The sequence below is a fragment of the Streptomyces sp. NBC_01214 genome, assembly GCF_026340975.1.
Classification (GTDB): domain Bacteria; phylum Actinomycetota; class Actinomycetes; order Streptomycetales; family Streptomycetaceae; genus Streptomyces.
Genome location: NZ_JAPEOS010000001.1, coordinates 1,491,703 through 1,549,373, shown reverse-complemented (window position 1 = coordinate 1,549,373; position 57,671 = coordinate 1,491,703). Strand labels below are relative to the sequence as shown.

Sequence of the window (57,671 nt, the reverse complement as noted above, 5' to 3'; positions counted from 1 at the left end):
GGTGCTGCACGGGCAGGGCCTCGTCCCGGGCCCGGAACTCGGCGACGGCGGCGGCCACGGCCGCTCCCATCGCCTCGGGGGCGGGCAGCCCCGGAACCTGTCGCCAGCCGCCGCGGGGCGGGAGCACGCCGGCCCAGGGCGGTCCGGTGACCGGCCCGGGCACGGTGGCCTCGGCAGCGGCTTCGTCCACGGACTCCAGCAGCTCACCGGCGGACACCGTCAGGTCCAGCGGCGCCGCGACGGGTGCGGCGAGCCGCACCGTACGGATGGCGAGGATGTCGAAGGACGGCGGCCGTCCGAAGACGGCGAGCGCGCCGCCGCCGGCCTGGAGGCGTACGGCGGCGGCGCGGTCGTAGTGCACCAGCCGGCCCAGGAAGGCGGCGAGGTCCGCCGCCTCCCCGGAATCGGCGAAGCGCAACTGGTCGTTCATGCCGCGAGGGGCCCTTCCCGGCCGGTGCCGGTCTCGGACCCGGTCTCGGACCCGGTCGCGGAACCGGTCGCGGGCTCGTCGAGGTACTCCTCGAGGAAGTGCCTCTCCTCGGCCGTGATGCGGCGGGGCCGCCCCGCGGCGAGGTTGTAGGGCACGACCACCGTCTCGGCCCGCACGTAGACCGTCTCGGGCGCGTCCTCGGTCGCCTCGTCCTTGACCTCGTAGCGGATGGTCAGGGACGCGGCGCCTATCCGGGTCACCCAGGACTCGATGAGGACGGGCTCGTGGCGGTGCACGAGGGGCAGCTTGTAGTCGATCTCGTGACGGGCCACGACGGACCCGCCGGTGAAGGACTCACTGCCCTCCCCCGGCGCGAGGCGGAACATGAAGTCGATCCGCGCCTCCTCCAGATAGCGGAGGAAGACGACGTTGTTGACGTGCCCGAAGGCATCCATGTCCGCCCAGCGCAAGGGGCACCGGTAGTGGTGTCTGGCCATGACGGCGACCTCAGCCTCGGGTGAGCTTCTTGTAGGTGGCGCGGTGCGGACGAGCCGCGTCCGGGCCCAGCCGCTCGATCTTGTTCTTCTCGTACGACTCGAAGTTGCCCTCGAACCAGTACCACTTGGACTCGCCCTCGTACGCCAGGATGTGCGTGGCGACCCGGTCCAGGAACCAGCGGTCGTGGGAGATGACCACGGCCGCACCGGGGAACTCCAGGAGCGCGTTCTCGAGCGAGGACAGGGTCTCGACGTCGAGGTCGTTGGTGGGCTCGTCGAGGAGCAGCAGGTTGCCGCCCTCCTTGAGCGTCAGCGCCAGGTTGAGGCGGTTGCGCTCACCACCGGACAGGACGCCGGCCGGCTTCTGCTGGTCCGGGCCCTTGAAGCCGAAGGCACTGACGTACGCGCGGGACGGCATCTCGACCTGGCCCACGTTGATGTAGTCCAGCTCGTCCGACACGACCGCCCAGAGGGTCTTCTTGGGGTCGATGTTGGCGCGGGACTGGTCGACGTAGCTGATCTTGACGGTCTCGCCGACCTTGATGGCACCGGAGTCCGGCGTCTCCAGGCCCTGGATCATCTTGAAGAGCGTGGTCTTGCCGGCGCCGTTCGGGCCGATGATGCCGACGATGCCGTTGCGCGGCAGCGTGAAGGACAGGTCGTCGATGAGGACCTTGTCGCCGAACGCCTTGGTGAGGTTGTTGACCTCGACCACGATCGAGCCCAGGCGCGGGCCCGGCGGGATCTGGATCTCCTCGAAGTCGAGCTTGCGCATCTTGTCGGCCTCGGCCGCCATCTCCTCGTAGCGGGCGAGGCGGGCCTTGGACTTGGTCTGGCGGCCCTTGGCGTTGGAGCGGACCCACTCCAGCTCTTCCTTGAGGCGCTTCTGGCGCTTCTCGTCCTTGCGGCCCTCGACCTTGAGGCGGGTGGCCTTCTTCTCCAGGTAGGTGGAGTAGTTGCCCTCGTACGGGTGGGCGCGGCCGCGGTCGAGCTCGAGGATCCACTCGGCGACGTTGTTCAGGAAGTACCGGTCGTGGGTGACGGCCACGACGGCGCCCTTGTACTGGGCCAGGTGCTGCTCCAGCCAGTTCACGGACTCGGCGTCGAGGTGGTTGGTGGGCTCGTCGAGGAGCAGCAGGTCGGGGGCCTCCAGCAGGAGCTTGCAGAGGGCCACGCGGCGCTTCTCACCACCGGAGAGGGTGGTGACCGGCCAGTCGCCGGGCGGGCAGCCCAGGGCGTCCATGGCCTGCTCCAGCTGGGCGTCCAGGTCCCACGCGTTGGCGTGGTCCAGGTCGTCCTGGAGCTTGCCCATCTCCTCCATCAGCTCGTCGGTGTAGTTCGTCGCCATTTCCTCGGCGATCGCGTTGAACCGGTTGAGCTTGGTCTTGATCTCGCCGACGCCGTCCTCGACGTTCTCGAGCACGGTCTTGGACTCGTCGAGCTTGGGCTCCTGCATGAGGATGCCGACGGAGTAGCCGGGAGAGAGGAAGGCGTCACCGTTCGACGGCTGCTCCAGACCCGCCATGATCTTGAGAACGGTGGACTTACCGGCGCCGTTCGGGCCGACCACACCGATCTTCGCGCCGGGCAGGAAGTTCAGGAAGACGTCGTCAAGAATCACCTTGTCGCCGTGCGCCTTGCGCGTCTTGCGCATGGTGTAGATGAACTCAGCCAAGAGAAACCGTCCGGCAGATCGATGGTGGGCAGATACACCCCATCTTGCCGTACGTCCATACCCGCGGGCGAATGGGTAGGGTCGGGCGCCCCTGGCTTCGGGCGCGATCGGAGGCCACGCCTCCGCCTGCGATCACTGTCGGTCATCACCTTCGGGGAGATCGGCGATCGTGCCCGACGAGGACCCGCGGCGGGTACTGGTCGTGCGCCTTGCGTTCCGATGGGGCGCCCCTCACCGTCCCGTACGAGGTCATGCGCTGGTTCGTGGACCGGGTCGGGGTGGAGGTCCGCTCTCGCGGGCCCGGGTGGAGCTGCGGCCCGAGCTGGTGGAGGTCGTTCGCGGACCGCGCCAGGGGTGAGCGCTTCGGGACCCTCGGTGACGAGGACTTTCCCTCCACGAGGCGGCCGCCCCGGCGGGTACGGGGCGCCCTCACGGTTTCCGCGCCGCCCCGGGGCCCGGGCCGGGCAGGATGGTGGGGAGTGCGGGGGCGCGGCCTCCGTCGGCCGTAACGGAGGTACATGTGAACAACGCGCTGCTGGCGCTCGCCGGCGCGATCGTCGCGGTGACCGGCACCCTGCTCGCGCCGATCCTCTCCCAGCGCGTGCTCGCACGCGTGCAGACGGAGCAGTTCGAACGGCAGGAGCGGGCGGCCGACGCCCAGTGGGTGCGCGAGCAGCGCGTGGCGGGGGTGGAGAAGCGGCAGGCCTGCTACGTCACGGCGAACTCCGGCTACCGCCGCTACCGCATCGAGCTCATGAAGTACCTGTGGCTCGTCCACAAGGGCGAGGTCACCGTGCAGGCGCGGACCGATCTGGAGGAGACGCGGCTCGCCATGCACACCGCCTTCGCGGAGGCCCAGATGATCGCCTCGGACGCGGTGCTGCGGGAGCTGGACGCGATGACGGCGACCCTGGCCGGCGCGTACAGCCGCACCCTGCACCTGGAGGAAGGCAACCCGCACCCCGGCTGGTCGTTCGAGGAGATACAGGCCGAGCTGCTGGAGCTGGGCGACCGCTGGAAGAACATGCGGGGCCTCATGCGGGCCGACCTGGGCGTGGATCCGGGGCCGGCCGGCTCCTGACCGGGGCGCGACGGGCGGACCCGGTCAGCGGGGGCGGTAGACGGTCAGGGCGTCGGGGAGCTGGTCGAGGACGAGGGCGGTGGGGGCCTCGGCGTACTCGCCGTCGTAGGCGAGCGGGGTGCCCGCGGGGATGTCCCCGATGCGCAGGCTGCGCAGGCGGGTGGCCACGTGGACGGGGGAGCGGCTGAGCGGGCCCGTGAACGCGGCGGCCAGGAGCCGGGGGCCGGGGCGGCCGCCGCCGTGGACGAGCCGCAGGTCCAGCAGGCCCTCGCCGAGATTGTCGCGGCGGCGGGGGGTGGGGCCGGTGCCGTGATAGGTGCCGTTGCCCGCGAAGAGCAGCCATACGCTCCGGGGCCGCCCGGCCAGCCGCAGCCGCACGGGCCGCTGGGAGCGCAGGACCCGCCAGGCCGCCAGCAGCGCGGCCGGGCCGCCGCCGATGCGCGGGCCCCAGCGCAGTCGGTGGCCCAGCAGTTCCGGATAGGCGCCGATGCTGAAGTTGTTCAGGAAGTAGCCGCTCTCGCCACCGGGCCCCGGGGAGAAGCGGCCCACGCCGACGCGGACGGCCTGGCCCTGCGCCACGGCCTCGCACGTCGCCTCGACCCCGGCGAGGCCGAGGTCCAGCGCGAAGTGGTTGAGGGTGCCGCCGGGGAACACGGCCAGCGGCACCCCGGCCCCCAGTGCGGCGGTGGCGGCCGCGTTGACGGTGCCGTCGCCGCCGCAGACCCCGAGCACGGTGGCCCGCGAGGCCGCCTTCGCGAGCGCGGCGGGCAGTTCCGGGCCCTCGCACTCGATCACCTCGGCCGCGGGCAGGCGGGTGCGCAGTGCGTCGAGACCCTCGGCAGCCGTCCCGGACCCGGTGTTGACCACCACGGTGAGCCCGGCCCCGTCGGGCAGCGCGGGGGCCCCGGCGGCCGTCCGCTCATCGCCCGGCACGACCCGGGCCTCCTGCGCGTCGCGCGCGAGGCGGCGTACGACGAACCCGGCGGCCACCCCCAGCGATGCGCCCACCAGTACGTCGGAGGGGTAGTGCACCCCGGTGTAGACGCGGGAGAACGCCACGGACGCGGCGACCGGGGCCAGGACGGCCCCCCAGCCGGGGGAGGCCAGCGCCACGCCGGTGGCGAAGGCGAAGGCAGACGCGGAGTGCCCGGACGGGAAGGAGGTGGTCTGCGGCTGTGTGGCCAGCTGCCGGTTCAGGGGCACGCCTTCCAGCAGCGGCCGCGGCCGGCGTACGGACCACTTGCCGACGGTGTTGATGGTCGCGGACGCCAGTGCCAGCGAGGCGACCCCGCGCACGGCGGCCTTGCGGGCACCGGCCGACCCGAAGACCGCGATCGCCGCGGCGGCCCCGCCCCACAGCACCCCGTGGTTCGCGGCCCGGCCGAGCCGCGGCAGCACCCGGTCGGCCCCGGGCCAGTGCCGCCGGGCCACCGCGTCGAACGCCCGGCGGTCCCACCGGGCGAAGGTGCCGGACCAGGTCAGTTCTTGATCAGCCATCTTCTGCCCTTACCCCGGGCGGCGGATCCGAACCGGTCCGCGCGCCCACCCGGCCCATCGGGCCCCTTCCCTCGGTCCCTCAGGGCGTGTCCTCGTGTCCTCGTGCCGTTGTGTCCTCGTGCCGTTGTGTCCTCGTGCCGTCGTGTCGTTGGGTCGTCGTGTCGTTGGGTCGTCATGTCCCCGTGTCGTCGTGTCCCCGTGCCCGCTGGCGACTCAGCGCGTGTCTTCTTCGTCCTGCGGGCGCTTGCGGAGCAGCAGCACCACCAGGCCGCCCAGGACCACCAGGCCCACCGCCAGGGAGGCGATGACCGGGGTGGCCGCCGAGCTGCCGCTGGTCGCCAGCCGCTCCTCGTCCGGGGAGGTCGTCGCGAGGGCCGTGGACCGCTCGCCCAGTACCTCGGCCGCCGAGCCGGAACCGGCCCCCGGGGCATCGCCCGGGGTGGCTTCCACCGCCGTCGCCGGGGGCTGCGGCCAGACCGCCGTGGCCGTGGCGGTGGCCGCGGACTCGCTGGAGCCGGCCACGATCTGGGCGTGGGCCAGCAGCTCGCCGGTGAAGACCCGCCCGACCGGCACCTTGGTCGTGCCCTGGACGGTGACCGAGGCCGTCCCGTCGGGGGTGCCCGCGGGCACCTCGAAGTACAGCCGGCTGCCGTTGACGGCGGTGGTCAGCGGCTGCCCCTCGGCGTCCACCACCCGCACCCCCATCGCGACGGCCGCCGCGTCCGGGATGACCGACACGCTCGGCGCCCCGGTCCGCACGGTCACCGGGCCGAGCCGGGTGCCCACCGCCCCCGACACGTCGCCGGGGTCCAGCCCGAGCGAGGCCGGCGGCTCCGGCAGCTGCCCGGCGGCCCGCTGAAGGTAGTCGGCCAGTTTCTCGGCCGCCGGGTCGGCGGCCTCGACCTGCGCCCCGTCCGCCAGCCGCCAGATCGCCACCTGGGTCCCGGCGGCCGCGCTCTGTGCCGTGAGGGCCCCGGCCCCGGCCGCCTTGGCGAGCCCGGCCAGATCGTTGTGCTGCGGGTAGGAGTGTTCCAGGACCCAGCGGATCCGGCCCGCCTCCCGGTTGCCGGCGAGCGGGCTGACGCTCCAGGCGCTCTCGGTGTACCGGGCCTGGGGCTGGGCGTTGCCCGTCACGCCGACCCCGTACGTCTGGAGCATCCCGCCGCCGTCGACCCGCATCTCGAACAGCCCGGCCGGGATCTGCCGGACCGAGCCGTCACCGGACCGCAGGACCGCCAGCCCGAACGTCTTCAGCCCGTCGAGCACGGCGCTCGCACCCTCGGGTGACCTGGGCGCCACCGGGCCGGAGTCGGCGGCCGCCCGCGCCGCGGGAGCGGTGGCGAGGGTCGCGGCCAGCAGGGCCACTGCCAGCGGCCGGCGCACGGAGCCCCGTACCGCGGCGGGAGGTTCGAGAGGAACCGGGGCAGGAGCTGGAGCTGGAGCTGGAACAGGGGCAGGAGCCGGCGCAGGAGCCGGAACGGGCCCGAGCACAGACGCAGGAGTGGGAGCAGGAGCGGAGGATGCGGGAACGGCAATCGACACAGTCTTCCCCTTCGGGCCAATGACCCAGGTGCCCGTGAGTACCGGGGAATCCTATCCGCCTCGAACACTCAGACCACCGCCGCCTTCTGAGTGGCCATCAGCGGCGTGTCCGTCCGCACCACGCGCCGGAAGGCGGCGGTCCCGCGGTTCAGGTCGTGACCGATGGCCGTCGCGTCGACCTCCGCGGAGAACCACCGGTTGCCCTCTCCGTCGGGCGGGTCGTCCCGCACCCGCAGCCGCCCGTGCACCACCAACGGCTCGCCGACGGATACGGAACCGGCGAGGTTCACGGCGAGCGCCCGCCGCGCCCACACCGTGTAGAAGCTGGTGGTCCCGTCCGTCCACACGTCCTTGCGCCGGTCGAAGTACCTCGGCGTCACCGCGAAGCGGAACCGCGCCGCCGGACCGTTCGCCGTCTCCTTGTAGTCGATCTGCGTCGCCACATAACCCACCAGCGTCACCTGGGTGTCGTACATCCCGGCCGCCCTCCCCCATGGTCGCGGTCCGTACGGATCCGCACGGACCAGCCGTACGGACCATCCGCACGACGTACGAACCATGCTGGGGCAGGGCGCCGGTCCCCGCTCCGGCCTGTGGATTACTGCCGGGTTGTGGACAACCTGCTCCCCCCTGCGGCCACCGTGGCGTACTGCTCCCGCACCTCCCGGTAGCGCAGCAGCTCCGCCGCCACCGGTTCCAGCACCCGGGCCCGACCGCACCCGGCCGCCGCCTGCCGCAGTCGGCGCTCCGCGTCCTGCCCGTACCTCCGCGCCGGACCCCGGGCCGCGATCGAGCAGGACCATTCCACGAGCGGGCCGCCGATGATGCCCGCCACCATCAGCAGCACCGGCGGCATCAGCCGCGGTTCCAGGACCCCGACGATCTGCCCGACCAGCCACAGCCCGCCGAAGACCTGCAGCAGGGTCATGGCCGCCTGCCCCAGCACGGCCGCCGGCCACCACGTGGGCCGCGGCGGTTTGGCGCTCGGCACCACGACCGCCGCCCCGAGGGTCACCGCGATCTCGTCCAGCGCCTCCGGCAGCCGGTCGGCGCCGCGCACCGCGGTCTCCCGGACCGCCTGCGCCCACGGCTCGGGCAGCCCGGACACCGCCTCGTCGGCGACCACCCGCACGGCCTGCTCCACCCGCTGACGTGCGGTCACCTCCTCCTCCTCGGCCGGGGCCTCGGCGACGACCTGGCCGCGCCCGCCGATCGCCGCGAGGGCGGCCAGACCCGCCAGGGTGCGCGGCGCGCGGCGGCCCTCGTACCAGCGCCACAGCCGCAGCCACGGCGTCCCGCACGCCTTGCCGGCATTGCGCCGCCACGCGCGCTCGGCGGCGAGGCCGGCCGCGTACGCCCCGACCGCCTCGGCGAGCCGGTCCTCGAACTCGGCGCGCGCCGCCTCCCCGATCTCCGGCCCGGTGTGCCCGTCCGCCACGTACAGCGGTCGCAGCCGCCCGGCCGCGCGGTCGACGTCGGCGGAGATCCGCCGGGTGGCCGCGCCCTTCTCCTGGGTGAACTGTCCGAGGAGCTCGCGCAGTTCCCCGACGCCCTCCCCGGTGAGTGCGGACAGCCCGAGGACGGTGGCACCGGGCTCGCCGTGCTCGCCGAGGGCGATGCCGTCCTCGTCGAGGAGCCGGCGCAGGTCGTCCAGTACGAGGTCGGCGGCCTCCCCGGGCAGCCGGTCCACCTGGTTGAGGACGACGAAGGTCACCTCCGCGTGCCCCGCGAGCGGTCTCAGGTACCGCTCGTGCAGCACGGCGTCCGCGTACTTCTCCGGATCCACCACCCACACCACGGCGTCGACCAGTGCCAGCACCCGGTCCACGTGGTCCCGGTGCGCGCCGACCGCCGAGTCCAGGTCGGGCAGGTCGACGAGGACCATCCCGCGCAGCGCCTCCGCCTCCGAGGTCTCGCGGGGCCGGCGCCGCAGCCGCCCCGGGATCTCCAGCCGGTCCAGCAGGCCGGCGGCTCCGTCCGACCAGCTGCACGCGATGGGCGCGGCGGTGGTCGGGCGGCGCAGCCCCATCTCGGAAATCTGCACACCGGCGAGTGAATTGAAGAGAGTGGACTTGCCACTTCCAGTGGCTCCGGCGATCGCGACGACCGTGTGCTGGGGCGACAGCCCGCGGCGCGCGGCCGCCTCGTCCAGGACCCGCCCGGCCTCGGCGAGGGTCTTTCCGTCGAGCCTGGTCCGGGAGAGTCCGACCAGCTGGCGCAGTGCGTCGAGGCGCAGCCGCAGGGCCTGTCCCTCGGGGCTGAGCGGGGGCGCGGTCGACTTGCCGCCGTCGCTGCCGGCGCCGGAGACGGCCCGTACGAGGGCATCGTCGCCCTCGTCGCCCTCGTACTCCTCCTCGTCCTGGTCGCCGTCGACGGCCCGGGGGCGCGAGCGCGCGATGAGTCCGTCGTCCCAGCGGTCGTCGGTGCGGTCGGTCAGGGCGGTCACCGCGTCACCTCTCCTTCTGCAGTACGGACAGCGCGGCAATCAGCTCGGCCTGTGGTTCCGGGGTCACTTCGAGTGCCTCCAGCGGGGCGAGCCGGCGGTCGCGTTCGGCGCGCAGCACCTGGTCGAGGTGGTCGCCGACCAGCTCCCCGCCCCGGTCGCGCAGCCGCAGGGCGGCCTGAGCGCCGATCCGTTCGGCGAGCTTCTCCCCCGCGGGCCGGGCCCGTTTGCCGCCGAGGAGGGCGGCGACGAGCAGGGCGGCCACGCCGTCGGGTTCGGGTGCGGGCTGCCGGTCGCTCTTGGCCACCTCCTCTTCGGCGAGTTCCTCCAGGACCCGCCGCCAGCGGCGTACGGCCATGCCGATGCGGTCGCCCGCCTCCCGGTCGGGCGCGGGCAGCGAGAGCGCGCCGGCGGCCGGCTCGCGCCGCCAGGCCTCGGCGATGCGCTCGTCGGCGGCGGCGACGGCGCACTGGAGGAGCGCGGCGAGGGATTCGGAGAGCGACTCCAGCAGTTCGTCGGCGCTCGTGTCGAGCGGGTAGCCGCGCCACCGGGTCAGGGCGTCCCCGGCCAGTACGGCGCCGTGGTCGAGGCGGCCCCGAACCCGCTTGCCCTCGCGTTTGTACGCGTCCTCGACGGCCGAGGTCAGCCGTACGGCGGCGGCGTGCTGGGCGGCGACGGCGGAGGCGAGTTCGGGCATCCGGCGCTTCAGCGAGTCCAGCGCGCCGAGCGCGGTGCGCCCGACGGCGTACTGCCGGGCGGCCGGGTCCTGCGCGTGGTGGGCGAGCCAGGCGAACAGCGGGGCGACGGCGCTGGCCGGCAGCAGACCGCCCCCGCCGGTGGACTCGGGCAGCTCCGGGACGGTGAACCGCGGTACGTCGCCCAGCCCGGCCTTGGTGAGCAGGGCCCCGTACTGCCGCGAGACCTCGGCGAGCACCTGGTGCGGGACCCGGTCGAGGACGGTGATGAGGGTGACCCTGTACTGCTTGGCGGTGCGCAGCAGGTGCCAGGGGACGGCGTCGGCGTACCGCGAGGCGGTGGTGACCATCACCCAGACGTCGGCGGCGCAGATGAGTTGGGCGGCGAGGGTCCGGTTCTCGACCACGAGGGAGTCGATGTCGGGGGCGTCGAGGATGGCGAGCCCGCGCGGCAGGCTGGAAACCGTCTCGATCCGCATCTCGCGGGTCGCGTGGGTGTCGGCCGATGCGCGGTCACGGGCCCGGGGTCTGGCGGCGGGGGGCACCTCCTCTTCCCCGTGCGGGACCCAGACCCGCATCAGGTCGGGCAGTACGCGCATTCCGGCGAACCAGTGGTGGTCGTCCGGATGACAGACGAGCACCGGTGTGCGCGTGGTCGGGCGCAGCACCCCGGCTTCGCTGACCTGTCGGCCGACGAGGGAGTTGACGAGGGTGGACTTACCGGCCCCGGTTGATCCGCCGACGACGGCGAGCATCGGCGCCTCGGGCGCCTTCAGCCGGGGTACGAGGTAGTCGTCGAGCTGCGCGAGCAGCTCGGCTCTGGTCTGGCGGGCGCGCGGAGCGCCGGGCAGGGGCAGCGGCAGACGCACGGACGCGACCCGGTCGCGCAGGGCGGACAGGGCATCGAGCAGCTGAGGCCGAACATCCAAGGTCACCACATGCGAAGAATGCCCAATTTAGGACCATTTTTGAAGCTTATACGTCCCCTGCGCGCCGACGGCGACTCCAGTGAGACATTCTGGGCACGACGGACGAGTGGGGCGCAGGCATAACGAGTGCACAACACCAGGGGCGTCGCGGCGCAAAAGCGATGCGAGAATCGCACCTGCCTGCGATTATCGGGACCGCTTCACCGAACCTCCACATCGTGGCCCGCGAGTGAAGCAACCGGGACAAGGCAGCCGGAGCCCTATCCTTGACCCGGCACGGACCGCAGCCCCACCCCCACCGGGGGCTCCAGGCCCACCAAGGCCGCCTTCCGGCCCCCGTAGCTCAGTGGATAGAGCAGGTGCCTTCTAAGCACTTGGCCGCAGGTTCGAGTCCTGCCGGGGGCACCACTTCTCCACCGCCCAAAGCCCTCCCTCCGCGGAGGGCTTTCGCGCAGGTCGGAGCGGCCGGGGAGCGCTTCGGAGCGCTGCGGCAAGGACCGGCCGCGGCGGGCCATCGGGATGCCGGTCCACGCCGAGGGCGTGGCGTGCGCCGGTTCGACGCGGAGCCCCGACTGGGCCGTCACACCGATGCGTTGGCCGCCGCGGCCGGCCGCAGGCGTTGACGGTCCACGACCGCTGCGGCGCGGTCCGGGCATCGCGCACCGGCTTCGGTTCCTCACCCCCACGTGCCGCGGAGCGCCCATGTCACGCCGCTCCGCAGTGAGTTCGGCCACGGTCCGGGCCGCCCGCTCCGGGGCGGCTCCCGGTCGTCGAAGTCGTCGTGGAGCGGGACCCGGAGCCGCTTGCGTCCGACCGGGCACGGGCGCTCGAGGTCACCGGCCGCCATCGGCTTCCGGTCCGCAACCGGCGACCGGCGACCGGCGAGCGGTACGGAGTGCGCGGTCGTGGGCGTCGGCCTCGCGGGCCGGTTCTTCGGGCGGGCTCCCGTCGCGCCCTGACCGACTTGCGGGAAGGCCGGGGATGCGGTTGCGTCGAAGGAGATGGGTACGTGGTTTCCGTCTCCCCTGGGTTGGGGGTGAGCCATCGTGCTGTTCACCCATCGCGCGGAGGCCGGCGAGCGGCTCGCCGAAGCGCTCCGGTACCTGAAGGCGGAGCATCCCGTCGTACTGGGCCTGCCCCGCGGCGGGGTCCCGGTCGCCTACCGGGTGGCCCGCGCGCTCGGCGCCCCGCTCGATGTGATCGTGGTGCGCAAGCTCGGCGTCCCCTACCACCGTGAGCTGGGCTTCGGCGCCATCGGCGAGGGCGGCGTACGCGTCCTCAGCGAGGACATCGTTCGCGGCAGCCGCCTGGGACCGCAGGACATCGAGGCGGTCGAGCGCGCCGAGACGGCGGAGCTCGCCCGGCAGGCCACCAGGTTCCGCGGGGACCGGCCGCGGGTGCCCCTGGAGGGTCGGACCGTGATCGTCGTGGACGACGGGATCGCGACCGGGGCCACGGCGGTCGCCGCGTGCGAGGTCGTACGGGCGCAGGGTGCGGCGCGCGTGGTACTGGCCGTTCCGGTGGCCCCGCCCGACGCGGTCACCCGGCTGGGCACCGCGGCCGACGAGGTGGTGTGCCTGGCCACGCCGCACGCCTTCCGGGCCGTCGGCGAGTGGTACCAGGACTTCTCCCAGACCCCCGACGAGGAGGTCGTCTTCCTGCTGGCCCGGGCGGCGGCCGACCCCGTCACCCGCCCGCCCGTCCGGGCCGTCGAGGTCGAGGTGGAAGCCGGCGGCCTCGTCCTGGCCGGGGACCTCGCCCTGCCGGAGGACGTCGGGGCGGTCGTGGTGTTCGCGCACGGCTCCGGCAGCAGCCGCCACAGCCCGCGCAACCGGTCGGTGGCCGCGGACCTCAACCGGGCGGGCCTCGCCACCCTGCTCCTCGACCTGCTCACGCCCGACGAGGAGGCCGACCGGGCCAACGTCTTCGACATTGAGACCCTGGCCGGGCGGCTCGCGGCCGCCACCGCCTGGCTGCGCCGCCGCGAGCTCCTCCCGACGGGCTGGTTCGGGGCGAGCACCGGGGCCGCCGCCGCGCTGTGGGCGGCCGGGGAGCCGGGCGCCGAGATCGGCGCCGTGGTGTCCCGCGGTGGTCGCCCGGACCTGGCCGGTGCGCGGCTCGCCACCGTACGGGCCCCCACGCTGCTGATCGTGGGGGGCCGGGACTCGACGGTGCTCGACCTCAACCGGCGGGCCCAGCGCGAGCTGCGCTGCGAGAACCGGCTGGAGATCGTCCCGGGGGCCACCCACCTCTTCGAGGAGCCGGGGGCCCTGGACGAGGTGGCCGGCCTGGCCCGCGACTGGTTCACCCGCCACCTGGTGCAGCCGTAGGAGCGACCGGACGGGGTGGGCTCGCTGGCGGCAGCGGTGGCGCGGCAGCCGCGGCACGCGCGACGATGAGGAGATGGAGCAGGCGTCGGTGCAGGATGTCAGCACCCCGGGCCGCATCGCGTCGCCCGGTGAGGGCATCGGCCCGGAGGAGCTGGCGCTCGCGGCCCGCAACCACGGCCTTCCGCTGGAGGCCCTGCGCTACGAGGTCACGCCGCCCGGGCTGCACTACGTCCTGGTCCACTACGACATACCCGCCGCCGACCCGGCCGGCTGGACCCTCACCGTCGGCGGCCGGGTCCGTACCCCGCTGGCCCTGGACCTCGCCGCCCTGCGCGCGTTCCCCGCGGTCACCCACCGCGTCACCATGGAGTGCGCGGGCAACGGCCGGGCCCGCCTGACGCCCCGACCGGTCAGCCAGCCGTGGCTGGTCGAGGCGGTGGGCACCGCCGACTGGACGGGCGTACCGCTGCGTCTGGTGCTCGCCGCGGCCGGGGTGCGGGAGGACGCCGTCGAGGCCGTGTTCACCGGCGCCGACCACGGGGTCGAGCGCGGCGTCGAGCAGGACTACCGGCGCAGCCTGCCGGTGGCCGCCGCCACCGGGGACGACCCCGAGGTGCTGATCGCCTACGCCATGAACGGCCTGCCCCTGCCCCCGCAGCACGGGTGTCCGCTGCGGCTGGTCGTCCCCGGCTGGTACGGCATGGCGCACGTCAAGTGGCTGCGCGAGATCACCCTCGTCGACGCGCCGTTCACCGGGTTCCAGCAGGCCGTGGCCTACCGCTACCGGCGGGCCGCCGACGATCCGGACGACCCCGGCGAGCCGGTCACCCGGATCGCGCCGCGCGCCCTGATGGTCCCGCCCGGATTCCCCGACTTCATGTCCCGCACCCGTGTCGTGCACCCCGGCCCCGTACCGCTGGAGGGGCGGGCCTGGTCCGGCCACGGGGCCGTCGACCGGGTGGAGGTGAGCGCCGACGGGGGCGGCTCCTGGATCCGGGCCGAGGTCGCGCCGCCGGGGCCGCACCGGTGGGCGTGGCAGGCCTGGTCCTGTGTCTGGGCGGCGGAGCCGGGCCGCCACGCGCTCACCGTCCGCGCCACGGACGCCGAGGGCGGCACGCAGCCCCTCGAACAGCCCTGGAACCGGGGCGGTTTCGGGAACAACCTGGTCCAGCACGTCCCGGTCCTGTGCTGCTGAGCGGAGCGGCGGACGCCACCGCCACCGCCACCGCCACCGCCACCGCCACCGCCACGGGACGAGGGCAGGACGTCAGCCGAAGCGGCCCTCGACGTAGTCCGCGGTGCGCTGGTCCGAGGGGGCGGAGAACATCGCCGGGGTGGAGCCGTGCTCGACGATCCGGCCCGGGGTGCCCTGCTCGGCGAGGAAGAAGGCGCACTGGTCGGAGACGCGGGCCGCCTGCTGCATGTTGTGGGTGACGATCACGATGGTGACCTCCTCGGCCAGGTCCCGGATGGTCTCCTCGATGCGGCGGGTCGACGTGGGGTCCAGGGCGGAGCAGGGTTCGTCCATGAGGAGCACCCGCGGGCGGACCGCCAGCGAGCGGGCGATGCACAGGCGCTGCTGCTGGCCTCCGGAGAGGGCGCCGCCGGGCTGGCGCAGGCGGTCGCGGACCTCCTTCCACAGCCCCGCCTTGCTCAGGCACTCCTCGACCAGGTCGTCCTTCACGGCCCCCGGGGCGCGCACGCCCGTGAGCTTCAGGCCCGCCGTGACGTTGTCGTAGACCGACATCGCGGGGAAGGGGTTCGGCTTCTGGAAGACCATGCCGATGCGGCGGCGGGCGTCCGTCAGCCGGCGGCCGCGGGCGTAGACGTCTTCACCGTCGAGCAGGACCTCCCCGGCCAGTTCGGCGCCCGGGATCAGCTCGTGCATGCGGTTGAGGATGCGCAGGAAGGTCGACTTCCCGCAGCCCGAGGGGCCGATCAGGGCCGTCACCCGGCTGGCGGGCATCTCCAGCGAGACCCGGCTGAGGACCTTGCGGCCGCCGAACCAGGCGGAGATCCCGCGGGCGTCCAGGGAGGAGGCACCCGTGGAGGTGGCCTGGGGCAGGGTGAGCGTCTCGGTCATGGGGGCCTCGTTCACAGGAGGTTGGGCAGGAGCAGGGCGGCTTGGTCGGACACGGCGAGGCCGAGGGCGGCCAGTGCGGGGAAGCCCACCAGCCAGGTGTGGGCGCGGCCCCAGCGGACGCGGGCCCAGGCCAGGGCGGCCGCCGCGAGCAGGAGGGCCTGGCCCCACAGGATCAGCGGCATCCAGGCCGCGGACTGCCCGGCCATCGGGGCCTCGTCGGCGGGCAGCCGACCGGGGGCGCGTCCGCCGGACTGCTGGGCGGGCGAGACGAGTTCGGCGTCGACCTGGAGCACACCGCTCGGCATGTACGGGGTTCCGTCGGCAGTCATCAGGGTCAGCAGGCCCGCCTCCCCCGTCGGCCGGGCGGGTTGCGGGTCCCCGGCCCGGCGGACGCCGAGGACCCGGTACGCGTGCTCGCCCTGCCCCGTGGTGACGGTGAAGGTCTCGCCCCGCTCCAGGTCGCCGATGTGGCCGAACGGACCGCCGTAGCCCGCCTGGCGGCCCATGAGGATGCTGGTTCCGGGTTGGCCGGGCAGCACGGTGTCGCGGCGGTGCCCGGGGCCCGCTGCCAGCACCTCGGCGGTGGTCGCCTCGCGGACCACCTCCCGTACGCCGATCTGCGGGATGGTCAGCAGCGCGACGGGGGCGCCGACCTCGGTCGGGCCCAGCGGGGCGGTGGCGTTGGCAAGCTGGTCGCGCAGTTCGGCGTACCCGACCCGGCGGTCGCGTTCGTGCCGGAGGTGGCCGAGCGGCCCGACCTCGGCGACGAAGCCGAGGAGGAGCGCACCCAGGATGGCCAGGGCGGCGCCGGTGGCCCACAGGCCGGGGCCGGCTGCCGGGGCGGACCCCGGCCCCGCCGGAGCACGGACGGCTCCGGCGGGTTCGGGGAGCACGTCCACCGGCTCGGTGGCGGTGGCGGTCATCTGTCCTTCTCCGTCGCTCGATTGCTGTTACCGCGGCTGCTACGCGGCTGCTACGGCTGCTACTGCTACGGCTGTTTCAGTTGCGCGGGGTGCCGGAGGCTCCCGGGAAGCTCAGCAGCCCGCGGCGACGGGCCCACCAGACGGCGGTGCCGCCGGTCAGCACCAGGCCCGCGGCGATCAGGGCGAGGGTGACGGCGTCCGTACCCGTGTCGGCCAGGCCGCCGCCCTTGCCGGAGCCGGAGCCACCAGTGGCGCCGCTGCCGGAGGTGCTGCCCGCGGTGGTTCCCGTGCCGCCGGTGGTGACGTTGGTGGACAGGCCCAGTCCGGTGCCGCCGGTGGCGGTGGCCGTGGTGGTCGGCGTCGGGGTCGCGGAGGGGTCCGGGGTGGAGGTCGTGGTCGGCGTCGGGCTCGTGGTCGGGCTCGGGCTCGACGTCTGCGTGGACGTGGGCGTGGGCTTCGGGGTGGGCGTCGGGGTCGGGGTCGGGGTGGGCTGGGCGCCGCCGGGGTCCGTCGTCCGGTACTCCGTGTTCGACGTGAACCACATCGACCCGGTGAAGTCCCCGTACGTCTCGCTGCCGAAGGCCTTGCGGCACACCACCGTCAGGTCGTAGCGGCCCTCCAGGGTGGTGAAGCCGGCCTCGTTGGCGTAGTCGCGCATGGTCATCGTCAGCGGGATGACGATGCCGCCCGACGGGGCCTGCCCGTACGTGGAGATCGGGGAGTTGCCCACCACGTTCTTGCCCTCGGCCGGGAAGCCCTTTCCGGTGACCTTCACCAGGACGTTGGTGGCGGGTGCCGGGCAGGCCGCCGAGGTGGCGAGGTCGACGCTGGTGGTGTCGGTGCCCGTGGCCGGGTTGATCACCGCCGTGCCGGCCTGGGCGGCCTCGGCCGCTGCACCGGGCAGGGCCGCGGCGGCCAGGGTCACGACGGCGGCGACGAGGACGGCCGCTCCGGCCGCGTCGCGCCGGGTGGGACGGGTGAAGTGCACGATGGGCTCCTTCTTGGCGATCTCGGGTGTGGTGCGCCGGCGCGCCGACGCGGTGGCCGCGGCCCGGGCCAGGCGCCGGCGGCGCCACAGCCACAGCCCGCACGCGGTGATCGCGAGAACCAGGGCGAGCAGCGTCCACGGGACCGTCCACAGCGACACCGAGCGGGTCAGGGACGGGAGTTTGGGGTCCACGCCTTCGCGGGTGGCGACCGCTTGGACGGAGACGACGGCGGAGGAGCGCAGCGCGGGCCTCACGCCGTCGGCCTTCGCCGTGATGGTCAGGGAGCTGCCGGGCAGCAGGTCACCGAGGTCCTTGAGGCCGCCCGCGGTGACGGAGCCGCCGAGCATGCCGTTGATGCGTACGGCCTGCCGGGCGCCGAGGCGGACGTTGCCGGTGTTGCGCAGGGTGTACGTCACGGTGGCCGAGCCGGTGCCGAAGGGGTTGGGGGTGCCCGCGTACGAGGCCTGCACGTCCTCCACGGCGAGGCGCGGGGTCAGCTCCCCGGCGAGACGGAGGTAGACGCGGGTGCCGACGCGCTGGTCGAGGCGGACCTTGTTGCCCTGGGCGTCCTGGCCGCCGCCGGCGAGGGTCGCGACGATGCCGGCGGTGTGGTCGCCGGGGGTGGCGTCCCGGGGGACGGCGAGGGTGAAGGGCACGATGACGTTGGCCTTCGGCGGGACCGTGACCGTGTCCTTCTCCAGCTTGATCCAGCTGCCCGCGTCCTTCGGGGCCTGGCCGGCCGGGAGCAGGTCGAAGCCGCCGTCGGCGGTGTTGACGGCGTCGCTCGCGTAGACGGCGACGGTCAGCGGCTCGTCGCCGTAGTTCCAGACGGCGATCTGGTCCCGCAGCCCCGCGCCGCCGGTGACCCCGTACGAGAAGTGGGCGCGGGCGTCCGGTTCCTTGGGACCGGCCGGCTGCACGCCGAAGGTGGACTTCCGGTCCTCCGCGGGTGCCGGGACCGCGTGCGCCGCCGGTGCGGCGAACAGCGCGAGCAGCAGGGCCAGCAGCACGGCGGCGGCCGTGCCGGTGCCGGTGCCGGTGGCAGCGGCTGCGGACGGGCCCGGACGGCGCCGGGTAGGGGCGGTGGAGGTCATGGCGCGGGGGTCCGATCCGGGTGTAGGGAGACGATCGGTTCAGTCGGGGCGATCAGAGCAATCAGGGCAGTCGAGCCGATCGGGAGATCGAGGCGTCAGGGGCGGGGCGGGACGGGCGGCGCACTGGGAAGGGCCCGTTCCGCCCCGGAGCTCACGCCTGGATCAGATGGCGGTGAGGGTGAGGGTGGCGCTGTAGGTGCCGGCCACCGTGGAGGTCGGGACGTTCAGCGCCAGGTCGGCGGTGACGTGCGCGGTGCCGAGGCCGGCGCCGTTCGCGAGGGTGCGGGCGGACTTCAGGCCCGCGGTGCCCGCATCACCGGCGCCGGCGCCGTGCGCCGCCGCGACGGCGGAGCCGGCCGTGACGGTCTGGGCGGGGGCCTTGTCGACGAGCTTCGGGGACCAGCCGAGGTTCTGGCCGTTGATGGCGTGCGTGGCGCCGTCGGAGAAGTCGGTGACCTGGCCGCTGATGGTCCAGCCCGGGTTGCCGGCCCGCGTGTCGGTGAGGGTGACCGGGTTGATGGACCCGGCGGTGGTCAGCAGGTCGCCGTCGGCGTTCAGGACCGGCGAGGGCAGGGTGACCTGCGGGTTGGCGACGCTGATGACGAGCGCGCCGGCGTTGACGGTCGTGGTGATGGTCTCGGAGGCGGTGACTCCGGTGAACGCGCCGACCGTGTACGGGATCGCGCCCGAGTCGGAGCCGGTGAAGGCGCCCGCGTCGGCCGGCACGAAGACGGCGGTGAAGGAGTGGGCGCCGACCGGCAGGCTGCTGGTGGTCAGTACGGCGGTGCCGTTCGCGACGGGGACGGTGCCCAGGGTGGTGGTGTTGCCGCCCGCCGTGTCGGTGAACTTCACCGCGCCGGCCGCGCCCGCGGGCGTGACCGTACCGGTCAGGGTCACCGGGCTGAACTGCGGCGCGGTGGAGGCCGGGGAGACCGCGAGCGCGGTCGTGGTCGACGCCGCCGGGACGGCCGTGACCACGTAGGAGACGTGGGCCGAGGTCGAGCCGTTGTACGAGGCGCTCGCCGGGGTGAAGACGGCTGTCAGGTCGTGCGTGCCGGCGGCGAGGTTGCTGGTGGTGAGGGCAGCGGTGCCGTTCACGACGGTGGCGGCGGTGCCGAGGTTGTTCGCGCCGTCCTTGAACTGGACGGTGCCGCCGGCGCCGGCCGGGGCCACCGTGGCGGTGAGGGTGACCGGGGTGCCCGCCTGGGCCGGGCCGGCCGGGGTGACCGCGAGCGCGGTGGTGGTGTCGGTCTTCACCGCCGGGTCGGTGTTCTGGTAGGTGGTGTTCGAGGTGAACCACACGGCGCCGGTGTAGTCGCCGAGGCTGGTGCCGTTGAAGGCCGTCCGGCAGATGACCGTGAAGTCGTACTTGCCCTGCAGGGTGGTGAAGCCCGCCTGGCTGGCGTAGTCCCGCATGGTGGAGGTCAGCGGGATGACCATGCCGCCGTTCGGGGCGGTCGGGTAGGTGGTGATCGGGGAGTTGCCGACCACGTTCAGCCCGCCGGTGGGGAAGCCGGAACCCTCCACCTTCACCAGCACGTTGGTGGCGTTCGCCGGGCAGGCGCCGGAGGTGGTGAAGGCGATGCCGGACGTGTCGGCGCCGGTCGCCGGGTTGATCTCGATGGTGCCGATCGGGGCGGCGTACGCGGCGCTCGCGCCCGCGAGACCTGCCGCGAAGGCGGCGGTCACCGTGGCGACGCCCAGGGCCAGGGCCCGTGAAACTCTGTTCTTCAGCACAACGGTCTCCAGAATCAGAAGATCAAGGCTCGTTCGGGGATCAGCGATCCGTGCTCAGGGGGTCTGCTTGGTGGTGTCGCCGCAGTTCGGGTTCGTCGCGAAGCCGTAGGTGTTGATCACTGCGGCCTGCTTGCAGATCTCGGAGTTCGCGCCGACGAAGACCGTGCTCCAGGGCGCGGTGGCGACCTTGCTGGTCGGAATGACGTTGTAGACGTCGCGCTTCACGCCGAAACCGCTGTTGAGCACGGTGGGCGCCAGGCCGTCGACGGTGCCGAGGATGGCGCGGCCGCGCAGGTCGGCGATGGTCTGCGAGGACTGCGACTGGTACTGCGCGATGGAGAACGGCACGATCGACTTGTCGTCGAGGACGCGGCCGTCGTGCTCCTGGACCGGGGCGCTGCCCTTCTTGTCCTTGATGCAGGGGTAGACGCCCGCGACGACGTCGGCGTCGGTGATGCCCATCTGGGACTCCCAGAAGCTACGGGTGCCCGAACCGGCCTGCGGCAGGTAGACGGTCATGTCGTAGTTCGGGCCCGCGCCCACGTAGTTCGGGTCGCAGTGGTAGATCGCCTTCAGGTCGGTCAGCGACAGCTTGCGCGGGATCGCCGAACCGGGGGTGATCGCGTAGCTGACGCCGTCCACCGCGAACGGAACGTACGTCAGGCCCGGGGCCGCGGCCGCCAGGTTGAGGGAGGAGGAACGGGCGAAGTCCAGACAGCCGTTGCTCGCCTGGAGGGAGGTCAGCAGTGCGGAGCGGCCTGCGCCGCTGCCGTTGGGGCGGGCGATGGTGCAGTTCGGGTTGGCCGCCGGGTCCTTGGTGGTGATGTTCGCGGAGCCGGTGGCGTCGTAGGAGCCGATGACCTTCTGGCCGTTGACGGTGATGGCCGCGGCCAGGCCGTTCATGACGTCCTGGGTGGTGTCCGAGCCGACACCGGACAGCTGGCGGTACTGCGGCGGGCCGGCCGGGTCGGCGAAGGCCATGCTGGCGCCGGTGGCACCGAGCGCCAGTGCGGCCGCCGCGGCGGCGAAGGCGATCTTCTTCTTGTTCACGCGGGTTTGCCCCTCAGCTAGGCTGCGCCCCGGGTGGTGCCCGGCACGCGTTGGGTGAAGTTCCGTTGGCGCGGACGAATCGGACGGTTGTGGCCGGGTATCACCTCCCTTCGTCGCGGTGGGCGGCGCCCGCGCGCAGCGCGCGCAGGTGGGGCAGGAGACGGGGCCAGAAGCGGGGCAGCAGCGGGCCGGCGAAGGCCGCGAGCGCGCCCACGACCAGGCAGATCAGCAGCACGTGCCGGATGGCTCCGACCACCCAGCGCGGGGTGTCACCGGTGGCCCGCGCGGCGGGCGCCTGGCCTGCGGTGGCGGCCGGTGCAGCGGGTGCGCCGGATGTGCCGGGTGCGGCCGGAGGGGCAGCGGCCGCAGCCGCGCCGCCCGCGGCGGATCCGGGGACGGGGGCGGAGCCGCCGGTGGCGGTGGACCCGCCCGAACCCGGGGCGGCTGCCGCGCCGCCGACGGAACCGCCCGCGGTGGCCGACGTACCGCCGGAGGCAGTGGCTCCGCCCGCCTCGGCGCCCGCCGACCCGCCGGGAGCCGGCTTCTTGCCCGCCTCGGCCGTGACCTTGCGCGCGGCCTCGCGGGTCTGTGCCCGTAGGGCCTCGGGCAGCGGGGCGTAGCCGTGCGGCAGGGTTCCGGCGGCCACGCCCGGGGTCTGGCCCCGGTCGGCCGCGTAGGCGAGGAGGCTGCCGTAGTCCTTGCCCTCCGCCACCGTGAGGTCGGCGGGCACGGTCGCCGCGTAGGTGAGGACGGTGAGCGGGTAGGCCGCCGGGTCCTTGGCCGCGGGGTCGGGGGAACTGACGCCGCTCACGCCGTCCGGACCGGCCTTGCGGGCGCCCGCTGCGGCGATGAGACCGGCCGGTTCCGGTGCCACGAACCGGCCCGCCGCGTTGAGGAGTTCGGCGCGCACGAGGCCGTACCGGTCGGCGGTGGCGGTGTCGGTGACGGCGAGCACCGCCCGGGCGCCGGCCGGCTGCGGCGGGTCCTTCTTGTAGGCGGGGGGCGTGGCGGTCGCGTCCCAGGAGGTACGGGCGAGGGTGTCGCCGCGGCTCGCCGCGCGGGCGGCGGCGTGCATGTCGCTCGCGTACGGGTGCTTGTCCTGGATGCAGAGCGGGAAGGAGGGCCGGTCGTCGAAGGGCTGGCAGTACGGGTCGCTCTTGGGGAAGCTGTCGACCGGCAGCGCCAGGTCCTTGTAGTGCGGGTTGACGGCCATGCCCGCGTACGCGCGGTCCCCGTGGGTGCCCGCGTTGTCGGGCACCCCGGTCAGGAACTCCCGGGCCGCCGCGTCCTGTGCCACCCACTCCCACAGCTGGCGGGTGGTGTCGGCGAGCGGCTGCGGTACGAGGGCGTCGCCGAGCTTGCCGCCGAAGTCGAGGCCCGTGTAGTCGGGGTTGTGGCGGATGAACTCCGGGTCGCGGCCCAGGTTCTCCGGGTTCTTCGCGGTGCTCTCGGCGAAGCGCGAGTTGCCGTCCTTGTACGACTCGGTCAGCAGCTTCGCGACGAGCCGCGGGGTCAGGCGCAGGGAGCCGAGGCGGGTCCCGTTGCGGGCCTTGACCTCGTCGGGGGCGCCGAAACCGGCCTGGCTCTCGATGAAGTAGCCGATGGTGATGCCGGAGAGGGCGACCGGCGCGTAGACGGGCCGCTTGGTCTCGGCGGGTGCTGCGGGGCGGCCGAGGAAGACGAGGCCGGGGGCGCCGGAGAGGAGTTTGACGCGGGCCGTCTCGTCCGGGACCTGGGCGTAGCCGTAGATGGCCTTGCCGCCGGTCTGGCACAGGGCCGGCTGCCAGCGGGTGACGGCCTCGGCGGCCATCTCGCTGCCGAGCGTGCCGCGCTCCTCGGCACCGATCGGGCAGAAGCTGCCGAGCGGTTCGAAGCCGAGGGGAACGACGAGGCGGTGCTTCCAGTTCGCCGGGCTGAGCGGGGAGGACTGGAGCTGTCCGCCGGACTGGCCGGTGTACGGGCTCCCGTCGATCTCGGCGGTGCCGCGCGGGACGACCACCAGCCAGCAGCCGCGGCCGGTGGTGGCGCCCTGCGGATCGCGGACGGCGGCGCCGCAGCCGAGGCCGGGGGCCTCGATGGCGGTCTGGGTCTCGAACCAGATTTCGCCGGTGCCGCGGGCGTTGGTGCGGGCGTAGGGGACCTCGTTCGTGCTGTTGACGTCGAAGAACTCGTTCCAGTTGCCCGGGCTGACCGGGTCGTCGGCCACCGTGCGGAAGGGCGCGAAGGAGATCCCGCTCGGGGTGGGCGGCGGCAGCGGCTGGTTCTCGGCGTCCTTGAGGCGGTCGCCGTAGTTGAGCTGGCGGCTGTTGGTGTAGGCGCCGGCGGCCTGGTTGCCGGCGCCCGCGCCCAGCGCCGAGGAGCCGCCGAACTGGCACTGGTCGGTGGTGGGTCCGGTCGCGGCGTCGCCCCAGCACTGCATGATCTGGAGGTAGTTGGCGGCGTAGGCGGTGTCCGAGACGGTCGGCGCCCCGCCGGTCCAGGACACCTTGACGACCTGGTCGACGAGGTTGCGGGTCTGGCTGACGGTCACCTTGAGGGTGGCGAATTCGCCGGAGCCGGTGACCGTCGCCTCGGATCCGTCGGCGGCCGGACCATCGGCGGCGTACGCGTGCTGCGCGCCGGGGCCGAAGGCGCCGAGGGGGCCGGTGGCGGCCACGACGGGGAGCAGGGCGAGGCAGAGCGCGCCCAGCGCGAGGCGGAGCCGCGGGGTCGTGCGGAGCATCCGGGGGATCCGGGGGATCCGGGGGATCCGGGGCATCCGGACCGTGCGGAGTCTGCGCGTCAGGGGGTCGCGGCTCAAGGAGCCGCGCGTCAGGGGGCCGCGCATCAGGAGCCGCCTCCCGTGCGTCGCCGGGCCAGCTGCCGGGTGAGCAGCGGGGGCCCCACGGTGAGGGCGAGCAGGATCAGCGCGCCCAGCACCATCAGCGCGGTCTGGAGCAGCCCGCCGATGCCGGTGGCGGTGGTGACGGGGATCCCGAACAGGTCGCCCGCCCCGGCCGCGAGGGGCCGGCCCGTCTCCGGGTCCACGGCTCCCGCTCCGCCGTCGGCACCCCCCTCCGCACCACCGGAGCCGGAGCCGCCGGAACCGGAGCCCGAGCCTCCGGTCGCGGCCGCCCCGCCGTCGGCCCCGCCCCCGCCCGTGGCGGAGCCGCCGGTGGCCGCGGCGCCTCCGCCGGACGCGCCCGAGCCCGTACCGCCGCCGCTACCGCCGGACGCGGCGCCACCGGAGCCGGAGCCGGAGCCGCCCGAGGCGCTGCCCGTCTGGGTGGGGGTCTTGTTGCCGCCGGTGCCGACCTCGCACTGGGTGGCGCCCTTCTTGTCGCACTCGGCGGGCTGGGGCGCGGTGGTGGCGAGGGTGTTGGTGCCGTCGGCGGAGAAGGTCGGGTTCTTGCAGTTCTTGATGTCGATGGTGGTGGCGGTGACGCCGGGGATGCGGCGGACCTGTTCCAGCCCGGCCTGCACGAGGTTGATCGGCAGCGGCGAGTAGCCGAGCCGGTCGACCGAGCGCTGGCCCTCGCAGAGGAAGTAGTAGGCGAAGGCGCCGAGCGCCTTGCCCTTCTGCGGGTTGAAGTTCGCTTCCTGCGCGGTCGGGATGATCATGTAGCTGTAGCTGGAGAGCGGGTAGTTGCGGCGGTCGCTGCTCTCGTCGTAGACCTGGGACAGGTCCTGGGTGAGGTCGGCCCCGATCCTGGCCTTGGTGAGCGAGACGGCGACGTTCTGGGCCGTGGGCTCGGTGTAGTAGCCCGATCCGTTGAGGATCTTGGCGACCGGGAAGCCGGTGGTGGCGACCGCGTAGGAGTACTCGACGTAGGTGATGGTGCCGACGTTGCCGTCCTGGGCGACGTAGCCGGAGACGCCGTTGGAACCGGACTGGCCGACGAAGCCGCGGCCCGCGACGACCGGGAAGTTGGAGGTCTGCCCGCAGGGGGTGGAGCGGCCGGCCTTGGCGCAGTAGGCGTCCCACAGGCCGCCGTGGCGCTGGGCCAGCCAGTTGGTCAGCTGGGCCGTGGTGCCCGAGCCGTCGGAGCGGACGACGGGGACGATCCGGCGGGCGGGCAGCGAGGCGGCGAGGGCCGGGTTGTCGGCCTTGATGGCGGCGTCGTTCCAGGTGGTGATGGCGCCGGTGAAGATCTTGGCGACGACCTCGCCGGAGAGGCGGAGGTTGGTGACCCGACGGTTGCCGATCTTGAGGTTGTACATGAAGGCCGTGCCGCCCGCGACGATGGGCATGTAGCCGAACTTCCGCGCGGGCGCCGGGTCCACAACCCCGGAGTCCTTGATGCCGTAGGGGATCTCGGAGACGGCGAAGTCGACGGTTCCGTTGCGGAACTGGTTGCGGCCGTCGGAGGATCCCGTGCCGCTGTAGTTGACCGTCATGCCGTACTGCTTGACGTTGGCGCGCCACTGGTCGAGGGCGTTCTGGCTCCAGGTGGAACCGGCGCCGGACACCGGTACGTAGCTCTCGGCGACGGCGGGCGCGGCGCCGGGCAGGGCGACGGCGACCGCGGCGAGGAGCAGGGCGAGCGCACGGACGAGGACGCCCGAGGGGGCACGTCCGTGGTGGGCCGGGGGTCGTCCGGGCATCGGGAACTCTCCTGATCGGTGACGGTTCGTACGGAGCGTGGTGCGGCGGGACGCGCGGAGCGCGGGCACGGCTACGCCCGGGGCGGGGGCTCGGCCCGCCGCTGGCCCGGCTGCGCGGGCGGAGCGGAACCCCCCGGAGCCGGCCCTCCCGGCCCGCCGAGGTCCACCCCCTTCGGCTCCCCGGGCCCGTGCAGGTCCCCGGGCCTGTGCAGCTCACCCGGCCGGTGCGGCTCACCCGGCCGGTGCGGCGCGCCCGGCCCGTGCGGCTCACCCGGCCCGTGCAGCTCACCCGGCCCGTGCGGCTCACTCCACCCGTGCGGCTCCGCCGGCCCCAACGGCTGCGCGGTCAGGTCCTGCTCGCGCTGCTCGGCCCGGGCCGCCATGCGCTCCGCGTCGCGCACCGAGGCGAGGACCCGGCGGTGCTGCTGGCCGCGGCTGAGCTGGCCGGGAGCCCGGCCGCCGATGATGCGGGCGAGCACGAACAGCAGCAGCACCAGGGCCATCAGCAGCGCGGCGCAGCCGAACCCGCGGGCGATCATGGTCTTGTCCGGGTAGCCGACGAGGCTGAAGGTGGCGAGCGGCAGCGACATCTGCGGCCCCTCGACGGGGTTGGCGTTCAGTCCGGCCGCGATGCCCGAGGTGAGCAGCACCGGGGAGGTCTCGCCGATGCCGCGGGCGGTACCCAGGATCACGGCGGTGGTCAGCCCGGAGCGGGCGGTGGGCAGCACCACCGTCCACACGGTGCGCCACTGGCCGGCGCCGAGGGCGTAGGAGGCTTCCTTGAGCGAGCCCGGCACCAGCCGGATCACCACGTCGGAGGCCCGGATGACGATCGGCAGCATCATGACGGACAGGGCGAGGGCGGCGGCGAGGCCGGACTTGTCGTGGCCGAGGATCAGGATCCAGGTGGCGTAGACGAACAGGCCGGCCACGATCGAGGGCAGCGCGGTCATGGCCTCGACGATGGTGCGGACGAACCGCGCGTAGCGGCCGGGGACTTCGTTGAGGAAGACGGCGCAGGCCAGCCCCAACGGCACAGTGATCGCGAGGGCGATGCCGATCTGCTCCAGGGTGCCGACGATGGCGTGCAGGGCCCCGCCCTGGGTGAGCGGGTCCAGCGGGCCGGTGCCGGACATGTCCTCGGTGAAGAAGTTGAGGTGGGCCAGCGCCTCCCGGCCGCGCACGATGGCGTAGCCCACGACGAGCAGGAGGGCCGCCAGCAACAGGGCGGCGATGCTGTGGACGAAGGCCTGGGCGAGGCGGGCGCGGACGGCCGAGCCGTTCTCGTCGAGGGAGACGAGGACCGCGTACAGCGCCATGAAGGCGAGGTAGAGGACGACGGTGAAGCCGAGCGGCGCGTCGAAGGGCAGCACCCGCCCGAAGAGGAGGGAGGTCAGGCCGAGTGCGGCGGCCGCGGCCCCGAGCAGGGCGAGGACGTCGCGGGCGTGCAGGGAGGAGGTGTTGCGGCGCTGTTCGGCGGGCGCGCCGGGGCCGTCGGGGACGACCTCGGGACAGACGGTGCGGGGCGCGTCGGCGGTGGCCGCGGCGGTCGGGTGCGTGGTGACGGTCATGCCTCGGCCCCCGCTCCGGACCGACTGCGGGCGACCACGGAGGACGCGATGAAGTTGACGACGAGGGTCATGAGGAAGAGGGCGAGGCCGGCGGCCATCAGGGCGGACATCCCGAACTCGCTGGCGGATCCGTAGCGCAGGGCGATGAGGGCGGACACGGAGTTGGCGCCGTTCTGGAGGAGGTGCCACTGCACCTCGAAGACCGGGGAGATGATCAGGTAGACGGCGATGGTCTCCCCCAGTGCGCGGCCGAGGCCGAGCATGGTGCCGCCGATGATCCCGCCCCTGCCGAAGGGCAGGACGACGGAGCGGATGACGCCCCAGGGGGTGGCGCCGAGGGCGAAGGCTCCCTCGCGTTCGCCCGGCGGTGCCTGGGCGAAGGCCTCGCGCATCACCGAGCAGGCGATGGGCGTGACCATCAGCGCCACGACCATGCCGGCGATGAAGGTGGAGGAGGTGTAGAAGGTGTTCGGGCTGAGCGGGTCGCGGGGGCCGTCCCCGTCGACGGCGAAGAGCGGGAACCATCCGAAGTAGGTGGTGAGCCAGCGGGACAGGCCCACGACGCTCGGCTGGAACAGGAACAGCCCCCACAGGCCGTAGACCACGCTGGGCACCGCGGCCATCAGGTCGACCATGCTGATCAGGGTCTGCTTGAGGCGGCGCGGCGCGTACTCGGTGATGTAGAGGGCGGTGCCCGCGGCGAGCGGCACGGCGAAGACGATGGCGACGGCTCCGATGAGGACGGTGCCGGTGAGGACGGTCGCGATGCCGAAGTGGTGGGAGTCCGGCTCCCACGCGGAGGTGGTGAGGAAGGCCGGGCCGGCGTCGGTCAGGGCTTCCAGGGCGCGGCCGCCGAGGAAGACGCCGACCAGGGTCATGATCAGGAGGACCGCGGCGCCGGCGCCGCGGGCGGAGCCGCGGAAGATCCGGTCGCCCGGGTCGCCGCCCTTGGCGAGGGGGCGGGGCGCGTCGCCCCGGTCGGCGGGCTCGGGCGGGCCGACGACGGTCGTGGTCGCGGTGGTCACAGCAGGCCTCCCCCGCGGACGGCCAGCCCCGGAGCGTCACCCGCGCCGGGCAGCCGCAGACCGCGCAGCCGCCGGGTGTAGGTGACGCCGGAGGCGACCTGCGCCTCGGTGACGGCGGACAGGAAGAGCTGGAGGCTATGGCGGCATTCGCGCTGGCGGCGGAAGGTGCGGACGGCCACCGCCACGCAGTGCTCGTCGAGGGTGAGCTGCCAGGTCCAGGCGCCGGCGCCGGCCCCGGCGGTGGCCCCGGCGGTGGCCGCCGACCCGGTGCCGGTTTCGGGGGTCCCGGTGCCGGTGTCGGGGGTCCCGGTGCCGGTGCCGGGGGACATCGCCACGAGTGCGCTGGCCCGGGCGGCCTCCGTGCGCAGCCGCTGCACGGCGGAGCAGCAGGCCGTGAGGCTGCTGTGCACGTACGGACTGCGGCCGAGTTCGTGGTTGTTGGCGCCGAGGAGACGCCAGGTCACCGCCTCGGGACAGCCGCCGGTACCCCCCTGGTCCGCGCCGCGCCCGGGCCCCTGACGTCGTGCGACGTCCACCCACGACACGAACAGAAAACGTGGCCGAGACACCGGTCCGCCCCCTTCCCCCACAAGCCGTGCGTGGCCTGAAAACGGCCGTCCACCCATGGCCGCGGGCATGACAATCCACGGGGCGTAGGGCCGTTCGACACACGGATCGGTGAAGCAGAAACGGAGAACGTGTGAACGAGAGGAGGGGGCGTGTGTGGGCCCTGTGATCCCTAGGAAATACCGAGGAGCCGCACGGCTTGGTAGTAGGTCCAGGCGGTGCCGTCGCACGAGTTCCTGCGGGGGCCCGAGTACTGCGCGCAGACCCGCTTCAGGTCCGCGTGGAAGGCCAGGTCCAGCCGTGCCTTGGCGGCCGGAAACACCCCTGCCGCGCGGTGGTTTCGGTAACCGAAGTCGTGGCGCGCGCAGGCGTCCGCGAAGGGGAAGCCGAAGGGGTTGTCGGGGGACGAGGTGCAGTGGTCCGTCGACCAGTCGAAGCCGTACGCGGCCCAGGCCGCCCGGTGCTCGCGGGCCTCGGCCCATGCCTGGTAACTGGCGGCGCTGGTCTGCGTCCAGCGGCTCAGCACCTGCGGTTTGTCGGCAGGGACCTGGGGGGCGGACCAGGCCGCCGGGGCGAGGGCGAGCACCGCGGTGACGGCGGCGGTGGCGAGGGCGGGGACGAGGCGGCGACGGCGCATGGGGGTTCCTCGGAGCCTGGGCGGACGGGTCACCTCCGGCCAACTCCCCCGGGCACGCCCCGGTTACTGCGCGTAGAAGCGACCGGACCCGGAACCGGCCCCGGAACTGGACCCGACACCCTCCCAGGTATGAGTCCGTATGGGACCTGCGGCGCAGTCCCGATTCGTCCTGAGGAGGGACGCGCGGCGGGGGCCGCCCCCCGACACTGGAAGCATGAACCGCCGCCCGCTCGTTGTCGCAGCAGCCACCGTGGGAGTCCTCGCCACTGCCGCCTTCGCTCTGCCCAATCTGCCGCCCAACCCCGTGACCGACACGATCGACAGCAAGGTGTACAAGGAGAAGGGCAAGCGCTTCGCGAGCGCCGCCGATGCCCCCACGCGTGAGAAGGCGCCGTTCGCCCTGCCGTCCTGGATACCCAAGGACGCCACCGACGTCCGCATACGGGTGCGCACGAGCGGCGAGGCCCGACTGATCCGGTTCACCCTCGGCGCGACCCCGCTGGACGGCCCCCAGTGCGACACGGGCACGCCGAAGCCGGTGGGCACCCCGGATCTGCACGCCAGGTGGTGGCCGGGCAGCCTGCGGGACGGTGTGCGGTCCGAGTGTCGGGGTCCCCACCAGTACCAGGTCGCGGTGCGCGGCAAGCGGGTCTACGCCTGGACCGACGGCACGCCGTCCCCGGGCTCCCTGGGACCCCGGGACGGCGCCACCGCCTCCACGCCCCGGACCCACGGCTGACCCACTCCGTACCCACGGCAGGCACGGCAAGCACGACAGGCACGGCAAGCAGGTAGGTCAGGTAGGTCAGGGCCGGTGGCCAGGTCAGTCGCGGGCCAGCGCCGCCGCGGTGGCTCGGGCGAAGCCGTCCGGGTTGTCGAGCATGATGTTGTGCCCGCAGTCGGGGACGGACACCACGGACACGCCCGAGGCCCGGAGGGCTTCTGCGCCCGGGAGCGGGCCGTCCGCCTCGGGCAGCAGGTAGGTGCGCGGGATCTTCGACTCCAGCAGCAGCTCGCGCATGGTGGGCGTGGTGCCGGCGGCCAGGTGGACGGCCGTGCGGTACAGGGCGGTTCGGCCGGCCAGCCGCATCGTGGACCACCAGTGCGCGCCGACCCTGTCCCGCACCTCGGCCCAGCCCCCGGCCAGGAACTCCTCTTCGGTGTAGGAGGCGAACCCACTGCTGCCGGGCGCGGCGGGAACGGGCTGCTGCGGATCCAGGTTGGCGTCGACGAGCACCAGCCGGGACACCAGGTGGGGGTGCCGGTCCGCGAGCACGATGGCCACGGCCCCGCCCATGCTGTGGGCGATCAGCTCGGCGCCCTCCACACCGGCCTCGGTGAGGGCGGCCGCCAGCGCGTCGGCATGCGCTTCGAGGGTGTAGTCGAACCCCTCGGGCCGGTCGCTGTGCCCGTGGCCCAGCAGATCGACCAGCAGCGAACGCCGCCCGGCCAGCAGCGGATGGGTAGCGCTCGCCGTGAAGTAGGCGGGCGAGGTGGCCCCGAGCCCGTGCACGTACACCCGGGCCGGCTCCTCCCCCGCCAGTTCGACCCAGCGGATCCGGTCGCCCTCGGGCGTGACCACGGCGTTCTTCACGATGTTCCCCCTCAAGTCTTCGACAGCCGCAACAGGCTAGGGGCTGTCCCGTAATCCCCGGCGGATCAGCGCACGGCGTCAGATGCGGTGCATCGCAAGGCGGAGGGGCGTCCTCATACTGGGCGTATTCGGGCGTTCCGACAACGCAGCGAGGTGCCGTAGCTGTCGTCGTGCGCCCGCCGGGGATTACGGGACAGCCCTTAGGGGGTGTCTTGTCGATCGGGCCGGATCAGGGGCCCGCGAGCCCGGCGAGATCCGAAAGAGCCGGCCTCAGGGCCGTACCGCAGCAGGGGGCGCCGCGGCCGCCACGCCGTGCTGCGCATCGGCTGACCATCCGTCATGCGCGCACTATCGTGACCGCCATGGACATCCGCCGGGCCCTCACCCCCGCCGAGCTCGCAGCCGCCGAATCCCTCTTCGACGGGCCCGCCCGCGAGGAGTGGTCCGAGCGCTTCCTCGCCGCCCCGGGACACCTGATGCTCATCGCCTACGTCGACGGCGTGCCCGCCGGAATGGTCTCCGGCATCGAGATGAGCCACCCCGACAAGGGCACCGAGATGTGCCTGTACGAGCTCTCCGTGGACGAGGGGTACCGCCGTCGCGGCATCGGACGGGACCTGACGCTGGCCCTCGCCGAGGAGGCGAAGGCGCGCGGCTGCTACGGCATGTGGGTGGGGGTCGATACCGACAACGAGGCCGCCCTGGCCACGTACGAAGCTGCCGGCGCCCGCGACGAGGGCGTCTTCTCGATGCGCGGCTGGCCCCTCGCCCCGTAGCCGGGGCACCCCGCCCGCACTCCTCCGCACTCCGCCCGCACGCCACCCCACCCGGCCGCTCGGCTCGGCCGCCCCTCGCGCCGCCTCCCCGGCAACCTCCGTCCGCTGCGCGGCGCTTAGGGTGTTCGCTGGTCGGCCCATCGGTTGACCAGGGGATCGGGGGAGGCCGATGAACAGCGCGACCGAGGTGTTCGAACCGCTGCGGGCGGACGATCCGTCCACCGTGGCCGGATACCGCATCGCGGCCCGGCTCGGCGCGGGCGGCATGGGCCGGGTCTACCTGTCGCACACCCAGGGCGGGCGACCGGTGGCGATCAAGGTCGTACGCCCGGAACTGGCCGAGGACCCGGCGTTCCGGCGGCGGTTCCGCCGCGAGGTGGAGGCCGCCCGGCGGGTCCGGGGCGCGTACACCGCCGAGCTGATCGACGCCGACGCGGACGGGACACCGCCCTGGCTGGCCACCCTCTACGTGCCCGGGCCCTCGCTGTCGCAGGCCGTGGCCCGCCGCGGACCGCTGCCCCTGCCCGCCGTGCTGTGGCTGCTGGCTGGCGTGGCCGAGGCCCTACAGGCCATCCACGACGCGGGCATCGTGCACCGCGACTTGAAGCCGTCGAACGTGCTCCTGGCCGCCGACGGACCCCGCGTCATCGACTTCGGCATCTCGCTGGCGTCCGACACCACCGCGCACACCGCCACGGGCGCCGCCATCGGCACGCCCCAGTACATGTCCCCCGAGCAGGCGTCGGCGGGTGAGGTCACGGCAGCCGCCGACGTCTTCGCGCTGGGCCAGACGGCGGCGTACGCCGCGCTGGGCGAGCCCCTCTACGGCACCGGCCCCTCCGCGACCGTGCTGTACCGGATCGTGCACTCCGCGCCCGACCTGTCCCGACTGCCGGAGGAGCTGCGGCCGCTGATCGCCCGGTGCCTGGCCACCGACCCGCAGGACCGGGCCACCCCGGCGGAGATCGTGGCGTGGTGCCGGATGCAGCTGGGCGAGGACGCCGACGCGGACGGTGGCCCGGCCCTCTGGCGCGAGGTGACCGGACCGGAGCTGACGGTCCCGGAGCCCGTACCCGAGCCCGCACCCGAGTCGGCACCGGCACCCGGACCGGGCCCCGCTGCGTCGCACGCCCCGGCTCCCGTCTCCCCGCACACGATGCGCCAGGTGTGGCAGCCGCCGCAGCCCCCGCATCCGCAGGCTCCGGAAGGACCGGAGCAGCGGCGGCGGCGCCGGCGGCGCAACGCGCTGGTCACCGCCGCGTCGGTGGTGGCGTCCGCAGTGCTGCTGGGCACGCTGTGGGTGGTCATCGACCAGACGGCCGACGGTCTGCGCGACCGGGCGAAGTCCCCGACGACCAAGGGGACACCGGCGGGCGGGACCCGCTCGGCGAGCGGCGACCCGACCCGCCCGGTCGCCGAATCCGCTCCGAAGCCCAGCCCGAGCCCGAGCCCGTCCGAGAGCAAGCCCCCGAAGGCCATCCCCTACCCCTCGTTGACGCTGGACGAGGACAACTCGATCAGCATCAAGGAACCGGTCAAACGTGCCACTCGGGCCGGGGACCTGCGCCTCGACTGCGAACAGGTGGGCTGCACCCTGGAGAGCGACACCAGCGCGATCACCCTCCTGTCGGGCGGGCCGAACGGCTCCCTCGACACCTGCCGGGCCGCCCTCGAGAAGGGCGCCAAGAGAACCCAGAGCTTGGGACAGGCGGCAGCCGGCAGCGAGTTCTGCATCAAGCACCCGTCGGGGGACATCGCGCTGCTCGTGCTCACGCTCAAGTCGACTCCGTGGATGGGCGACCTGCCGAGCTCCCTGAACGCGGACATGACGGTCTGGCGCGCGGCCTGACGGAGCGGTCGCCCCGCGCGGGCCCGAGGCGTGCCGGTCCCGGGGCGTGCCGGGCCCGGAGCGGCGCAAGGCCAGAGCGGCGCAGGGCCGGGGCATGCCGGGGCCGGGGCATGCCGGGGCCGGCCCGGATCCGCCCGCGCGGCGGCGTGTCGTGCACCCACCCGGCGCACCCTCCGCGCGCCCGCGCCGCCGCTCCCCGAGCATCGCCGCATGACCGCATTCGCCGCGCTCCTCCCCGCCGCCGCGCTCCTCGCGGCGGCCACCACGGCCACGACGGCCACCATCCCCGTCACGGGGGCCTCTCCTGCTCCCCGCTCCGCCGCCGCCCCCTACGTCGTCGTCCTCAAGGACACCACCTCCCGCGCCCCGACCCGCGCCCTGGCCGCCGAGGCCGTGCACGCCGGCGACGAGGTCGGACCCGTCTACGAGGCCGCCCTGAACGGCTTCGCCGTCCGCACCACGGCCGCCCGGGCCGCCGCCCTGGCCGCCGACCCGCGGGTGGCCTCGGTGGAGCCGGACGCGGAGTTCCACACCACCGACACCCCGGACGCCGTCGCCGCACCCGAGCCGCAGCGGGGTCCGCAGGCTCCCGCGCCCTGGTCCCTGGACCGCATCGACCAGCGCGAACTCCCGCTCGACGGCTCGTACACGTACCCCAGCAGGGCCGAGGGCGTCACCGTCTACGTCATCGACACCGGCATCAACACCAGCCACCTGGAGTTCGGCGGCCGCGCCCGCACCGGCTACAACGCGCTGTTCCTCAGCAGCTCCCGCGACTGCAGCGGCCACGGCACGCACGTCGCGGCGACCGTGGGCGGGGAGACGTACGGGGTGGCCAAGGGGGTCTCGCTCGTCGGGGTGAAGGTGGCCGACTGCCGCGGCTCCGCGAGCCTGTCGGGGATCCTCAAGGGTCTCGACTGGGTGGTGAAGGACGCCGCCAAGGCCCCCGCCACCCCGGCCGTGGCCAACATGAGCATCGGCGGCAGCCGCAGCTACGCCCTCGAAACGGCCGTGGTCCGGGCCGTGGCCTCCGGGATCACCTTCACCGCGGCCGCCGGCAACGACGGCAAGAACGCCTGCGGCGGGTCCCCGGCCTCCGTCCCCCAGGCCATCACGGTCGGCGCGACCGACGCCGCGGACCGGTGGGCGCGGTTCGCCGACCACGGCCCCTGCGTGGACCTCTCGGCTCCGGGCGTGGGCATCACCTCGGCCTGGAAGGACTCCACCACCGCCACGGCCCGCGCCTCCGGCACCTCGATGGCCGCCCCGCACGTGGCCGGGGTCGCCGCCCTCATCCTGGCGCGCGGTACGGCGCGCACCCCGGCGCAGGTGACGGAGGAACTGCTGCACAGCGCCGTGTCCGACCGGATCGCCGGGCTCCCGGCCGGCACCCCGAACCTGCTGCTCCACACGCCCACCCGGCGCTAGGCGCCGCCCCGCCCCCGCCCACCCCGACCGGTCGGAATCCGATGGCCCATCAGACCTTCCCTGATGGGCCATCAATTTCTGTGTGCTTCGGGGCAAAGCAAGTCATTGACTTCTCATCACGGCGACGCGTCAATATCGGCCACCGCACCGGCTCGGCCTCCCCCACACAGCGGGTGGGGGGAGGGGTTCGTCATGACGAAGGAGTCGCGACCCAGTGAGTACGAGAACGCATCGACGAAGAGTGCTGGCCGGGGCGGCTGCCCTGTCCCTGGCCCTGACGGGCACGGTGGCGGGTCTGGCGGGCTCCGCGCAGGCCGCGACCAAGACCACGGCCGTCTTCGAGAACTGCGACGCCCCGGCGCCGCAGCCCGACGGCTCGGGCAACCAGAACTGGACGGTCACCCTGCCCGACGGCGCCAAGGCCGGTGACGTAGTTCCGATCACGATCGACCCGGGCGCGAGCCCGCTGATCCCCGGGTTCTCCGTCACCACGGTGAACACCTCCAAGATCACCCTCAAGGTCGGCTCCACCACCCAGGTGGTCACCAGCCCGCCGGAGACCGTCTCGGTCATCGCCGGACAGCCGCTCGACCCCAAGGCGTTCTCCGGAACGATCAAGATCCCGGACGGCAGCGAGGGCACCACGGTCCAGGTCGCCCTCGACCTGGCGGTGACCGACGCGGACCTTTCCGGTTCGGTCTTCACCACCACCTGCACCCCGGCGCCGCGCCCGAGCGCCTCGCTCGGCTCGGTCGCGGTCGAGGCCCTGCCCAAGGACCCGATCACCACGAAGCTGACGCCCAACAGCGGCCCGGCGGGCACCGCCGTCACCGTGACCGGCGCCAACTTCCCGGCGGGCGCCGTCACCTGCTCCGCCCTGCTCGCGGGCGCGGTGACCGGTGACACCGGTGCGGGCACGGCCGACGCGTCCGGCGCGGCCACCTGCAACATCACGGTCACCAAGAAGGCCGACGCGATCAGGATCGACGGTTCGATCACCCCGTACAAGGCCTTCGTGTTCCTGGAGGAGCAGGCCGGTGTGAAGAACCCGGTCGACGTCGAGGTCCTGCCCGGCCCGCTGGCCCTCGGTCCGAAGGACGGCCAGCCGGCCGTCAACTTCGGCGCGGTCACCATCAACGGAAAGGCCCAGTCGGTGGTCGGCGTCTTCAACGCCGCGACCGTCCAGGACTTCCGCGGCGGTTCGCTCGGCTGGGACGTGACTGCGACGCGCACGCCGTTCCTGAACCAGACCACGGGCCACTCGATGGCGAAGGCGCAGATCGGCATCCAGCCGTCCTGCACGGTGACCAACCCGGACAGCCCGAGCACCTGCACCGCGGGCACGCCCGGCGCGATCTCCGACGTCCCGATGAAGGTGGCCTCCCAGGCCGCCGGCGGGGACGAGCTGACCGGCGGTGAGTTCGCCGTCGGCGGCGCCGGGATGATCCAGCTCCCGCCCTTCATGTTCGCGGACACCTACCAGACGGTCGTGACCTTCTCGATCAGCTGACCCGTCCGGCCGCTCGGCCCAGGGTGGTGCGGCGCTCCGGCGCCGCACCACCCCTTTCCCCTTTCCGCGCCCACTGGAGACGCCCATGCGCACCCGCACCCGCACCCTCCTGTACGGTCTGCTCCTCAACCTGCTGCTCGGCTGTGCGGGCCTGCTGCCGGCCACCGCGGCGCACGCCGCGGACAACGGCACGTGGGGAGTGTTCCCGACGCCCGCGGCCGGCGCCGCGATGACCGACCGCGCGTACTTCTTCCACCAGGGCGCGGCCGGGAGCACGCTGAGCGACAGCGTGACGATCGTGAACTCCTCCGACAAGGAGCTGACGTTCCAGGTCTTCGCCACCGACGCCGTGAACACCCCGGCGGGCGGCGCCTTCGCGCTGCTACCGGTGGAGACGGAGCCGAAGGACGTCGGCGCGTGGGTCGCACTGGCGCCGGAGACCGCGAGCACCGTCGCCGTGCCCGCCAAGGGCCGCAAGGACATCCCGTTCACCGTGAAGGTCCCGGCGGACGCGACGCCCGGCGACCACGTCGGCGGGATCGTGGCCCTGGGCACCGCCGTGGAGGGCGTGCAGCAGGAGGGCAAGGTCCAGGTCGGGGTGAAGCGCTCGGTGGGCGCCCGGCTGTACTTCCGGGTGCCGGGGCCGGTCACGGCGGGGCTGAGCGTGGAGGACGTACGGGTCAGCCGCTCGGCGCCGCTGCTGCCCTGGGTGCGCGATGCCCGCGCCACGGTCTCGTACGCGCTGGTCAACCGGGGCAACGTGGTCGTCGAGCCCAAGGTGGCGGTGTCCGCCGAGGGCCTGTTCGGGCGCGAGGTGCTGGACCGGCCCGCCCGCGAGCTGAAGCTGTCCCTGCTGCCCGGGCAGCGGATCGAGCTGAGCGAACCGTGGCCGGACGCCCCCCAGTCGGACTGGGTGACCGTCAAGGTCACGGCGGGCGCGGCGGCCCACCCCGATCTGGTCTCGGAGTCCGGGACCGACTTCATCGCCGTGCCGTGGCCGGCCGCGGGCCTGCTCCTCGTGCTGGCGGGCGCGGGCGCCACGGTGTGGGTGCTGCGCCGCCGTCGCCGTGCGGCGGGCGAACAGCCGCACCCCGTACCGGACCTGGCCCGGACGCCCTGACCGGAACCGGCGCCCTGACCCGAATGGACGCCCTGACCGGTGCGAACGCGTTGACCGGTGCGGACGCCCGCGGACGACGGCGCCGGCCGGTCACGGCACCCTGAGCCCCCGCTCCGCGGTGTCGCACAGTTCGGACACCTGGTCCCGGGTCAGGCGCCGGACGTCCCGGACGAGGGCGGCCACCTCGACGGCGGCCCGCGGCGGCGGACGGTGTCCGTCGGGCAGGCCGATGCCGGTCAGTACGGCGAGGTCGTCGGCGCGGATGCCGAGCACGGTCGCGTAGTCGGCCTGGAGATCGGGGCTCACTTCCCGCACGCCACGGCCCACCGCCCCGTACGTGGCGGCGGACCAGTACCGGCCGGTCAGGGACAGGAACACCTTCGCTCCGGCCGACCATCCCAGGTTCCGGTTGGCGAGCAGGCGCATGAGCAGTCCGCCAGGACCCGGCGGATACTGCATGTACGGGGGCAGTTCGGGAGCCGGCCGGGTGCGGTCCTGCTGCGGCAGTGCCGCCGCCAGCCGGCGCAACCGCTCCTGCTCCTGCCGCGGCAGGCCCATGGCGTGCAGGGCGAGAACGGCCGCCCCTCCCCCGGCGTCCGGGTCGAGGGGCGTCATCTCCGGCGGCAGGGCCACGGAGGCGATGACGAACAGGTCCTCGGCGTGCAGGTGGAGTACGGGGGCGAGCCGTCGGAGCAGCGACGGATCCGGCACCGCGCCGTCGCACACGGCCCGCAGCTCGGGCTCCGGGACGGCGGACAGGCGGGCCAGGCCGTCGACGCTCAGCCCGCGGTGCTCCGCCAGCCTGGTCAACAGCACGTCGAAGTGCGGGAGTTCCGTCATGTGGATCAGCGTAGACGGCGGGGCGCGGCAGCAGCCCCCGGCCGGGGGAAGGTGGCCGGGGGTGCTGGGCGTGCCGGGTGCGGGGCGGGTGTCAGTGGTTGTGGGGCGGGTGTCAGTGGTTGCGGGGGAAGCCCAGGTCCACGCCGATGTGGCCCTCAGAGGGGTCCGGCCAGCGGGTCGTGACGACCTTGCCGCGGGTGTAGAAGTGGATGCCGTCGTTGCCGTAGATGTGGTGGTCGCCGAAGAGCGAGTCCTTCCAGCCACCGAAGGAGTGGTAGCCCACCGGCACCGGGATCGGCACGTTGACGCCGACCATGCCGGCCTCGATTTCCAGCTGGAAGCGGCGGGCGGCGCCGCCGTCGCGGGTGAAGATCGCGGTGCCGTTGCCGAACGGCGAGGCGTTGATGAGGGCCACGCCCTCCTCGTAGGTCTCGGCGCGCAGCACGCACAGGACCGGGCCGAAGATCTCGTCGCGGTAGGCGTCGGAGTCGGTCTTCACGTGGTCCAGCAGGGACAGGCCGATCCAGTGGCCGTTCTCGTTGCCCTCGACCGTGAAGCCGGTGCCGTCGAGGACGACCTCCGCGCCCTGGTCGGCCGCGCCCTTGACGTACGAGGCGACCTTGTCGCGGTGGGCGGCGGTGATCAGCGGGCCCATCTCGGAGGTCGGGTCGTTGCCGGGGCCGATCTTGATCTTCTCGGCGCGCTCGCGGATCTTCTCGACGAGCTCGTCGCCGATCGCGCCGACGGCCACGACGGCGGAGATCGCCATGCAGCGCTCACCGGCCGAGCCGTAGGCGGCGGAGACGGCCGCGTCGGCGGCGGCGTCCAGGTCGGCGTCCGGCAGCACCAGCATGTGGTTCTTGGCGCCGCCCAGGGCCTGGACGCGCTTGCCGTTGGCCGAGGCGGTGGTGTGGATGTGGCGGGCGATCGGGGTCGAGCCGACGAAGGAGACGGCCGCGATACCGGGGTGGGCGAGCAGCGCGTCGACGGCCACCTTGTCGCCGTGGACCACGTTCAGCACGCCGGCCGGGAGACCGGCCTCGGTCGCCAGCTCGGCGAGCTTGTTGGCGGCCGAGGGGTCCTTCTCGCTCGGCTTGAGGATGAAGGTGTTTCCGCAGGCCACGGCCAGCGGGAACATCCACATCGGGACCATCGCCGGGAAGTTGAACGGGGTGATGCCCGCGACGACGCCCAGCGGCTGGCGGATCGAGGAGACGTCCACCCGGCTGGAGACGGAGGTGGACAGCTCGCCCTTGAGCTGCGTGGTGATCCCGCAGGCCAGCTCGACGATCTCCAGGCCGCGGGCGACCTCGCCCAGCGCGTCCGAGTGGACCTTGCCGTGCTCGGCGGTGATCAGCGCGGCGATCTCGTCGCGGTGGGCGTCGAGCAGGGCGCGGTAGGCGAACAGCACCTTGGTGCGGGCGGCCAGCGAGGACTGGCCCCAGCTGAGGTAGGCCTCCCGGGCGACCTGTACGGCCGCGTCGACCTCGTCGGCCGAGGCGAGCGCGACCTGGGTGGTGACCTCGCCGGTGGCCGGGTCGGTGACCGGGCCGTAGTTGCCCGACGCGCCCTCGACGGTCTTGCCACCGATCCAGTGGTTGACGGTCTTCATTGCCTTGCTCCTTCACAGATGGCGACGTCGCTGCGCGGCTTGCCGGTCGTACTCTTCACGGGCCGTGGCAGCGGCCTTGCGGGTCGCGGTCTCGGCCACAGGAACATCCCACCACGCCTGCGCCGGGGGTGGGCCCGACACAGTGTCGGGCGTTCGGGTCTGTACGTAGACACATGTGGGGCGGGTCGCGATGCGGGCCTCGGCGAGGGCTTCGCGCAGGTCACGCGTGGTGCGGGCGCGGATCACGGCCATCCCGAGGGAGCCCGCGTTGGCCGCGAGGTCCACCGGAAGGGGGTCCCCCGTGTACCCGGAGTCGGGCGCCCGGAAGCGGTACGCGGTGCCGAAGCCCTCGCCGCCCACCGCCCCCGACAGGCCGCCGATGGAGGCGTAGCCGTGGTTGTCGAGGATGACCACCTTGATCGGGACGCCCTCCTGGACGGCCGTGACGATCTCGGTCGGATTCATCAGGTACGTCCCGTCGCCGACCAGCGCCCACACCGGCCGGCCGGGCGCGGCCAGCGCCACGCCGATGGCCGCGGGGATCTCGTAGCCCATGCAGGAGTACCCGTACTCCACGTGGTACTGGTCCTGCGACCGGGCCCGCCACAGCTTGTGCAGGTCGCCGGGGAGGGAGCCGGCCGCGTTGATCAGGATGTCGGTGCCGTCGACCAGGGCGTCGAGCAGCCCGAGCACCTGGGCCTGGGTGGGCGGGGCGTCCTCCTGCGCCTCCGGGACGGCGTAGGCCCGCTCGACGCGGCTCTCCCAGCGCGCCCGCTCCGCCGCGTACCGCGCCCCGTACGCCGGGTCCGCGCGGTGGCCGGCGACCGCGACCCGGAGCTCGTCGAGGCCCTCGCGGGCGTCGGCGACCAGGGGCAGGGCGGCGAGTTTGTGGGCGTCGTACGGGTCCAGGTTGAGGCCGACGAACCGGACGGCGGGGTGCTGGAAGAGGGTCGCGGAGGCGGTGGTGAAGTCGGTCAGCCGGGTCCCGGCGGCGATGACGAGGTCGGCCTCCCGGGCGAGCGCGGCGGCGGCGGAGGTGCCGGTGTGGCCGATCCCGCCCACGTCGGCGGGGTGCCCGTACGGCAGGACGCCCTTGCCCGCCTGGGTGACGGCGACCGGGATCCCCGTGGCCTCGGCGAAGGCGGCCAGGGCCGCGCCGGCCTCGCTGTGCCGGATCCCGCCGCCGGCGACGATCAGCGGGCGCGCGGAGCCCCGTACGGCCTCGGCGGCGCGGGCCAGCTCGTGCCGGTCGGGACGGGGCCGGCGCACGCCCCACACGCGCTCGGCGAAGAACTCCTCGGGCCAGTCGTAGGCCTGTGCCTGCACGTCCTGCGGGAGCGCGAGGGTGACGGCGCCGGTCTGCACGGGGTCGGTGAGCACCCGCGCGGCCTGGAGGGCGGCCGGGATCAGGGCCTCGGGGCGGGTGATCCGGTCGAAGTGGCGGGAGACGGGGCGCAGGGTGTCGTTGACGGAGACGTCGCCTGCGTAGGGGACCTCCAGCTGCTGGAGCACGGGGTCGGCGGGCCGGGTGGCGAAGGTGTCGCCGGGCAGCAGGAGCACCGGGATCCGGTTGATGGTGGCGAGGGCGGCGCCGGTGACGAGGTTGGTGGCGCCGGGCCCGATGGAGGTGGTGACGGCGTGCGCGGAGAGGCGGCCGCTCTGGCGGGCGTATCCGACGGCGGCGTGGACCATGGCCTGCTCGTTGCGGCCCTGGAGGAAGGGCATGGCTTCGGGCCCGGTCTCCAGGAGGGCCTGGCCGATGCCGGCGACGTTCCCGTGCCCGAAGATCCCCCAGGTGGCGGCGATCAGCCGATGGCGGTGTCCGTCGCGCTCGGTGTACTGGCGGGACAGGAAGCGGACGAGCGCCTGCGCGACGGTGAGCCTCATCGGTGGTCCTCCGTTCGGGAGAAGGGCAGCCGGGGGTCGATGTCCTGGCCGTCCCAGCTGCCGCGGATCCAGCCGTGGTCGGGATGGTCCCGGATCAGCCACTCCCGGGTCGTGCCCGGTCCGGCCATCACGTTCAGGTAGTACATGTCGTGCCCGGGGGCAGCCATGGACGGCCCGTGCCAGCCGTCGGGGATCAGCACCGCGTCCCCGGTCCGCACCTCGGTGAGGAGGTCGGTCTTCCCCGCCGGGGAGGGGGTGACGCGCTGGTAGCCGAGCCCGGGGGTGTCGCCGTGCGGGGCGATCTCGAAGTAGTAGATCTCCTCCAGGCGGGACTCCTCGCCGGGGTGGTGCTCGTCGTGCTTGTGGGGCGGGTACGAGGACCAGTTCCCGCCGGGGGTGAGCACCTCGACGGCGATGAGGCGGTCGCAGTCGAAGCCGTCCGGGCCGGCGGCGGCGAAGTTGTTGACCTGCCGCGAGCACGGGCCCGCGCCGCGGAGTTCTACGGGGACCCGGCCGGCGGGCCCGTACCGGGCGGGGAGCCGCGTCTCGCACCGGGCCCCGGCGAGGGCGAACCGGCCGCCGGCGGCCGACCGGATCTCCGCGTCCGCGTCCCGCGGCAGGTAGACGAAGTCGGTGACGCCGCTGAACACCCCGTCCCGCCCCGCCAGTTCGAACACCTCCAGCTCCGCTGCGGGGGCGCCGCTCCCGAACCCCCGCGCCTCGAACGCCGGCGAGGCTGGATCTGGCCCGCCCCGTCCGCCCTCCGGCCCCGCCGAAGGACGGGGGGCAGGATTCGGGGCAGAGCCTCGCTCTTTCAGCCCCGCCGGCGTGTGAGGCACGGGGCCGGGCAGAGCCCGGCAGCGGACCTCGCACCCGCCCGACAGCGGGAGCACGATCCACTCCGACTCGCCGCACGCGTGCGCGTACACCTCTCCCGGGGCCAGGTCGAGGACCAACAACCTCGTCCACTCCATCCCCCACTCAGACGCCACCGGCACGCCCCAGCACCTCCTCCACCTCGTGAGGGAACGGCATCGCGCTCGAACACGCCAGCCGCGAGGCGACGATCGCCCCGGCCGCGTTCGCGTACCGCACCACCCGCTCCAGTTCCCATCCCGCCAGCAGCCCGTGGCACAGCGCCCCGCCGAACGCGTCCCCCGCGCCCAGTCCGTTGACCACCTCCACCGGCACCGGCGCGACCTCCGCCACCGTGCCGTCGCGGTGGAGCGCCAGCACGCCCTCCGGGCCGCGCTTGACCACCGCCAGTTCCACGCCCGCCGCGAGCAGCGCCCGCGCCGCCGCGTGCGGCTCGGAGACGCCCGTGGCGATCTCGCACTCCTCCGCGTTCCCCACGGCCACGGTTGCCGACCGCAGCGCCCGCTCGTAGTACGGCCCCGGCTTCTCCCGCCACAGCATCGGCCGCCAGTCCAGGTCGAAGACCGTCGTCCCGGTCCGCGCGCGGGCCTCCAGCGCCGCCAGCGTCGCCGCCCGCGAGGGCTCCTCGCTCAGGCCCGTGCCCGTCATCCAGAACACGCGGGCCGCCCGTACCGCCGCCAAGTCCACCTCGTCCACCGCGATCTCCAGGTCCGGGGCCTTCGGCAGCCGGTAGAAGTACAGCGGGAAGTGGTCCGGCGGGAAGATCTCGCAGAAGGTGACGGGGGTCGGCAGCCCGGTGACCTCGGCGACCCACCGGTCGTCCACCCCGAACCCCCGCAGTTCGGAGCGCAGATACCCGCCGAAGGGGTCCGCGCCGGTACGGGTGATCACCGCCACCCGGCGTCCCAGCCGGGCCGCAGCGACGGCCACGTTGGCCGGGGAGCCGCCCAGGAACTTGCCGAACGTCTCCACCTCGGCCAGTGGTACGCCCGTCGTCAACGGGTAGAGATCCACCCCGATCCGGCCCATCGTGATCAGGTCGAACGCGAACGGATCGCCGGTGCCGGTCACAGTCAGTCCTCCCATTGGTCCTCCACCCTAAGGTGGCCGTTATGACGTCCTCCCCGCCCGCGTTGACCCGTATCCGCATCGGTTCGGCTCCGGACTCCTGGGGTGTCTGGTTTCCCGACGACCCCCGACAGACCCCCTGGGAACGCTTCCTCGACGAGGTCGCCGACGCCGGGTACGAGTGGATCGAACTCGGCCCCTACGGCTACCTGCCCACCGATCCCGCCCGCCTCGCCGAGGAAACGGCCAAGCGCGGGCTGCGCGTCTCGGCCGGAACCGTCTTCACCGGACTCCATCACGGGCCCGCCGTGTGGGAGGACACCTGGGAGCACGTGTCGCGGATCGCGGCGCTGACCCAGGCCATGGGCGCGGCCCATCTCGTCGTCATCCCCTCCTTCTGGCGGGACGACAAGACCGGGGAGGTGCTGGAGGACCGCACCCTGACCCCCGCCCAATGGCGCGAACTGACCACGCAGACCGAACGCCTCGGCCGGGAGGTCCAGGACCGGTACGGGCTGCGGATCGTCGTCCATCCGCACGCCGACACCCACATCGACACCCCGGCGAACGTGGCCCGCTTCCTCGACGCCACCGACCCCGGGCTCGTCTCCCTCTGCCTGGACACGGGACACTACGCGTACTGCGGCGGGGACAGCGTGCAGGCCGTGGAGACCTTCGGCGAGCGGATCGGCTACCTCCACCTCAAGCAGGTGGATCCGCGGATCCTGGCCGAAGTCGTCGCCGAGGGGCTGCCCTTCGGGCCGGCCGTGGGCCGTGGGGTGATGTGCGAACCGCCCTCGGGGGTGCCCGCGCTGGAACCGGTGCTCGCGGCGGCCCAGAGGCTGGACGTGGACCTGTTCGCCATCGTGGAGCAGGACATGTACCCGTGTCCGCCCGACCGGCCGCTCCCGATCGCCCGGCGCACCCGCGCCTACCTCCGCTCCTGCGGCGCCCGCTGACCCTCCGGAAGGAAGAGGAGTACGACATGAGCACGCTCGGCATCGCCGTCATCGGCACCGGGAAGATGGGCGCCGACCACATCCGCCGGATCGGGCGGACGGTGGGCGGGGCCCGTGTGGTGGCCCTGGCAGACCCGGACGGGGACCGGGTCAAGGAGGTCGCGGGCACCCTGGACGGGGCGACGGCGCACACCGACCCGGCGGCCGCGATAGCTGCGCCCGGGGTCCAGGCCGTGCTGATCGCCTCGCCCGGACCCGCCCACGAGGAGGCGATCCTGCACGCGCTGGAGCGGGAGCTGCCGGTGCTGTGCGAGAAGCCGTTGACCCCGGACCCGGCGGGGGCCTTGCGCATCCTGGAGGCCGAACAGCGGCTGGGGCGACGCCTGGTGCAGGTGGGGTTCATGCGGCGGTACGACGCCGAGTACGCCCGACTGAAGGAGCTGCTGGACGCGGGCGGGATCGGCCGCCCGCTCTTCCTGCACTGCCGGCACCGCAACGCCTCCTCGCCATCGTTCTTCACCAGCGACATGCTGATCAGCGACTCGGTGGTGCACGAAGTGGACGCGGCCCGCTGGCTGCTGGGGCAGGAGATCACCGCCGTCAGCGTGCTCTCTCCGCGGCCCACGGCAGCCGCTCCCGAGGGGCTGAGCGATCCCCGGCTGGTGCTGCTGGAGACCTCCGGCGGGGCCGTCGTCGACGTGGAGATCTTCGTCAACTGTGGTTTCGGCTACCAGGTCCAGTGCGAGGCGGTCGGCGAGGCGGGCAGTGCCCGGATCGGCGACGGACACGCGATGGTGGTGCAGTCGGCGGGCCGCTGGGGCGGCGCCATCGACCAGGACTTCACGGTGCGCTTCGCCGATGCCTACGACCGCCAGCTGCGGAGCTGGGTGGCCGCGGCCGCGCAGGGCCGGGTGGCGGGGCCCGACGCTTGGGACGGCTACGCGGCGGCCGCCGTCTCCGAGGCGGGCCTCGCGGCGGCGCACAGCGGCGTACGGGCCGTCGTGGAGCTGGCGGAACGCCCGGCCCTGTACCGCTGACGCCCCGCCAACTCCCGGCCCGACCCCTGTGACCCTCTTGTCACAGGGGTCCCCCTTCTGTCACACACGTCCGCATTACGCGGGTCTTCCGTCACAGGAAGTCAACAGCCCCTCCCCTGTCGTCACTCAGCGTCGTTCCCCGGGCACAACCCGAGTGATCGTCAGCGTCCACGCGTCGGCTCCCCCGACGGCCTCCCGGCCGACCCCGCGGCGTGGACAAGGAGGTGTCCAGCATGAGCAACCGACAGCTGTGGTCATACAAGGAGATCGCTGCCCACATCCGGGTCCAGCCTGACACCGTGCGCTCCTATCGCAAACACGGGCTCCTACCCGCGCCCGACCACATGGAGGGGGGCAAGCCCTACTGGTACGCCGAAACCGTGCACGCCTGGGTGGCCCGCCGGCCCGGGAACCGGGGCCGCCGCGAGGACTGAATCCGGCGGGGCGAGTGAGGGGACCCGGCGGGTCCCCTCACCCGCCCCCGCGCCCCGCGCCAGGGGCCGAGGTGCACCCCTAGCTAGGCACCGGCCCCCACGGGTATCCGGTCCGGCTCCGGTGTCGGGGGCGCGGACTCGCCCTCGCTCAGGCCGAACCTCTCGTGCAGGCGGCGCAGCGGAGCGGGGGCCCACCAGGTGGCCCGTCCGGTCAGCTTCATCACCGCCGGGACCAGGAGGCTACGGACGACCATGGCGTCCATGAGGACCGCCAGCGCGATCCCGAGCCCCAGCATCTTGGTGTTGGTCACCCGGGAGGTGCCGATGGCCACCATCACCACCGCCAGGATCACGGCCGCCGCGGTGATCAGCCCGCCGGTGCGGGCCAGCCCCGTCCGGACGGCGCTCTCGTGGTCACCGGTCCGGTCGTACTCCTCCTTGATGCGGGATATGAGGAACACCCCGTAGTCCATGGAGAGCCCGAAGGCGATGCAGAACATCAGCACCGGCAGGGTGGTCTCGATGTCGCCGGTGGCGGTGAAGGAGAGGAGCCCGGAGAGGTTGCCCTCCTGGAACACCCACACCACCGCCCCGAACATCGCGGTCAGGCTGAGGGCATTGAGCAGCACCGCCTGGAGCGGTATCAGCAGGCTCCCGGTGAGCAGGAACACCAGCAACAGCGTGGCGAGGACCACCAGGGCCGCCGCCGCGGGCAGCGCACCGGCAATGGCCTTCTGTGCGTCGACGAGGACGGCCGCCTGTCCGGTCACCGAGGTCTTGAAGCCGGCGTCCACGGCGCGGACCTCGTCGACCAGGTCCCGAGCCGTCTGCCCCACGGCCTCACCCTCGACGGACACGGAGAAGGTGGTGTACTCGCTTCCCGTCGCGGAGCCGATCGGCCCGTCGGCCCGGGTCACCCCGGGCAGGGCGGCCAGCCGGTCCCGGTAGGCCGCGAGGCGCTCGGGGCCGGGGGCTCCTTCGGCGAGCACGGTGATGCCGCCGCCGGGGCTGTTCGGGAAGCCGTCGCGGATCTGCTCCTGCACCACGTGGGAGGGGGCGTCCTTCGGGAGCTGCCGGTCGTCGACCGTGCCGAACTTGACCCCCGCGAAGGGCAGCCCGAGGAGCAGCAGGCCCACGGTGGTGGCCACGGCGAAGACCGGGGCGCGCCGCATCACGAGAGCGGCCGTCCACCCCCACCCCCGGCCCGTCTCCACGGGCCCGGTCGCGGCCGTCTCCGGCCGGCTCCGCCGCCACAGCCGGCGCAGGTCCAGGGCGTTGACCCGATGGCCGAGGAGCACCAGGGCGGCCGGCAGCAGGATCAGCGCGGCCGCTGCGGCGAGCAGCACGACCGCGACCCCGGCGTAGGCGAAGGAGCGCAGGAAGTACATGGGGAAGAAGAGCATCGCCGAGAGCGAGACCGCGACGGTGAGCGCCGAGAAGAGCACGGTGCGCCCTGCGGTGCGCAGGGTGGCCCCGACCGCGGCCACCGGATCGCGCCCGGCGGCGAGTTCCTCGCGGAACCGGCGGACGATGAACAGGGCGTAGTCGATGGCGAGTCCGAGGCCGAGCGCCGTGGTCAGGTTCTGGGCGAAGACGGAGACGTCCGTGAACTCGGTGAGTCCGCGCAGTACGGCATTGGTGCCGAGGATGGCCACGATGCCGACGCCGAGGGGGAGCAGGGCGGCGACCGCGCTGCCGAAGACGAGGACGAGCAGGACGAGGGTGACCGGCAGGGCGATGAGCTCGGCGCGCAGCAGGTCTTCCTGGATGGTCCGGGTGACCTCGCGCTGGACGGCCGCGGGACCGCCGAGGGAGACCCGCACCGGACCGTGCTCGCCCTCGAAGCGCGGGGCCATGCGTTCCAGTGCCGCGGTGGCCGCCTTCTCGTCGCCCTGGACGCGGCCGACGATGAGTGCCTGCCGGCCGTTCTCGGAGCGCAGCGCGGGCAGCTGGGTGCGCCAGTACGAGCCCACGCCGACGACCCCCCGTTCGGCGGCGAGTGCGGTCGCGAGCCGTTCGGCTTCGGCGGCCACGGCGGGGTCGTCGACCCCGGTGGTGCCCGCCGCGGCGTCGACGAGCAGGAGCAGATTGGGCTCGGAGTGCGGGAACTCCCGCTCCAGGGCCCGCGCGGCGTAGGTGGACTGGGCGCCCGGGTCCTCCCAGCCGCCACTTCCCAGCCGGTCGGCGACGCCGCCGCCCGCGACCACGGCCAGGGCCGTGACCAGCAGGGCGAGCAGCAGCGTGAGCCGCGGCCGGGCCGTGACGAACCGGGTCCACCCCGCGTCCGCCCCGGAGGACGGCGGTTTCTTGACTTCGGACATGACTCGGTGTCCCCTTCACCGTGATTGCCAGGCCACATAGACTGGCAAACACGAGCAGTCGCTCGCGTTTCTCAAGAATGCGAGCGATCACTCGCGTTTGTCAATCGCCCACGGGAAGCAGGGGATTGGACATGCCGGGGACACGCATGGACAAAAACACCGAAAAGGGGATCAAGAGCTCCGCCGTCGGCGCCGTCGATACGACGGACCGCGCCGCTGACACGACGGTCGGCGCCGCCGCCGCGACGACCAGCGCCGACTCGGACACCACCGCCGCCACCCCGCGCCGCCGCCAGGCCCGCGGCGAGCGCCGGATCTCCCAGCTGCTGGCCGCCGCCGCCGGGGTGTTCTGCCGTACCGGCTACGCCTCGGCCAGCACCAACGCCATCGCCCGCGAGGCGGGCGTGTCGCCGGGCACGCTCTACCAGTACTTCCCCAACAAGGAGGCCATCGCGATCGAGCTCGGCGGCCAACTGCTCCAGCGCGCGCACGAAATGCACGGACAGGCCTTCCGCACCGAGAACCTCCAGCGCCCCCTGCCCGAGCTGCTCGACGCCGTCCTCGACCCGGTCATCGCCTTCAACTGCGAGAACCCGGCCTTCTGGGCGCTCATGCACGGCACCGGCGTCCCCGGCATCGCCCAGGAGCACGAGGAACTGCACGCCGGCCTGCTCGCCCGCATCGAGGCCGTGCTGCGCGACTTCTGCCCCCGGGCGCCGGCCCACGAGCTCACCCACACCTCGAACATGATCCTGGGCATCTTCAAGTCGTCCCTCGACCTGATCCTGGCCCACGAGGGCGACGAGCGCGCCGCGTACACCGCCGAGCTCAAGACCGTCCTGCTCCGCTACCTGGAGCCGATGATCACCGAGACCCCCGCCCACTGACCCGCCCGGCCCGGTCGGCCCGGTCGGCCCGCACCACCTCGGCGCCCCCGGGCCCCGCGTGCGGGCCGGCGGCCGCAGCCCCACCAGCGGGAACACCGGGACGGAGGCCATCGCGGCCTCCGCCGGCGCCGCCGCCTCCCCCGGCACCGCCGTCCCGTCCTCCACGCCCGGCGTCGTGATGACCAGCCCGCGCCGGCCCAGGACGTCGACCACCTCCCCCGTCGCGGGCCGGCCGAGCACGCCCGGTCCGAGCCGGGGCCGATGCCGCGGCGGCCAGGGTCGGGACGAGGCTTCCCGAGTGATCCGTATCGGCCATTTCGATGCAGTTCGGCTATGGCGGCCGGTTTTCCCACGAGGATCGAAAAACTGGGAGCCGATACTCGCCTTGATACCCCCCAGGGGTATAGTCTCGAAGTGTCGGGAGCACGGTGGAGCCATCGGCCGCCCTCCCGGTGACCGGCACACGCCCCTGAAGAGGAGAACGACATGACCGCCGAGACGGACACCCAGACCACCACCGTCTACCGGGTGACCGGCATGACCTGCGGACATTGCGAGGGCGCGGTGACCACCGAGATCTCCGCCCTCCCGGGCGTCAGCACGGTCAAGGCCGTCGCCGCGACCGGTGAGGTCACCGTGGTCTCCGACGCCCCGCTCGCGGACGAGGACGTCCGTGCCGCCGTCGACGAGGCCGGCTACGAGTTCGCCGGACAGGTCTGAGCGGCCCGCAAGCCCCGCGGCACCCGCGGCAGCCCCGCGGCACCCTGCCGGGCCGTGCCGGCCAGCTCATACTGGTCCCGTACGGCCCGGCCATCCCCCTGGAGCCGGAACATGAGCAGCAGCACAGTGCACGACGGACCGATAACGGCGGTCGAACTCTCGATCGGCGGGATGACCTGCGCCTCCTGCGCCGCCCGCATCGAGAAGAAGCTCAACCGGATGGACGGCGTCGAGGCCACGGTGAACTACGCCACCGAGAAGGCCCGCGTCTCCTACACCGGTGACGTGCAGGTCGCCGATCTGATCGCGACCGTCGTCAAGACCGGCTACACCGCCGAGGAGCCCCCGCCGCCGCCCGCCCCGGAACCCGACGCCGCCCCCGAAGGGGCTCGGACCGGTGCGACCGGGGCGACCGAGGTCCCCGACCCGGCACTCGCCGCGCTGCGGCAGCGCCTGCTGGTCTCCGTCGCGCTCGCCCTGCCCGTCGTCCTGCTCGCGATGGTCCCCGCCCTCCAGTTCGACAACTGGCAGTGGCTCTCCCTGACCCTCGCGGCCCCCGTCGTCATCTGGGGCGGGTACCCCTTCCACAAGGCCGCCTGGACCAACGCCCGGCACGGCGCCGCCACCATGGACACCCTCGTCTCGGTCGGCACGCTGGCCGCCTTCACCTGGTCGCTGTGGGCCCTGTTCTTCGGCCACGCCGGCATGCCGGGCATGCGGCACGGATTCGACTTCTCGATCTCCCGCACCGACGGCTCCTCCGCCATCTACCTGGAGGTCGCGGCCGGCGTCGTCTCCTTCATCCTCCTGGGCCGCTACCTGGAGGCCCGCTCCAAGCGGAAGGCGGGCGCGGCCCTCAAGGCCCTGCTGGAGCTGGGCGCCAAGGACGTCGTCGTCCTGCGCGCGGGCCGGGAGGTCCGGATCCCGGTGGGCGCGCTCGCGGTCGGCGACCGGTTCGTCGTCCGCCCCGGCGAAAAGATCGCCACCGACGGCACCGTCGTCGAGGGCAGCTCCGCCGTGGACGCCTCCATGCTGACCGGCGAGTCCGTCCCGGTCGACGTCGCCGTGGGCGACTCCGTCACCGGAGCCACCGTGAACACCTCCGGACGCCTGGTCGTCGAGGCCACCCGGATCGGCGCCGACACCCAACTCGCCCGGATGGCGAAGATGGTGGAGGACGCGCAGAACGGCAAGGCCGAGGTGCAGCGCCTCGCCGACCAGATCTCCGGGATCTTCGTCCCCGTCGTCCTGGTGCTCGCCATCGGCACCTGGATCACCTGGCTGCTGATCACCGACGACCCCGCCGCCGCCTTCACCGCCGCCGTGGCCGTCCTGATCATCGCCTGCCCGTGCGCCCTGGGCCTGGCCACCCCGACCGCCCTGATGGTCGGCACCGGGCGGGGCGCGCAGCTCGGCATCCTGATCAAGGGCCCCGAGGTCTTGGAGTCCACCCGCCGCGTGGACACCGTCGTCCTGGACAAGACCGGCACCGTCACCACCGGCCGGATGACCCTCGACGGGGTCTTCACCGCCGCGGGCGTCGACGAGCGCGAACTCCTGCGCCTCGCCGGGTCCCTGGAGCACGCCTCGGAGCACCCGATCGCCCGTGCCGTCGCCGCCGGGGCGGCGGAGCGGGCCGGCTCCCTGCCCGTTCCGGAGTCCTTCGAGAACGTCGCGGGGCTCGGCGTCCAGGGCGTGGTCGACGGACACGCCGTCCTGGTGGGCCGCGAGCAGCTGCTGGCCGACTGGTCGATCGAGCTGCCGGCCGGACTGGCCGGGGCCAAGGCGGCCGCCGAGGCCGCGGGCAGCACCGCCGTCCTGGTGGCCTGGGACGGCGCGGCGCGCGGGGTCCTGACCGTGGCGGACGCGGTCAAGGACACCAGTGCCGAGGCGGTCTCCCGGCTGCGGGCGCTGGGCCTCACCCCGGTCCTGCTGACGGGCGACAACAAGGCCGTTGCCGCGACGGTGGCCCGCGAGGTGGGCATCGACGAGGTGATCGCCGAGGTCCTCCCGCAGGACAAGGTGGACGTCGTGCGCCGCCTGCAGGCGCAGGGCCGTACGGTCGCGATGGTCGGCGACGGGGTCAACGACGCGGCCGCACTGGCCCAGGCGGACCTGGGGCTGGCCATGGGCACCGGCACGGACGCGGCCATCGAGGCCGGAGACCTGACCCTCGTACGGGGTGACCTGCGGGTCGCGGCGGACGCGATCCGGCTCTCGCGCCGGACCTTGGCCACGATCAAGGGCAACCTGTTCTGGGCCTTCGGGTACAACGTGGCGGCCCTGCCGCTGGCGGCCGCCGGTCTGCTCAATCCGATGATCGCGGGGGCCGCCATGGCCTTCTCCTCGGTCTTCGTGGTGACCAACAGCCTCCGGTTGCGGTCCTTCCGCTAGTGGCCCTCCTCCTCACGCTCCCCACACTTCCTTCACGGGAGACGCAGATCACAGTGACCGCAACGTAACCATCCGGGGTCGTCATGGGTCTAATGGGGCGATGCCAAGAACGTCTTGGGGGACGTTTCTCGGAAACCTGGGGAGGTTTCCGTGGGCATCAGCCGGCCGGGACACGTACCCGCGGGAGGCTTTGAGCGGCCCTCCCGGACGAACGGGTCCCGGCACACCGACGCCCCGGCTCGGGTCCCGTGGGGGGAATCCGTTTCGGGGAAAAGGGAAGCGCCCCGACCGTCGACCCGTGGGGGGATCGACGGCGGGGCGCTTCTCGCATGCTCAGGGTTGTCTGTGGTGCGCTCCGCGCGGCCGCACGCCGCGCGGAGGAAAGCCTCGGGTCAGCGGGCTTCTACGGGAACGAAGTCGCGCAGGACCTCGCCGGTGTAGATCTGGCGCGGGCGACCGATGCGGGAACCCGGCTCCTTGATCATTTCCTGCCACTGGGCGATCCAGCCGGGGAGCCGGCCGAGCGCGAAGAGCACGGTGAACATCTCGGTGGGGAAGCCCATCGCCCGGTAGATCAGACCGGTGTAGAAGTCCACGTTCGGGTAGAGGTTGCGCTCGACGAAGTACGAGTCGGCCAGCGCGTGCTCTTCCAGCTTGAGCGCGATGTCCAGCAGCTCGTCGCTCTTGCCGAGCGCCGAGAGGACGTCGTGCGCCGCCGCCTTGATGATCTTCGCCCGGGGGTCGAAGCTCTTGTAGACGCGGTGTCCGAAGCCCATGAGGCGGACGCCGTCTTCCTTGTTCTTCACCTTGCGGATGAAGGCGTCGACGTCGCCGCCGTCGTTCTTGATGCCTTCCAGCATCTCGAGGACGGACTGGTTGGCGCCACCGTGCAGCGGACCCCACAGGGCCGAGATGCCGGCGGAGATCGAAGCGAACATGTTCGCCTGCGAGGAGCCGACCAGGCGCACGGTGGAGGTGGAGCAGTTCTGCTCGTGGTCCGCGTGCAGGATCAGCAGCTTGTCGAGCGCGGAGACCACGACCGGGTCCAGGTCGTACTCCTGGGCCGGCACGGAGAAGGTCATGCGCAGGAAGTTCTCGACGTAGCCGAGGTCGTTGCGCGGGTAGACCACCGGGTGGCCGACCGACTTCTTGTACGCGTAGGCCGCGATCGTCGGGAGCTTGGCCAGCAGCCGGATCGTCGAGAGGTGGCGCTGCTGATCGTCGAACGGGTTGTGGCTGTCCTGGTAGAACGTCGACAGCGCGCTGACCACGGAGGACAGCATCGCCATCGGGTGCGCGTCCCGCGGGAAGCCGTCGTAGAAGCGCTTCACGTCCTCGTGGAGCAGCGTGTGCTGGGTGATCTCGTTGCGGAACGACGCGAGCTGGTCGACGGTCGGCAGCTCCCCGTTGATCAGCAGGTACGCGACCTCGATGAACGACGAGCGCTCGGCCAGCTGCTCGATCGGGTAACCGCGGTAGCGCAGGATGCCCTGCTCACCGTCGAGGTAGGTGATCGCGGACTTGTAGGCCGCGGTGTTGCCGTATCCGCTGTCCAAGGTGACGAGCCCGGTCTGGGCCCGCAGCTTCGAGATGTCGAAGCCCTGGTCACCGACGGTGCTTTCGACCACCGGGTAGGTGTATTCACCGTCCGCGTACCGGAGTACTACAGAGTTGTCGCTCACGTCATCCCTCACCGACGTAGTGCCTCTTCTTCGAGGTGCCCTGACTTCCTCTACCTTCCCCCATTTGGCGCAGGAGAGTGCACTCGGGGTCGGCGTTTGGCGCTTCTGACGGCACTGAGTGCCGCCAACCTGCTCATCCTGCCCCCCCGAGCCGGTTGCCGGAACCCCAAATGATCGATCATCTAGGTGATGTTTCCCACCGGTATCCGGCCGGACAGCCTGGCGGCGACCGCCGTGTACCTCCTGCCTGCGGAAACGGTACGCACCGCCTGACCGAGGGCCTTGCGGGACCCGACGAGGACGACCAGTTTCTTCGCCCTGGTCACCGCCGTGTAGAGCAAGTTGCGCTGGAGCATCATCCAGGCCCCGGTGGTGACGGGGATCACCACCGCCGGATATTCACTCCCCTGTGAACGGTGAATGGTGACGGCGTACGCGTGGGCCAGCTCGTCGAGCTCACCGAACTCGTACACGATCTCCTCATCCTCCTCCGTTCGTACCGTCAGGCGCTGTTCGTCCACGTCCAGGCCGGTTACCACGCCGACCGTGCCGTTGAAGACGCCGTTGGCGCCCTTCTCGTAGTTGTTCCGGATCTGGGTCACCTTGTCGCCCACCCGGAAGACCCGGCCGCCGAACCTCTTCTCCGGCAGGTTCGGCCGGGCCGGTGTCATCGCTTGCTGGAGCAGTCCGTTGAGGTTCCCGGCGCCGGCCGGGCCGCGGTGCATCGGCGCGAGCACCTGGACGTCCCGCCGCGGGTCGAGCCCGAATCTGGCCGGAATCCTCCGGGCGGCCACGTCCACGGCCAGCACCCCGGCCGCCTCGGTGTCCTCCTCCGGGAACAGGAAGAAGTCCGGCAGCCCGTCCGTGATCGGCGGCAGGCCGGTGTTGATCCGGTGGGCGTTGGTGACCACACCGGACTGCTGGGCCTGCCGGAAGATCCGGGTCAGCCGCACCGCGGGCACCGGGCCGCCCTCGGCCAGCAGGTCCCGCAGCACCTCCCCGGCACCGACCGACGGCAGCTGGTCCACATCGCCGACCAGCAGCAGGTGCGCCCCCGGTGCCACCGCCTTGACCAGCTTGTTGGCCAACAGCAGGTCCAGCATCGAGGCCTCGTCGACGACGACCAGGTCGGCGTCCAGCGGCCGCTCCCGGTCGTACGCGGCGTCCCCGCCCGGTTTGAGCTCCAGCAGTCGGTGCACCGTGGAGGCCTCGGCCCCGGTGAGCTCGGCCAGCCGCTTCGCCGCCCGGCCGGTGGGCGCGGCCAGCACCACCTTGGCCTTCTTCGCCCGGGCCAGCTCGACGATCGAGCGCACGGTGAAGGACTTCCCGCAGCCGGGCCCGCCCGTGAGGACGGCGACCCGGCGGGTCAGCGCCAGCTTCACGGCGTCCCGCTGCTCGGGGGCGAGCGTGGCCCCCGTCCGCCCGGCGAGCCAGCCCAGGGCCTTCTCCCAGTCCACGTCCTGGAAGCCGGGCATCCGGTCGTCCTCGGCGTGCAGCAGCCGGCGCACCTGCCCCACCAACGACAGCTCGGCCCGGTGGAAGGGCACCAGGTACACGGCGGTCAGCGGGTCCGGCCCGCCCTGCGGATCCGGTACGGGCTCCCGTACGACCCCTTCCGGGTCGGCGGCGAGCTCGGCCAGGCAGTCGATCACCAGCCCCGTGTCCACCTGGAGCAGCTTGACCCCGTCGGCGATGAGCCGGTCCTCGGGCAGGAAGCAGTGTCCCTGGTCGGTGGACTGGGACAGGGCGTACTGGAGGCCGGCCTTGACCCGTTCGGGGCTGTCGTGCGGGATGCCGACGGCCTGGGCGATGCGGTCGGCGGTGAGGAAGCCGATGCCCCACACGTCGGCGGCAAGCCGGTAGGGCTGGTTCTTCACCACGGAAATGGAGGCGTCAGCGTACTTCTTGTAGATGCGCACGGCGATGGAGGTGGAGACGCCGACGCCCTGGAGGAAGACCATGACCTCCTTGATGGCCTTCTGCTCCTCCCAGGCGGCGCCGATCAGCTTCGTCCGCTTGGGGCCGAGCCCGGGCACCTCGATCAGCCGCTTCGGCTCGCCCTCGATGACGTCGAGGGTGTCGGTGCCGAAGTGCTCCACGATCCGGTCGGCGATCTTCGGGCCGATGCCCTTGATCAGGCCGGAGCCGAGGTAGCGGCGGATGCCCTGGATGGTCGCCGGGAGCACGGTCCGGTAGTTCTCCACGGTGAACTGCTTGCCGTACTGCGGATGGGAGCCCCAGCGACCCTCCATGCGCAGGGACTCGCCGGGCTGGGCGCCCAGCAGCGAGCCGACCACCGTCAGCAGGTCGCCACTGCCCCGACCGGTGTCCACGCGGGCGACCGTGTACCCGTTCTCCTCGTTGGCGTAGGTGATGCGTTCGAGCACGCCGTCGACCACTGCCAGTTGGACCGCCTGCGGCGCCCCGTCCGTTGCTGCCATGCCCCGAAACTACCGGGCGGCGCCGACAGCGCGTCGGGCCTGTGGACAACGACGAGGGCGCGGTGCGACGGGGCAACGCAAAGGGGGTCCCGCCTCGCGGCCGGACCCCCTCACGGTTACCCCTCCCGTGTCGGACTTCCCGATCCCCCCAGATCCCTCCCCGGAAGCACCGACGCACCATACGACCCGCGGTGCGCCCGCAGGGTTGCATCCGGAACCACAACTTTGCGTTTCCGTTACCCAGCGCCTACTCAAGGTGCCGGCAAAACCGCACAGACGTAGCGTTTCAGGCATGAGCGAATCCTCATTCCAGGACGACGTGCTGGGCGAACTCGGCGACGACAAGCTGACCGAGATCGCCGGCCTGCTCGGCACGGACGACTCCGGCGCCCGGGAGGCCGTCGCGGAGACCGTCGGCGCCATGACCGGCGACCTCCAGCAGAAGGCCGACGCGGACGACGCCGACGGCGTGGCGGTGCGCCAGGCCATCGCCGAGGTGGCGGACGCCGAACCGCCGCTGGAGGGCGTGGCCACGCTCGGCGGCCTCGGCGGCCTGCTCAGCGGCGGCATGATGGCCGGGGTGCTCGCCAAGGTGAGCAAGCCCGTGGCCGCCGCCGTCTCGAAGCGGACAGGCATCCCCGCGGCCACCATCAGCCGGGTCATCGAGATGCTGATCCCGGTCGTCCTGGCGGTGCTCGCCAAGCGCGCCTCCGGCAGGGCGGCGGGCAAGGGAGCGGCCCCCGGCGGTCCCCCCGCAACGGGCGCAGGAGCGGGCGCCGCAACGGGCGGCGGCCTCGGCGACCTGCTGGGCGAGATCCTCGGCGGTGGCAAGAAGTAGGCGGCAAGAAATAGCCCCT

The 57,671-nt window shown here is 73.2% G+C and carries 44 protein-coding genes and 1 tRNA gene (1 of these 45 running past the window's edge); 17 read left to right on the top strand and 28 right to left on the bottom strand.

The genetic code is table 11. The features are described 5' to 3' along the window. The 3 genes in view from OG594_RS07315 to ettA are tightly spaced (at most 10 nt apart) and all read right to left on the bottom strand, a layout consistent with a single transcriptional unit that may run on beyond the window. Positions 1-430: the 5' portion of a hypothetical protein gene (locus OG594_RS07315; RefSeq protein WP_266596387.1), read on the bottom strand. The gene continues 290 nt to the left of window position 1, outside the view; 430 of the gene's 720 nt are visible here — the first part of the coding sequence; it begins with the start codon at positions 428-430; its stop codon lies beyond the left edge, outside the window. Next, on the bottom strand, positions 427-927 hold the full coding sequence (locus tag OG594_RS07310) for a thioesterase family protein (RefSeq protein ID WP_266596385.1): 501 nt from the start codon (positions 925-927) through the stop codon (positions 427-429). Before OG594_RS07310 ends, OG594_RS07315 begins: the two co-directional genes overlap by 4 nt. Positions 928-937: 10 nt before the next feature. Continuing rightward, positions 938-2,602 (bottom strand): energy-dependent translational throttle protein EttA, encoded by a 1,665-nt coding sequence (gene ettA, locus OG594_RS07305; protein ID WP_094744916.1) that lies wholly within the window; start codon positions 2,600-2,602, stop codon positions 938-940. 520 nt (positions 2,603-3,122) lie between these two features. Here ettA and OG594_RS07300 point away from each other — a divergent pair. Then, entirely contained in the window at positions 3,123-3,683 is a 561-nt protein-coding gene (locus OG594_RS07300; protein ID WP_266596382.1) for a hypothetical protein, read from the top strand. A 24-nt stretch (positions 3,684-3,707) separates the two neighbouring features. Here OG594_RS07300 and OG594_RS07295 read toward each other — a convergent pair whose 3' ends face one another. The 5 genes from OG594_RS07295 to OG594_RS07275 form a co-directional block, all read right to left on the bottom strand. Next, entirely contained in the window at positions 3,708-5,180 is a 1,473-nt protein-coding gene (locus OG594_RS07295) for a bifunctional phosphatase PAP2/diacylglycerol kinase family protein (protein WP_266596381.1), read from the bottom strand. A 213-nt stretch (positions 5,181-5,393) separates the two neighbouring features. Next, entirely contained in the window at positions 5,394-6,563 is a 1,170-nt protein-coding gene (locus OG594_RS07290; protein ID WP_266596380.1) for a thioester domain-containing protein, read from the bottom strand. A 227-nt stretch (positions 6,564-6,790) separates the two neighbouring features. Further along, the gene (locus tag OG594_RS07285; protein ID WP_266596379.1) at positions 6,791-7,198 is read right to left on the bottom strand and encodes a single-stranded DNA-binding protein; all 408 of its coding nucleotides are present in this window, start codon (positions 7,196-7,198) and stop codon (positions 6,791-6,793) included. 122 nt (positions 7,199-7,320) lie between these two features. Next, positions 7,321-9,168, bottom strand: coding sequence for a GTPase (locus OG594_RS07280; RefSeq protein ID WP_266596378.1), 1,848 nt, complete (start codon positions 9,166-9,168; stop codon positions 7,321-7,323). Between the two features lie 4 nt (positions 9,169-9,172). Then, a complete protein-coding gene (locus OG594_RS07275) occupies positions 9,173-10,789 on the bottom strand; it encodes a dynamin family protein (RefSeq protein ID WP_266596377.1) in 1,617 nt (538 codons plus the stop codon). A gap of 332 nt (positions 10,790-11,121) precedes the next feature. On the opposite strand from OG594_RS07275, the gene OG594_RS07270 reads away from it, so the two are divergent. From OG594_RS07270 to OG594_RS07260, 3 genes are all read left to right on the top strand, one after another. Further along, a tRNA-Arg gene (locus OG594_RS07270) sits at positions 11,122-11,197 on the top strand. 638 nt (positions 11,198-11,835) lie between these two features. Further along, positions 11,836-13,119 (top strand): phosphoribosyltransferase, encoded by a 1,284-nt coding sequence (locus OG594_RS07265; RefSeq protein WP_266596376.1) that lies wholly within the window; start codon positions 11,836-11,838, stop codon positions 13,117-13,119. Positions 13,120-13,192: 73 nt separating this feature from the next. Beyond that, positions 13,193-14,314, top strand: coding sequence for a sulfite oxidase (locus OG594_RS07260; protein ID WP_266596375.1), 1,122 nt, complete (start codon positions 13,193-13,195; stop codon positions 14,312-14,314). A 72-nt stretch (positions 14,315-14,386) separates the two neighbouring features. On the opposite strand, the gene OG594_RS07255 is transcribed toward OG594_RS07260, so the two are convergent. From OG594_RS07255 to OG594_RS07205, 11 genes are all read right to left on the bottom strand, one after another. Next, positions 14,387-15,202: a phosphate ABC transporter ATP-binding protein gene (locus tag OG594_RS07255; protein WP_266596374.1), complete on the bottom strand. Its 816-nt coding sequence runs from the start codon at positions 15,200-15,202 to the stop codon at positions 14,387-14,389. 11 nt (positions 15,203-15,213) lie between these two features. Further along, positions 15,214-16,125: a sortase gene (locus OG594_RS07250; protein WP_266596372.1), complete on the bottom strand. Its 912-nt coding sequence runs from the start codon at positions 16,123-16,125 to the stop codon at positions 15,214-15,216. A gap of 76 nt (positions 16,126-16,201) precedes the next feature. After that, a complete protein-coding gene (locus OG594_RS07245) occupies positions 16,202-18,208 on the bottom strand; it encodes a DUF916 domain-containing protein (protein WP_266596370.1) in 2,007 nt (668 codons plus the stop codon). Positions 18,209-18,370: 162 nt separating this feature from the next. Next, a complete protein-coding gene (locus OG594_RS07240) occupies positions 18,371-19,945 on the bottom strand; it encodes an Ig-like domain repeat protein (RefSeq protein WP_266596368.1) in 1,575 nt (524 codons plus the stop codon). Positions 19,946-19,999: 54 nt separating this feature from the next. Beyond that, complete coding sequence (locus OG594_RS07235) at positions 20,000-20,995, bottom strand: substrate-binding domain-containing protein (RefSeq protein ID WP_266596366.1); 996 nt, start codon at positions 20,993-20,995, stop codon at positions 20,000-20,002. Between the two features lie 100 nt (positions 20,996-21,095). Beyond that, positions 21,096-23,822, bottom strand: a complete 2,727-nt coding sequence (locus OG594_RS07230; RefSeq protein WP_266596365.1) for a hypothetical protein — start codon at positions 23,820-23,822, stop codon at positions 21,096-21,098. After that, positions 23,822-25,579: a phosphate ABC transporter substrate-binding protein PstS gene (locus OG594_RS07225; RefSeq protein ID WP_266596363.1), complete on the bottom strand. Its 1,758-nt coding sequence runs from the start codon at positions 25,577-25,579 to the stop codon at positions 23,822-23,824. Before OG594_RS07225 ends, OG594_RS07230 begins: the two co-directional genes overlap by 1 nt. A gap of 71 nt (positions 25,580-25,650) precedes the next feature. Further along, positions 25,651-27,150 (bottom strand): phosphate ABC transporter permease PstA, encoded by a 1,500-nt coding sequence (gene pstA / locus OG594_RS07220; protein ID WP_266596361.1) that lies wholly within the window; start codon positions 27,148-27,150, stop codon positions 25,651-25,653. Next, positions 27,147-28,175, bottom strand: coding sequence for a phosphate ABC transporter permease subunit PstC (gene pstC / locus OG594_RS07215; protein ID WP_266596359.1), 1,029 nt, complete (start codon positions 28,173-28,175; stop codon positions 27,147-27,149). The genes pstA and pstC overlap by 4 nt, the downstream gene beginning before the upstream one ends. Further along, the gene (locus OG594_RS07210; protein WP_266596357.1) at positions 28,172-28,639 is read right to left on the bottom strand and encodes a hypothetical protein; all 468 of its coding nucleotides are present in this window, start codon (positions 28,637-28,639) and stop codon (positions 28,172-28,174) included. Before OG594_RS07210 ends, pstC begins: the two co-directional genes overlap by 4 nt. Positions 28,640-28,914: 275 nt before the next feature. Beyond that, positions 28,915-29,379 (bottom strand): phospholipase, encoded by a 465-nt coding sequence (locus OG594_RS07205; RefSeq protein ID WP_266596355.1) that lies wholly within the window; start codon positions 29,377-29,379, stop codon positions 28,915-28,917. A gap of 214 nt (positions 29,380-29,593) precedes the next feature. Here OG594_RS07205 and OG594_RS07200 point away from each other — a divergent pair, with 214 nt between their 5' ends. After that, complete coding sequence (locus OG594_RS07200; protein WP_266596353.1) at positions 29,594-30,118, top strand: hypothetical protein; 525 nt, start codon at positions 29,594-29,596, stop codon at positions 30,116-30,118. A gap of 84 nt (positions 30,119-30,202) precedes the next feature. On the opposite strand, the gene OG594_RS07195 is transcribed toward OG594_RS07200, so the two are convergent. Continuing rightward, positions 30,203-30,973, bottom strand: a complete 771-nt coding sequence (locus OG594_RS07195; RefSeq protein ID WP_266596346.1) for an alpha/beta fold hydrolase — start codon at positions 30,971-30,973, stop codon at positions 30,203-30,205. A gap of 362 nt (positions 30,974-31,335) precedes the next feature. Here OG594_RS07195 and OG594_RS07190 point away from each other — a divergent pair, with 362 nt between their 5' ends. From OG594_RS07190 to OG594_RS07170, 5 genes are all read left to right on the top strand, one after another. After that, positions 31,336-31,749 carry a GNAT family N-acetyltransferase gene (locus tag OG594_RS07190; RefSeq protein WP_266596344.1) on the top strand — a complete coding sequence of 138 codons (414 nt, stop codon included), beginning with the start codon at positions 31,336-31,338 and terminating at the stop codon, positions 31,747-31,749. A gap of 169 nt (positions 31,750-31,918) precedes the next feature. Then, on the top strand, positions 31,919-33,598 hold the full coding sequence (locus OG594_RS07185) for a serine/threonine-protein kinase (RefSeq protein ID WP_266596342.1): 1,680 nt from the start codon (positions 31,919-31,921) through the stop codon (positions 33,596-33,598). Positions 33,599-33,808: 210 nt separating this feature from the next. Then, complete coding sequence (locus OG594_RS07180) at positions 33,809-35,026, top strand: S8 family peptidase (protein ID WP_266596340.1); 1,218 nt, start codon at positions 33,809-33,811, stop codon at positions 35,024-35,026. A gap of 214 nt (positions 35,027-35,240) precedes the next feature. Next, a complete protein-coding gene (locus tag OG594_RS07175; protein WP_266596338.1) occupies positions 35,241-36,536 on the top strand; it encodes a hypothetical protein in 1,296 nt (431 codons plus the stop codon). An 85-nt stretch (positions 36,537-36,621) separates the two neighbouring features. Beyond that, complete coding sequence (locus OG594_RS07170) at positions 36,622-37,656, top strand: DUF916 domain-containing protein (RefSeq protein ID WP_266596333.1); 1,035 nt, start codon at positions 36,622-36,624, stop codon at positions 37,654-37,656. Positions 37,657-37,746: 90 nt separating this feature from the next. Here OG594_RS07170 and OG594_RS07165 read toward each other — a convergent pair whose 3' ends face one another. From OG594_RS07165 to iolC, 5 genes are all read right to left on the bottom strand, one after another. Then, positions 37,747-38,496 carry a hypothetical protein gene (locus OG594_RS07165; RefSeq protein WP_266596331.1) on the bottom strand — a complete coding sequence of 250 codons (750 nt, stop codon included), beginning with the start codon at positions 38,494-38,496 and terminating at the stop codon, positions 37,747-37,749. Positions 38,497-38,608: 112 nt separating this feature from the next. Beyond that, positions 38,609-40,108: a CoA-acylating methylmalonate-semialdehyde dehydrogenase gene (locus OG594_RS07160; RefSeq protein ID WP_266596329.1), complete on the bottom strand. Its 1,500-nt coding sequence runs from the start codon at positions 40,106-40,108 to the stop codon at positions 38,609-38,611. 12 nt (positions 40,109-40,120) lie between these two features. Next, the gene (gene iolD / locus OG594_RS07155; RefSeq protein WP_266596327.1) at positions 40,121-41,995 is read right to left on the bottom strand and encodes a 3D-(3,5/4)-trihydroxycyclohexane-1,2-dione acylhydrolase (decyclizing); all 1,875 of its coding nucleotides are present in this window, start codon (positions 41,993-41,995) and stop codon (positions 40,121-40,123) included. Beyond that, positions 41,992-42,969 carry a 5-deoxy-glucuronate isomerase gene (iolB, locus tag OG594_RS07150; protein WP_266602691.1) on the bottom strand — a complete coding sequence of 326 codons (978 nt, stop codon included), beginning with the start codon at positions 42,967-42,969 and terminating at the stop codon, positions 41,992-41,994. Before iolB ends, iolD begins: the two co-directional genes overlap by 4 nt. A 7-nt stretch (positions 42,970-42,976) precedes the next feature. Then, positions 42,977-43,957, bottom strand: a complete 981-nt coding sequence (gene iolC / locus OG594_RS07145) for a 5-dehydro-2-deoxygluconokinase (protein WP_266596325.1) — start codon at positions 43,955-43,957, stop codon at positions 42,977-42,979. A gap of 26 nt (positions 43,958-43,983) precedes the next feature. On the opposite strand from iolC, the gene OG594_RS07140 reads away from it, so the two are divergent. The 3 genes from OG594_RS07140 (at position 43,984) to OG594_RS07130 (ending at position 46,369) form a co-directional block, all read left to right on the top strand. Further along, complete coding sequence (locus OG594_RS07140; RefSeq protein WP_266596323.1) at positions 43,984-44,898, top strand: sugar phosphate isomerase/epimerase; 915 nt, start codon at positions 43,984-43,986, stop codon at positions 44,896-44,898. 26 nt (positions 44,899-44,924) lie between these two features. Continuing rightward, entirely contained in the window at positions 44,925-45,935 is a 1,011-nt protein-coding gene (locus tag OG594_RS07135) for a Gfo/Idh/MocA family protein (RefSeq protein WP_266596321.1), read from the top strand. A gap of 233 nt (positions 45,936-46,168) precedes the next feature. Next, on the top strand, positions 46,169-46,369 hold the full coding sequence (locus OG594_RS07130; RefSeq protein WP_266596319.1) for an AlpA family transcriptional regulator: 201 nt from the start codon (positions 46,169-46,171) through the stop codon (positions 46,367-46,369). Between the two features lie 83 nt (positions 46,370-46,452). On the opposite strand, the gene OG594_RS07125 is transcribed toward OG594_RS07130, so the two are convergent. Further along, positions 46,453-48,690: an MMPL family transporter gene (locus OG594_RS07125; protein ID WP_266596317.1), complete on the bottom strand. Its 2,238-nt coding sequence runs from the start codon at positions 48,688-48,690 to the stop codon at positions 46,453-46,455. Between the two features lie 146 nt (positions 48,691-48,836). On the opposite strand from OG594_RS07125, the gene OG594_RS07120 reads away from it, so the two are divergent. The 3 genes from OG594_RS07120 (at position 48,837) to OG594_RS07110 (ending at position 52,691) form a co-directional block, all read left to right on the top strand. Then, positions 48,837-49,577 (top strand): TetR/AcrR family transcriptional regulator, encoded by a 741-nt coding sequence (locus OG594_RS07120; protein ID WP_266596312.1) that lies wholly within the window; start codon positions 48,837-48,839, stop codon positions 49,575-49,577. A 486-nt stretch (positions 49,578-50,063) separates the two neighbouring features. Then, positions 50,064-50,297, top strand: coding sequence for a heavy-metal-associated domain-containing protein (locus OG594_RS07115; RefSeq protein WP_266596310.1), 234 nt, complete (start codon positions 50,064-50,066; stop codon positions 50,295-50,297). A 111-nt stretch (positions 50,298-50,408) separates the two neighbouring features. Continuing rightward, positions 50,409-52,691, top strand: coding sequence for a cation-translocating P-type ATPase (locus OG594_RS07110; RefSeq protein WP_266596308.1), 2,283 nt, complete (start codon positions 50,409-50,411; stop codon positions 52,689-52,691). 392 nt (positions 52,692-53,083) lie between these two features. Here the strand turns inward: OG594_RS07110 and OG594_RS07105 are convergent, their stop codons facing one another. Both OG594_RS07105 and OG594_RS07100 read right to left on the bottom strand, forming a co-directional pair. Continuing rightward, positions 53,084-54,373, bottom strand: a complete 1,290-nt coding sequence (locus OG594_RS07105) for a citrate synthase (protein WP_266596306.1) — start codon at positions 54,371-54,373, stop codon at positions 53,084-53,086. Between the two features lie 182 nt (positions 54,374-54,555). After that, complete coding sequence (locus tag OG594_RS07100; protein WP_266596304.1) at positions 54,556-56,814, bottom strand: ATP-dependent RecD-like DNA helicase; 2,259 nt, start codon at positions 56,812-56,814, stop codon at positions 54,556-54,558. Between the two features lie 292 nt (positions 56,815-57,106). On the opposite strand from OG594_RS07100, the gene OG594_RS07095 reads away from it, so the two are divergent. Continuing rightward, the gene (locus OG594_RS07095) at positions 57,107-57,652 is read left to right on the top strand and encodes a DUF937 domain-containing protein (protein ID WP_266596302.1); all 546 of its coding nucleotides are present in this window, start codon (positions 57,107-57,109) and stop codon (positions 57,650-57,652) included. Positions 57,653-57,671: the final 19 nt, after the last annotated feature.

What these genes read in the sequence shown, in the direction of transcription:
- OG594_RS07125 (WP_266596317.1), bottom strand. Translation starts at nt 48,690, where the DNA reads ATGTCCGAAGTCAAGAAACCGCCGTCCTCCGGGGCGGACGCGGGGTGG.
- OG594_RS07190 (WP_266596344.1), top strand. Translation starts at nt 31,336, where the DNA reads ATGGACATCCGCCGGGCCCTCACCCCCGCCGAGCTCGCAGCCGCCGAA.
- OG594_RS07110 (WP_266596308.1), top strand. Translation starts at nt 50,409, where the DNA reads ATGAGCAGCAGCACAGTGCACGACGGACCGATAACGGCGGTCGAACTC.
- OG594_RS07180 (WP_266596340.1), top strand. Translation starts at nt 33,809, where the DNA reads ATGACCGCATTCGCCGCGCTCCTCCCCGCCGCCGCGCTCCTCGCGGCG.
- OG594_RS07120 (WP_266596312.1), top strand. Translation starts at nt 48,837, where the DNA reads ATGGACAAAAACACCGAAAAGGGGATCAAGAGCTCCGCCGTCGGCGCC.
- OG594_RS07250 (WP_266596372.1), bottom strand. Translation starts at nt 16,125, where the DNA reads ATGACCGCCACCGCCACCGAGCCGGTGGACGTGCTCCCCGAACCCGCC.
- OG594_RS07200 (WP_266596353.1), top strand. Translation starts at nt 29,594, where the DNA reads ATGAACCGCCGCCCGCTCGTTGTCGCAGCAGCCACCGTGGGAGTCCTC.
- OG594_RS07185 (WP_266596342.1), top strand. Translation starts at nt 31,919, where the DNA reads ATGAACAGCGCGACCGAGGTGTTCGAACCGCTGCGGGCGGACGATCCG.
- OG594_RS07135 (WP_266596321.1), top strand. Translation starts at nt 44,925, where the DNA reads ATGAGCACGCTCGGCATCGCCGTCATCGGCACCGGGAAGATGGGCGCC.
- OG594_RS07115 (WP_266596310.1), top strand. Translation starts at nt 50,064, where the DNA reads ATGACCGCCGAGACGGACACCCAGACCACCACCGTCTACCGGGTGACC.
- OG594_RS07285 (WP_266596379.1), bottom strand. Translation starts at nt 7,198, where the DNA reads ATGTACGACACCCAGGTGACGCTGGTGGGTTATGTGGCGACGCAGATC.
- OG594_RS07260 (WP_266596375.1), top strand. Translation starts at nt 13,193, where the DNA reads ATGGAGCAGGCGTCGGTGCAGGATGTCAGCACCCCGGGCCGCATCGCG.
- OG594_RS07170 (WP_266596333.1), top strand. Translation starts at nt 36,622, where the DNA reads ATGCGCACCCGCACCCGCACCCTCCTGTACGGTCTGCTCCTCAACCTG.
- OG594_RS07100 (WP_266596304.1), bottom strand. Translation starts at nt 56,814, where the DNA reads ATGGCAGCAACGGACGGGGCGCCGCAGGCGGTCCAACTGGCAGTGGTC.
- OG594_RS07095 (WP_266596302.1), top strand. Translation starts at nt 57,107, where the DNA reads ATGAGCGAATCCTCATTCCAGGACGACGTGCTGGGCGAACTCGGCGAC.
- pstA (WP_266596361.1), bottom strand. Translation starts at nt 27,150, where the DNA reads ATGACCGTCACCACGCACCCGACCGCCGCGGCCACCGCCGACGCGCCC.
- OG594_RS07255 (WP_266596374.1), bottom strand. Translation starts at nt 15,202, where the DNA reads ATGACCGAGACGCTCACCCTGCCCCAGGCCACCTCCACGGGTGCCTCC.
- OG594_RS07205 (WP_266596355.1), bottom strand. Translation starts at nt 29,379, where the DNA reads ATGCGCCGTCGCCGCCTCGTCCCCGCCCTCGCCACCGCCGCCGTCACC.
- OG594_RS07230 (WP_266596365.1), bottom strand. Translation starts at nt 23,822, where the DNA reads ATGCGCGGCCCCCTGACGCGCGGCTCCTTGAGCCGCGACCCCCTGACG.
- OG594_RS07160 (WP_266596329.1), bottom strand. Translation starts at nt 40,108, where the DNA reads ATGAAGACCGTCAACCACTGGATCGGTGGCAAGACCGTCGAGGGCGCG.
- OG594_RS07130 (WP_266596319.1), top strand. Translation starts at nt 46,169, where the DNA reads ATGAGCAACCGACAGCTGTGGTCATACAAGGAGATCGCTGCCCACATC.
- OG594_RS07310 (WP_266596385.1), bottom strand. Translation starts at nt 927, where the DNA reads ATGGCCAGACACCACTACCGGTGCCCCTTGCGCTGGGCGGACATGGAT.
- iolB (WP_266602691.1), bottom strand. Translation starts at nt 42,969, where the DNA reads ATGGAGTGGACGAGGTTGTTGGTCCTCGACCTGGCCCCGGGAGAGGTG.
- iolC (WP_266596325.1), bottom strand. Translation starts at nt 43,957, where the DNA reads ATGGGAGGACTGACTGTGACCGGCACCGGCGATCCGTTCGCGTTCGAC.
- OG594_RS07140 (WP_266596323.1), top strand. Translation starts at nt 43,984, where the DNA reads ATGACGTCCTCCCCGCCCGCGTTGACCCGTATCCGCATCGGTTCGGCT.
- OG594_RS07225 (WP_266596363.1), bottom strand. Translation starts at nt 25,579, where the DNA reads ATGCCCGGACGACCCCCGGCCCACCACGGACGTGCCCCCTCGGGCGTC.
- OG594_RS07245 (WP_266596370.1), bottom strand. Translation starts at nt 18,208, where the DNA reads ATGACCTCCACCGCCCCTACCCGGCGCCGTCCGGGCCCGTCCGCAGCC.
- OG594_RS07165 (WP_266596331.1), bottom strand. Translation starts at nt 38,496, where the DNA reads ATGACGGAACTCCCGCACTTCGACGTGCTGTTGACCAGGCTGGCGGAG.
- OG594_RS07295 (WP_266596381.1), bottom strand. Translation starts at nt 5,180, where the DNA reads ATGGCTGATCAAGAACTGACCTGGTCCGGCACCTTCGCCCGGTGGGAC.
- iolD (WP_266596327.1), bottom strand. Translation starts at nt 41,995, where the DNA reads ATGAGGCTCACCGTCGCGCAGGCGCTCGTCCGCTTCCTGTCCCGCCAG.